The organism is Pararhodobacter sp. SW119 (genome assembly GCF_017811755.1).
In the GTDB taxonomy this organism is placed as follows: domain Bacteria; phylum Pseudomonadota; class Alphaproteobacteria; order Rhodobacterales; family Rhodobacteraceae; genus Pararhodobacter.
The window spans coordinates 55,927-99,062 of sequence record NZ_JADDJF010000012.1 but is presented as its reverse complement, the minus strand read 5'-3'; the positions used below and the strand labels follow the sequence as shown (position 1 = coordinate 99,062).

At 69.3% G+C, this 43,136-nt stretch carries 36 protein-coding genes and 1 tRNA gene (1 of these 37 running past the window's edge); 20 read left to right on the top strand and 17 right to left on the bottom strand.

The genetic code is table 11. The features are described from left to right. Positions 1-85 precede the first annotated feature (85 nt). From IM708_RS09670 to choX, 12 genes are all read right to left on the bottom strand, one after another. Entirely contained in the window at positions 86-877 is a 792-nt protein-coding gene (locus IM708_RS09670; protein WP_209426311.1) for a hypothetical protein, read from the bottom strand. After that, positions 870-2,594, bottom strand: a complete 1,725-nt coding sequence (locus IM708_RS09665; RefSeq protein ID WP_209426310.1) for a thiamine pyrophosphate-binding protein — start codon at positions 2,592-2,594, stop codon at positions 870-872. The genes IM708_RS09670 and IM708_RS09665 overlap by 8 nt, the downstream gene beginning before the upstream one ends. Before the next feature lie 7 nt (positions 2,595-2,601). Further along, positions 2,602-3,903, bottom strand: a complete 1,302-nt coding sequence (locus IM708_RS09660; protein WP_209426309.1) for a TRAP transporter large permease — start codon at positions 3,901-3,903, stop codon at positions 2,602-2,604. 6 nt (positions 3,904-3,909) lie between these two features. Then, positions 3,910-4,443 carry a TRAP transporter small permease gene (locus tag IM708_RS09655; RefSeq protein WP_209426308.1) on the bottom strand — a complete coding sequence of 178 codons (534 nt, stop codon included), beginning with the start codon at positions 4,441-4,443 and terminating at the stop codon, positions 3,910-3,912. Between the two features lie 103 nt (positions 4,444-4,546). Further along, positions 4,547-5,560, bottom strand: a complete 1,014-nt coding sequence (locus tag IM708_RS09650) for a DctP family TRAP transporter solute-binding subunit (RefSeq protein ID WP_209426307.1) — start codon at positions 5,558-5,560, stop codon at positions 4,547-4,549. A 58-nt stretch (positions 5,561-5,618) separates the two neighbouring features. Continuing rightward, on the bottom strand, positions 5,619-6,605 hold the full coding sequence (locus tag IM708_RS09645; RefSeq protein WP_209426306.1) for an alpha-ketoacid dehydrogenase subunit beta: 987 nt from the start codon (positions 6,603-6,605) through the stop codon (positions 5,619-5,621). Then, a complete protein-coding gene (locus tag IM708_RS09640) occupies positions 6,605-7,600 on the bottom strand; it encodes a thiamine pyrophosphate-dependent dehydrogenase E1 component subunit alpha (RefSeq protein ID WP_209426305.1) in 996 nt (331 codons plus the stop codon). The genes IM708_RS09645 and IM708_RS09640 overlap by 1 nt, the downstream gene beginning before the upstream one ends. Then, on the bottom strand, positions 7,597-8,397 hold the full coding sequence (locus tag IM708_RS09635) for an IclR family transcriptional regulator (RefSeq protein WP_209426304.1): 801 nt from the start codon (positions 8,395-8,397) through the stop codon (positions 7,597-7,599). The genes IM708_RS09640 and IM708_RS09635 overlap by 4 nt, the downstream gene beginning before the upstream one ends. A 96-nt stretch (positions 8,398-8,493) precedes the next feature. Then, positions 8,494-9,558 carry a choline ABC transporter ATP-binding protein gene (gene choV, locus IM708_RS09630; protein WP_209426303.1) on the bottom strand — a complete coding sequence of 355 codons (1,065 nt, stop codon included), beginning with the start codon at positions 9,556-9,558 and terminating at the stop codon, positions 8,494-8,496. Next, positions 9,555-10,400, bottom strand: a complete 846-nt coding sequence (gene choW, locus IM708_RS09625) for a choline ABC transporter permease subunit (protein WP_209426302.1) — start codon at positions 10,398-10,400, stop codon at positions 9,555-9,557. The genes choV and choW overlap by 4 nt, the downstream gene beginning before the upstream one ends. Before the next feature lie 38 nt (positions 10,401-10,438). After that, complete coding sequence (locus IM708_RS09620; protein ID WP_209426301.1) at positions 10,439-11,311, bottom strand: alpha/beta hydrolase; 873 nt, start codon at positions 11,309-11,311, stop codon at positions 10,439-10,441. 5 nt (positions 11,312-11,316) lie between these two features. Next, positions 11,317-12,255: a choline ABC transporter substrate-binding protein gene (choX, locus tag IM708_RS09615; RefSeq protein WP_209426300.1), complete on the bottom strand. Its 939-nt coding sequence runs from the start codon at positions 12,253-12,255 to the stop codon at positions 11,317-11,319. 93 nt (positions 12,256-12,348) lie between these two features. Between choX and betI the strand changes: the two genes are divergently transcribed. From betI to rpsO, 5 genes are all read left to right on the top strand, one after another. Continuing rightward, entirely contained in the window at positions 12,349-12,930 is a 582-nt protein-coding gene (betI, locus tag IM708_RS09610) for a transcriptional regulator BetI (protein ID WP_209426299.1), read from the top strand. Then, positions 12,927-14,435: a choline-sulfatase gene (gene betC / locus IM708_RS09605; protein WP_209426298.1), complete on the top strand. Its 1,509-nt coding sequence runs from the start codon at positions 12,927-12,929 to the stop codon at positions 14,433-14,435. Before betI ends, betC begins: the two co-directional genes overlap by 4 nt. Positions 14,436-14,724: 289 nt before the next feature. Beyond that, complete coding sequence (gene betB / locus IM708_RS09600) at positions 14,725-16,176, top strand: betaine-aldehyde dehydrogenase (protein WP_209426297.1); 1,452 nt, start codon at positions 14,725-14,727, stop codon at positions 16,174-16,176. 172 nt (positions 16,177-16,348) lie between these two features. Beyond that, positions 16,349-18,013 carry a choline dehydrogenase gene (gene betA / locus IM708_RS09595; RefSeq protein ID WP_209426296.1) on the top strand — a complete coding sequence of 555 codons (1,665 nt, stop codon included), beginning with the start codon at positions 16,349-16,351 and terminating at the stop codon, positions 18,011-18,013. Positions 18,014-18,144: 131 nt separating this feature from the next. After that, positions 18,145-18,414, top strand: a complete 270-nt coding sequence (gene rpsO, locus IM708_RS09590) for a 30S ribosomal protein S15 (protein ID WP_209426295.1) — start codon at positions 18,145-18,147, stop codon at positions 18,412-18,414. Between the two features lie 515 nt (positions 18,415-18,929). Here the strand turns inward: rpsO and mutS are convergent. After that, complete coding sequence (gene mutS, locus IM708_RS09585) at positions 18,930-21,554, bottom strand: DNA mismatch repair protein MutS (RefSeq protein WP_209426318.1); 2,625 nt, start codon at positions 21,552-21,554, stop codon at positions 18,930-18,932. Between the two features lie 155 nt (positions 21,555-21,709). On the opposite strand from mutS, the gene IM708_RS09580 reads away from it, so the two are divergent. Together IM708_RS09580 and IM708_RS09575 are read left to right on the top strand one after the other, a co-directional pair. Continuing rightward, positions 21,710-23,968, top strand: coding sequence for an NADP-dependent malic enzyme (locus IM708_RS09580; protein WP_209426294.1), 2,259 nt, complete (start codon positions 21,710-21,712; stop codon positions 23,966-23,968). A 4-nt stretch (positions 23,969-23,972) separates the two neighbouring features. After that, positions 23,973-24,863, top strand: a complete 891-nt coding sequence (locus IM708_RS09575; protein WP_209426293.1) for a ribokinase — start codon at positions 23,973-23,975, stop codon at positions 24,861-24,863. A 50-nt stretch (positions 24,864-24,913) separates the two neighbouring features. Here IM708_RS09575 and msrA read toward each other — a convergent pair whose 3' ends face one another. Continuing rightward, positions 24,914-25,555: a peptide-methionine (S)-S-oxide reductase MsrA gene (msrA, locus tag IM708_RS09570; protein ID WP_209426292.1), complete on the bottom strand. Its 642-nt coding sequence runs from the start codon at positions 25,553-25,555 to the stop codon at positions 24,914-24,916. Between the two features lie 109 nt (positions 25,556-25,664). Between msrA and IM708_RS09565 the strand changes: the two genes are divergently transcribed. Together IM708_RS09565 and IM708_RS09560 are read left to right on the top strand one after the other, a co-directional pair. Then, entirely contained in the window at positions 25,665-26,972 is a 1,308-nt protein-coding gene (locus IM708_RS09565) for a dicarboxylate/amino acid:cation symporter (RefSeq protein WP_209426291.1), read from the top strand. Positions 26,973-27,107: 135 nt separating this feature from the next. Further along, positions 27,108-29,117: a M3 family metallopeptidase gene (locus IM708_RS09560; RefSeq protein ID WP_209426290.1), complete on the top strand. Its 2,010-nt coding sequence runs from the start codon at positions 27,108-27,110 to the stop codon at positions 29,115-29,117. Between the two features lie 371 nt (positions 29,118-29,488). Here IM708_RS09560 and IM708_RS09555 read toward each other — a convergent pair whose 3' ends face one another. Continuing rightward, positions 29,489-30,391 carry a cation diffusion facilitator family transporter gene (locus IM708_RS09555; RefSeq protein ID WP_209426289.1) on the bottom strand — a complete coding sequence of 301 codons (903 nt, stop codon included), beginning with the start codon at positions 30,389-30,391 and terminating at the stop codon, positions 29,489-29,491. 200 nt (positions 30,392-30,591) lie between these two features. On the opposite strand from IM708_RS09555, the gene IM708_RS09550 reads away from it, so the two are divergent. The 9 genes from IM708_RS09550 to IM708_RS09510 all read left to right on the top strand — a co-directional run bounded on the left by IM708_RS09550 (position 30,592) and on the right by IM708_RS09510 (position 40,946). Beyond that, complete coding sequence (locus tag IM708_RS09550) at positions 30,592-32,562, top strand: AMP-binding protein (RefSeq protein WP_209426288.1); 1,971 nt, start codon at positions 30,592-30,594, stop codon at positions 32,560-32,562. Further along, a complete protein-coding gene (locus tag IM708_RS09545) occupies positions 32,559-32,816 on the top strand; it encodes a hypothetical protein (protein WP_209426287.1) in 258 nt (85 codons plus the stop codon). Before IM708_RS09550 ends, IM708_RS09545 begins: the two co-directional genes overlap by 4 nt. 3 nt (positions 32,817-32,819) lie before the next feature. Further along, positions 32,820-33,641, top strand: coding sequence for an ABC transporter ATP-binding protein (locus IM708_RS09540; RefSeq protein ID WP_209426286.1), 822 nt, complete (start codon positions 32,820-32,822; stop codon positions 33,639-33,641). A 38-nt stretch (positions 33,642-33,679) separates the two neighbouring features. Beyond that, on the top strand, positions 33,680-34,666 hold the full coding sequence (locus IM708_RS09535) for a branched-chain amino acid ABC transporter permease (protein ID WP_209426285.1): 987 nt from the start codon (positions 33,680-33,682) through the stop codon (positions 34,664-34,666). A 4-nt stretch (positions 34,667-34,670) separates the two neighbouring features. Further along, positions 34,671-35,747, top strand: coding sequence for a branched-chain amino acid ABC transporter permease (locus IM708_RS09530; protein ID WP_209426284.1), 1,077 nt, complete (start codon positions 34,671-34,673; stop codon positions 35,745-35,747). A gap of 55 nt (positions 35,748-35,802) precedes the next feature. Further along, a complete protein-coding gene (locus tag IM708_RS09525; protein WP_245243100.1) occupies positions 35,803-37,107 on the top strand; it encodes an ABC transporter substrate-binding protein in 1,305 nt (434 codons plus the stop codon). A 72-nt stretch (positions 37,108-37,179) separates the two neighbouring features. Continuing rightward, positions 37,180-38,004, top strand: a complete 825-nt coding sequence (locus tag IM708_RS09520; RefSeq protein ID WP_209426283.1) for an ABC transporter ATP-binding protein — start codon at positions 37,180-37,182, stop codon at positions 38,002-38,004. Positions 38,005-38,053: 49 nt separating this feature from the next. Further along, positions 38,054-39,274, top strand: a complete 1,221-nt coding sequence (locus tag IM708_RS09515) for a phenylacetate--CoA ligase family protein (RefSeq protein ID WP_209426282.1) — start codon at positions 38,054-38,056, stop codon at positions 39,272-39,274. 25 nt (positions 39,275-39,299) lie between these two features. Next, positions 39,300-40,946 (top strand): peptidoglycan-binding protein, encoded by a 1,647-nt coding sequence (locus IM708_RS09510; protein ID WP_209426281.1) that lies wholly within the window; start codon positions 39,300-39,302, stop codon positions 40,944-40,946. A gap of 166 nt (positions 40,947-41,112) precedes the next feature. Here IM708_RS09510 and ykgO read toward each other — a convergent pair whose 3' ends face one another. Then, a complete protein-coding gene (gene ykgO, locus IM708_RS09505; RefSeq protein ID WP_071479794.1) occupies positions 41,113-41,238 on the bottom strand; it encodes a type B 50S ribosomal protein L36 in 126 nt (41 codons plus the stop codon). Positions 41,239-41,375: 137 nt separating this feature from the next. Then, a tRNA-Val gene (locus tag IM708_RS09500) sits at positions 41,376-41,450 on the bottom strand. A 121-nt stretch (positions 41,451-41,571) separates the two neighbouring features. Here IM708_RS09500 and IM708_RS09495 point away from each other — a divergent pair. Further along, positions 41,572-42,423 carry an N-formylglutamate amidohydrolase gene (locus IM708_RS09495; RefSeq protein WP_209426280.1) on the top strand — a complete coding sequence of 284 codons (852 nt, stop codon included), beginning with the start codon at positions 41,572-41,574 and terminating at the stop codon, positions 42,421-42,423. Between the two features lie 202 nt (positions 42,424-42,625). Beyond that, positions 42,626-43,136, top strand: partial view of an ABC transporter substrate-binding protein gene (locus IM708_RS09490; RefSeq protein WP_348524958.1) — the 5' portion only. Its footprint extends 497 nt past the window's final position; 511 of the gene's 1,008 nt are visible here — the first part of the coding sequence; its start codon is at positions 42,626-42,628; the stop codon falls past the right edge of the window.

Genomic DNA, 43,136 nt, shown 5'->3' with positions numbered 1-43,136 from the left:
TCGCTACGGTTAACGCCGGCTGATCGTGGTTTTAAATCAATCTGTTGCAGGGGTGCACAATATTGTGCACCGCCGATCAACCGGCTCATGTCGACAGTGCGCGCGCCACGAAATCACGGGCCGGCACCCCTTCTGCGGCCCCGAGCGCGCGGGCCGGCGCATTGGCCGCCGAGATCACGCCGTCCTCCCAGGTCGAGCGCGCCGCGCCGATCCGCGCACTCATCGCCGCCACGGTCGCGGCGGCGATCCCGCGCCCCTCCAGCACCGGCAGGCGGGTGGTGCCGACCCCGCCGCCCGCGTCGTTGAACAGCGCGGCGAAGGCGTCGACCCGCAGCGCGTTCGCCGGGTCGGTCCCGAACAGCGCCCCGTGCGAGCCGGTGACGACCACCCGCCCCGCATCCCCAGCCACGACCAGCGCCGCCGAATCGACCAGCACCAGCGCCCGCCGCGCGCCCGCGGGGTGCAGCACCTCTCGCGCCTCGGCCAGGTCGGGGGCGGTGCCGGCGGGCAGCGCCGCCCCCCGCAGACATTCGACGGCCTCGCGGCAGGACATGCCCGCCACGACCCCCAGCGCCCGCGCCGCCCGGTTGGCGTGCGAGATGCGCCCGCGCTCCAGCATCGCCGCCGCCTGCCCGATCTCCGCGCTGCGGTGATCGACCGCGGCGGCGGCCATGCCTGCGCTCTCGAGCCAGCCCAGCCCGGCGACCCCCGCGCCGTCGCGCCCCACGCCCGCATCGTGCAGGATAACCGCCCGGCACCCCGCCTTCAGCGCCAGCGACGCCGGATAGACCCCGCCATGCGAGCCTGCCACCACCACCGCGCCGCGCGCCGAAGCGTCCGCGCGGGTGATGCTGTCCAGCAGCACCCATTCAGGCAACGCGGTCGCCCTTCTTCATCTGCACCGCGCGGCTGTCGGCGGCGGGCAGCATCTGCCCCGGATCGCGGGTGACGACCACATCCAGCACCGTCGGCGCGCCGCTGTTGGCCAGCGCCTGTGCCAGCGCGCCGGCCAACTCATTCGGATGCTCCACCCGCAGCCCATGGCAGCCCAGCGCGCGGGCGGCGGCGGCATAGTCCGTCTCGGCCAGGTCTGAGGACTGATAGGCCCCTTCGCCGTACATCAGGTGCTGCAGCGCCTTGACGTAGCCCGACGCCGCGTTGTTGACGACGATGATGGTCACCGCCAGCCCCAGCCGACGCGCGGTTTCCAGCTCGCCCAACACCATGTTGAAGCCCCCGTCGCCGGTCAGCGCCAGCACCGCGCGCCCCGGCGCCGCCAGCTTCGCGCCGATCGCCCCCGGCAACCCGTAGCCGATCGAGGCGAAGCCGCGGTCGGGCACGAACCCGCGCCCCGCGCGCTTCTGGTCGAAAAGAAGCCCGCTCCAATGCGCGGCGAACCCGCCATCTGCGATCAGCACGGCGTCATCCGGCAGGCCGGTGTTCAGCGTGCCCAGCAGCCGGCCCATGCCGACCGGCACCTCGGCGCTTTCCAGCCGCGGCCGCGCCGTCTCGCGCCAGGTGTCCATCCGGCGCACGACCTCGGCGCACCAGTCGGCGCGCGCGACCGGGGTGTCGCCCAGCGCCGCGTGCAGCGCCCGCAACCCCTCGCGCGCATCCCCCCAAAGCGGCAGGGTCGGGCGATAGGTGCGCCCGATCTCCTCGGCCACGGCGTCCAGATGGATCAGCACCTTGCCCGGCGCCGGCACCGTGTAGCGCTTGGTCGCGATCTCGCCCAGCTTGCAGCCGACGACCAGCAGGCAGTCGGCTTCCTCGATCAGCCCGTTCGCGATCCGGTCGTAGCGCCCGAACAGCCCCGCCGACAGGGCCGAGGTGCAGGCGATGGCGCCCTTCCCGCTCATCGTGTGGGCGACCGGGATCTGCGCGGCCTCGGCGAAGGCCTGCAACGCCTCGGCCGCCTGCGACAGATGCACCCCGCCGCCGGCGAGGATCAGCGGCCGCTCGGCGCGCGCCAGCATCGAAGCGGCCTCGGCCACCGCCTCGGCCGCCGGTGCGCAGCGCAGGGCGGGCGCGGACTGGTAGCGCGGGTCGGCGTCGAAATCCTCGGGCGCGAAGCCGTAGGTGCCATGCGCCACATCCTCGGGCACGATCAGCGCCACCGGGCCGGGCCGGCCGGTCGTCGCCACGACAAAGGCACGGTGCAGCAATTCGGGGATGCGCGCGATCTCCTCGATGCGCAGCACCTCCTTGCAGGCCGGGCGCAGGATCTCGGCCTGCCGCGCCTCCTGCGTCATGTTTTTCCAGGCATGCGCGCGATGCGTGTCGCCGACCAGCGCCACCACGGGCGAGCCCGCGTTCAACGCCTCGACCAGCCCGGTCACCAGGTTCGTGGCCCCCGGCCCCAGCGTCGCGTCGACCAGCCCCACGCGCCCCGACACCTTGGCATAGGCGTCGGCGGCAAAGGCGCCGCAGCGTTCGTCGTTGATCAGGTAGTGCTGCAATCCCAGCCGCCGCGCGGCATCGTAGAAGGGCAGCAACTGGAACCCCCCCATGCCGAAGATCGGCCCCGCGCCATGCGCGATCAGGGCGCGGGCCAGCGCCTCGCCGCCGGTCATCTCGTTCGTGGCCTGTGTCATGCGAACCTCATGTGATGCGATAACCCAGCACCCTGGGCAGCCAGAGCGCGATTTCGGGGAATGCGATGATCAGCACCAGCACCGCGATCATCGCCACCAGCAGCCAACCCACCCAGCGAAAGGTCGTCTCCAGCGGGATGCGCGCGATCTTGGCGGTGACCATCAGGTTGACCGCCACTGGCGGCGTGACCTGACCGATGGCGATGTTGATCGAGATCACGACGCCGAACCAGACATAGGACCAGCCAAAGGCCTGCACGATGGGGATCAAGAGCGGCAGCGCGATCAGGAAGATCGACACCCCGTCCAGCACCATCCCCGCCAGCAGCATGACCAGCATCACCAGCGCCAGGATCACCCATTCGTTGTCGCTGATCGACAGCACCAGATCGGCGGTCGCCCGGAACGCCCCCATCGTCGCCCCTGCCCAGGCGAACAGCCCGGCCAGCGAGATGATCAGCATCAGCACCGCCGAGATCTTGGCGCTGTCGGCCAGCACCGCGTAGATCTCGCGCGGTCCCATCGTGCGGTATATCACCACACCGACCAGCAGCCCGTAGGCCACCGCCACCACCGCCGTCTCGGTCGGCGTGAACAGGCCCGACCGCAACCCGCCCAGAATGATCACCGGCGCCAGCAGCCCCGGCAACGCCGCCCGCAACGCCGGCCAGAAGGGCGGACGCTCGGTCCCTTCGCCCGCGCCAAAGCCGTGCCGGCGGCTCAGCCAGACCACGGGCACGGCGATGGCCAGCCCCATCAGCACCCCAGGTATCAGCCCCGCGGCGAAAAGCGCGCGCAGGTCCAGCCCCGGCACGATCACCGAATAGACGATCAGCGCGATCGACGGCGGGATCAGGATCGCGGTCGACGCCGACGCCGCGATGATCGAGGCGGTGAAGGGTTTCGGGTAGCCCGCCTTCAGCATCGACGGCAGCATCACCGTGGCCACCGCCGCGGCATCGGCCACGCCCGACCCCGACATGCCGCCCATGATCATGCAGACCAGCACCGCGACCAGCGCCAGCCCCCCCTTGCGCGGGCCGATGCAGGCCTGCGCGAAGGTCACCAGTCGCGCCGCCACGCCCGAGCGTTCGAAGATCATGCCGGTCAGGATGAACAGCGGAATGGCGATCAGCGGGTATTTCGCCACCGCCGCATAGGCGTTGGTGCCGATCATCCCCAGCGCCAGCAGGTCCAGCCCGATCAGGATGCCGACCACCGCCCCGATCCCCAGCGCCACGGCAATCGGCGTGCCGATCAGCAGCAGCACCGCGAAGCTCAGCAGCAGGGCGAGGTTGGCGTCCAGCATGGCCCCTCAGCGCCCCAGGATCTTCGGGCGGATCAGCCGTGCCCAGCCCCGCCCCAGGACCCGCAGCAGGATTGCCGCCGACAGGATCGGCAGCCAGATCGTGTAGATCCACACCGGGTTGCCCATCCCCGGCGAGGTCTCGCCCCATTTCCATTCGTCGAAGGTGACCTCGGCGCCGTACCAGAGGATCAGGGAAAACATCAGTGTCGTGGCGAGCAGCGTCACGATCTCGCAGAGCCAGCGCAACCCGGCGGGCATCCGGCCCAGGAAGAAGGTGATGCGGATATGCTCGTTGCTGGCGAAGGCCGCTGAGGCACCGACGAAGGTCATGAAGACCAGAAGGAAGACCGAGAATTCCTCGGTGAACGCGAAGGACGCGCTGGTGGTGTAGCGGATCACCACGTTGCCGAACGAGATCAGGAAGATCGCCGCCATCGCCGCGGCCGCGAAGGCCTCCTCGATGCGCACGGGCACGCGGACATGCTCGGCGCCGGTGTCGTCCTCCTCGGTGCGCAACTCGGGGGGTGGGGTGTCGCTCATGGCGGTCTCGCTGGGGTAGGGGCGGGTCCGATGAGGGACCGGAGCGGGCCTGCCGCTCCGGTCCTTCGGGGTCGGCGGCGGGGCGCCTCGCGGCGCGCCCGTCTCAGCGGTTGGCGACCGACTCCTCGGCCATCTCCACCAGATCGGCACCGATGCGGTCACGCCAGGCGTCGTAGACCGGGCGCGTGGCGTCGACGAAGGCCTGCCGTTCCTCGTCGCTCAGGGACACGACGGTGACGCCGTAGCCCTCGATCTCTTCGATCAGGCTGGTATCCTCGCCGACCAGCCCGGCGCGGGCGACCTCGATCCCGTGCGCGCCGGCGTCCAGCGCGGCCTGCCGCACGATCTCCTGGTCCTCCTCGGTGAAGCTGTCCCAGATCTGCTGGTTCACCGCGAAGATCAGCGGGTCGGCGATATAATGCCAGAGCGTGACATTGGTCTGGCCCAGTTCGTGCATGCGCAGCACCGTGTAGATCGTCAGCGGGTTTTCCTGCCCGTCGACGGCGCCGGTGGTCAGCGCGGGCTGCGCGTCGGCCCAGCTCATCTGCGTCGGGTTGGCGCCCAGCGCCGAGAAGATGTCGTTGAAGATCGGCGAGCCGACGACCCGCATCTTCAGGCCCTGCATGTCCTCGGGCGTGCGGATCGGGCGCTGCGAGTTGGTCACCTCGCGAAAACCGTTTTCGGCCCAGGCCAGCGGCACCACGCCGTTCTCCTCGATCAGCTCGAAGATCCGCTCGCCCACCGGGCCGCCGGTCAGCGCGTCAAGCGCGGCATAGTCCGGCATCAGGAACGGCATCGAGAAGATGTTCATCTCCACGATCTGCGGCGACCAGTTGATGGTCGATCCGACGGCCATGTCGATCACGCCCCGGCGCATGGCGGTGAATTCGCGGGTCTGGTCGCCCTGCACCAGCTGCACGCCCGGATAGATCTGCATGTTGATCCGCCCCTCGGTGCGCTCGCCGACCAGTTCGGCCCACCGCTCGGCGGCGAGGCCCCAGGGAAACGGCGCCGGCACCACGGTCGAGACGCGGTATTCGTCCTTGTATTCCGCCGCCGCCGGCCAGGCCCCCAGCGCCAGCGTGGCGGCCAGGGTCAGTGACATGATCTTCTTCATTCTCTCTCTCCTCCCAGATGGGGCGACGCCTATCGCGCCGCCGGTTCATTCCTCCGCCTCAACCGGCCCGTTCGGGCGCCAGCATGGCCCGCGCGGTCTCGATGATCTTCGCCTCGCTCACGCGCACCTCGTCCTCCATGGGGGGCGCGTAGGCGATGGGGATGCGCGGCGCGCCCAGCCGGCGTACCGCCGTCTTCAGTTGCGGGTGCAGCGCCTCCGCAACGCTGGCCGCGATTTCGGCGCCGAAACCCGCCACCGCGACGGCCTCGTGCACCACCAGCAGCCGGCCCGTCCGCGCGACCGATTCCATGACTGCGTCCCGGTCCCAGGGCCAGAGGGAGCGCAGGTCGATCACCTCGACCTCGATCCCGTCACGCGCCAGCGCCTCGGCCGCCTTCAGGCAGGGCTGGCGCATCGCCGACCAGGTGACCAGCGTCAGATCGCGCCCCGCCCGCACGGTCTCGGCCCGGCCCAGCGGCACCAGATGCTCGCCCTCGGGCACCTCGCCCTCCAGCGCCCATAGGTTCTTGTGCTCCATCAGCACCACCGGATCGTCGCAGCGGATCGCGGATTTCAGCATGCCCAGCGCATCGGCGGGCGTCGCCGGGCAGAGCACCACCAGCCCCGGCACATGCGCGTACCACGCCTCCAGCGACTGCGAATGCTGCGCCGCCGAGGATCGCCACATCCCGATGGGCTCGCGCACCACCAGCGGCACGCGCGACTGGCCACCGAACATGAACCGCGCCTTTGCCGCCTGGTTGACCAGTTCGTCCACCGCACAGAGCGCGAAATCCGAAAAGCGCATTTCGACCACCGGCCGCGTGCCGGTCATTGCCGCCCCCACCGCCGCGCCCAGGATGCACGCCTCGGATATCGGGGTGTCGGCGACGCGGTCCTTGCCGAACATCTCCTGCAACCCGCGGTACTGGCCGAAGACGCCGCCGCGGCCCAGATCCTCGCCCAGGGCCCAAACCGCGGGGTCGCGCTCCATCTCCTCGGTCAGCGCGCGGCGGCCGGCGTCCAGATAACTCATGCGCGCCATCAGAACGCCCTTTCGCGCGGATCGCCCGCGTCCTGCACATCGGCAAAGGCCAGCGCCGCGTCCGGCCAGTCGCTGGCGCGCGCCGCGGCCATCGCCTCGGCCATCTCGGCCTCGGCAGCGCGGCGGGCGTCGTTCAGCGCGGCGGGGTCGATGCCGGCCATTTCCAGCGTCCCGGCCAGCCGGTCGATGGGGCAGGCGCGGCGCCAGTCCTCGACCTCCTCGGCGGGGCGGTAGGTGGCGGGGTCGACCGCCGTGTGGCCGCTGATCCGGTAGGTTTTGCAATGCAGCAACCGCGGCCCGCCGCCCTCGCGCACCGCGGCGATGGCGCCCCGCGCCGCCGCGTCCAGCGCGATCAGGTCGTTGCCGTCCAGACTGTCGGCGGGGATGCCCAAGCTTTCGGCGCGCACCGCGGCGCCGTCGCCGCCGGTCAGCTCGGCCGTGCGCGTGGTCGCCGAAAAGCCGTTATCCTCGCAGACGAACAGAACCGGCAGGTCGAACACCCGCGCCCAGTTCAGCCCCTCCAGGAACGGGCCGCGGTTGATCGCGCCGTCGCCAAAGATGCAGGTCACGATGGCGTCCGACCCGCGCAGCCGCAGCGCCTGCGCCGCGCCCACCGCGATGGGAATATTCGCGCCGACAACGCCGTTCGCGCCCAGCATGCCGACGCCGAAATCGGCGATATGCATCGACCCGCCCTTGCCGCCGCAGGTGCCACCAGAGCGGCCGAACAATTCGCGCATCATGGCCAGCGCGTCGGCGCCCTTGGCCAGCGTGTGCCCATGCCCGCGGTGCGTCGACAGCAGCAGGTCGGCGCGGTCGAGATTGGCGCAGACGCCCGCCGCGACCGCTTCCTGCCCGATGGAGGGATGGATGGCGCCCAGCACCAGCCCCTCGCGCTGCGCGGCGATCGCGGCCTCCTCGAAGGCGCGGATGCGCCACATCAGCGCGTGGAGCGCCTGAAGCCGGGGCAGGTCCAGGTTGGCGGGTGTTTTCATCCGGCTTGCCTTTGCGACGGGATTTCCAGTTCCGGGTCCAGCGCCTGCGCCAGCCCCGCGGCCTCGGCGCGCAGCAGGGCAACCAGCTCGTCGCGCCGCGCCGGGGCCATGCGCTCGCGGATCGCGGCGATGGACAGCGCGGCGATGACCCGGCCCTCGGCGTCGATCACCGGCATGCCCAGCGCGCACATCGCGCTGACGATCCGCCCGTCGTTGAAGGCAAAGCCCGTGGCGCGGGTTTCCTCGATCATCCGGCGCAGGCGCGGCGCGTCGAACTGCGGATAGGCGCGCCGCGCCTCGGGGGCGGCGGCGATGATGCGCTCGGCCTCGGCGGTGGGCTCGTGCGCCAGCAGCGCCAGCGACCCGGCGCCGACACCCAACGGCCGGCGGTCGCCCACGTCCAGCGTCAGCGTGCGGATCGGGTAGCTGCCGGTGCGCCGGTCGACGCACAGCGCCTCGTCGCCGTCGCGGATCGACAGGTAGACCGTGTCGCCCGTGGCCTCGGCCAGACGTTCCAGCGCCGGGCCGGCCAGGTCGACGACGCGAAACCGCCGCGCCGTGCGGCCCAAGGCATAAAGCGCGAATCCCAGGCGGTAGCGTTTGGCATGCGCGTCAAGTTCGATGAACCCCACCTCGACCAGCGCACCCAGCAGGCGGTGGACGGTGGCCTTGCCCAGCCCGACCGCGGCGGTCACATCCGCCAGCCGCATGCCCGCGCCCGGCCCGGCGGCCAGCGCGCGCAGCACGGCGGCGGCCCGGTCGATGGTTCGCACAGACGCGCCTTGCGTCGTCGGCATTCGATCCTCCCCGAGTGCGCGACCCTCTGCCGGGGTCGTCGCAGGCGTTCCATCAGGCGGAACTGAGGAAAGGATAAAATGGAACGCCGCCGCCGGTCAAGCCGTCTCGTCGGTCCCCTCGCGCGCCGCTTCCCCGCGCCGGGCGATAAGCGCGGCCAGCGCGCTCGACTCGGTCAGCGCGCCGCAGACCCGACCGCCGTCGGTCAGCAGGATCGGCCCCTTCGCCTCGGCCAGCGCGGCCATCGCGACGCGCAGCGGCGTGTCGGCATCCAGCATCCGCCCGGCCGGCGCCGGGCTGGGTGCGGGCAGGGCGGCGTCGCGCGCGCGCAGCACGCCCAGCGGATTCATGTGGGCGACGAAATCGGCGACGTAGTCGTTGACCGGGTTGGTGTAGATCTCGCCCGGCGTGCCGGACTGGATGATCCGCCCGCCTTCCAGGATGGCGATGCGGTTGCCCAGCTTGAACGCCTCGTCCAGATCGTGGCTGACGAAGACGATGGTGCGCTTCAGCCGGCTCTGCAGGTCCAGGAGCTCGTCCTGCAACCGCGACCGGATCAGCGGGTCCAGGGCCGAGAACGGTTCGTCCATCAGCAGGATCGGCGCCCGCGTCGCAAAGGCCCGCGCCAGCCCGACGCGCTGCTGCATCCCGCCCGACAGTTCCGCCACCTTGCGGTCGGCCCACTGGCTCAGGCCCACCAGTTCCAGCTGCTCGGCCACGCGCTCGGCGCGCGCGCGCCGACCCATGCCGGCCAGTTCCAGCCCCAGCCCGACGTTTTCGCGCACGCTGCGCCAGGGCAGCAGGCCGAATTGCTGGAACACCATCGCCACGCATTCGCGCCGCAGGTGGCGCAGCTCGCGCGCGCCGGCACTGCTCAACTCGCAGCTCCAGTCGCCGTCGCGCACCACCACCTCGCCCTGCACGATGGGGTTGAGGCCGTTGACCGCGCGCAGCAGCGTCGACTTGCCCGACCCCGACAGGCCCATCAGCACCACGATCTCGCCCTCGTTCACCTCCAGCGTGCAGTCGTGCACCCCGAGGATCTGGCCCGTCGCCTTCTGAATGTCGGTGCGGCTTTGCCCCGTCTCCATCAGCGGGATCGCCTTCCACGGGTTGTCGCCGAAGACGATGGACACGTTGCGAAAGCTGACGGCCGCGGTCATGCCTTGCGCTCCACCCGCAGCATGCGGTCCAGCATGATCGCCACGGCGACGATCACCGCGCCCGACTCGAACCCCAGCGTCGCGTTCACGGAATTGAGCGCGCGCACCACCGGCACGCCCAGGCCCGGCGCGCCCACCAGCCCGGCGATCACCACCATCGACAGCGACAGCATGATCGTCTGGTTCAGCCCCGCCATGATCTGCGGAAAGGCCCAGGGCAGTTCCACCTTGAAGATGCGCTGCGCGGTCGTCGCGCCAAAGGCCGTCGCGGCCTCGGACAGCGCGGTCGGGGTCGACCGGATGCCCAGTTCGGTCAGCCGGATCGCGGCGGGCATGGCGAAGATCACCGTCGCCACCAGCCCCGGCACCATGCCAAGACCGAACAGCACCAGCACCGGGATCAGGTAGACGAAGGTCGGCAGCGTCTGCATCAGGTCCAGCACCGGCGTCAGCGCCCGGTAGAACCGCGGGTGATGCGCCGAATAGATGCCCAGCGGCACCCCCACCGCCATGCAGACAAAGCACGACCCCAGCACCAGCGTCAGCGTCTGCATGGTCAGCAGCCAGTATCCCTGGTTCAGCGCGAACAGCGCGCAGCCGGAGACGATCAGCACCGGCACCCACCGGCGCTGCAAGACCCATGTGATGAGGGCGAATATCGCGATCAGGACCAGCGGGTGCGGCAGGGTCAGCGCCGTCGACAGCGCGGTGATCGCCTGCCGCAGCCCGTATTCCAGCCCGTCGAAGAAGCCGATGAAACTGTCCTGCATCCACAGGAACGCATCGGCGACCGTGCGGCCGACGGGGATCTTCGCCTCGGTGATCAGGGTAACCGGGTCCATCGCTCCCCTCGTTCAGCCGCGATTGCCACGCGGTCGGTTCAGTCCGCCAGGAAGTCGCGCACCGCCGCACCGACTTCCTCGGGCGTTTCCCAGAACATGTTGTGGCCGTAGCCTTCGTAGCCGATGAACTCGGCCTCGGGCAGCGCCGCGCGCAGCGCCTCCTGTTCGTCAGCGCCAAACAACCCGTCCTGATCGCCCCATAGCAGCAGCACCGGCGCCTCGATCCGGGCGGCAAGCAGCGACCAGTCGGCCAGCGTCAGCCCGGTCAGCACCCCCATCCAGGCCTGCCGCGGCATCGCGGCGGACTCAGTGCGTTCGCGGGTCAGGAAGTCCTCGTCCACCGGATTGGGGTTCCAGTACCAGTCCAGCATGAACTGGCTTTCCGGGTCGATCGGGTCGGGCAGCGCGGGCACGTTCTCCCACAGCCAGTCGCTGGCCGCGGCGGGCGTGTCCAGCGCGCTCGACACCAGCACCACGCGGTTGACCAGGTCCGGGCGCAGCGCCGCCGTCACCGCCGCAGTCATCGAGCCCAGCGAATGTCCGATCAGGTCGACCGTGCCCAGATCCAGCGCCTCGATGAAGCCGATCAGGTCGTCCGACAGGCTGTCCAGCCCGTAGCAGCAATCCGGCGCGTCCGACGCGCCGTGACCGCGCAGATCGACCGCGATCATCCGCCGGTCGCCCAGATGCGGCGCCAGCAGCGACCAGGACCGGCTGTTGTCGGAATAGCCGTGCACCATGACCAGCGGGCGCCCCGCCTCCGCGCCCATCTCGACATAGGCCAGCGTCAGGCCGCCGGGCAGCGTTACCGTCTGCCGCGCGTCGTTCCACTCCGCCTGCGCCGGGATCTCGGCAAGGGCCGGGGCGGCCAGCGCCGCCCCCAGCACCAGCCCGGCGATCAGACCACGCATCCGGCTCACTCCAGCGCCGCCATCACCGCGTCCATCGCCCCGGCCGAGCCGTCGCGCAGCGTCACGCCGTCGAGCCAGGCATCCAGCACCGCGGGGTTGTCCGACAGCCAGGCGCGGGCGGCGTCGTCGGGGTCCATGCCGTCGTCGAGGATCATCGCCATGATCTCGTTTTCCATGGCCAGCGTGAATTCCAGGTTCTGCAGGAACTGGCCGACATTCGGGCATTCCTCGACATAGCCGGCGCGGGTGTTGGTATAGACCTCGGCGCCGCCCAGATCGGGGCCGAACCAGTCGTCGCCGCCGGTCAGGTAGACCATCTCGTAGTTGGCGTTCATCGGGTGCGGCTCCCAGCCCAGAAAGATCACCGGCTCGTCGCGGCGCTCGGACCGCGCGACCTGGCTCAGCATCCCCTGCTCAGAGCTTTCGACGACCTGGAAGTCGCCCAGGCCGAAGGCATTGGCCTGGATCATGTCGATGATCAACCGGTTGCCGTCATTGCCCGGCTCGATCCCGTAGATCTGCCCGTTCAGGGCGTCGTGATGCGCGGCGATATCGGCGAAATCGGCGATGCCCAGTTCGGCTGCGGCGGCGTTGGCGGCCAGCGTGTACTTGGCCCCCGCCAGGTTCCGGCGCACGGTATCGACGCTGCCCTCCTCGCGGTAGGGGGCGATATCGGCCTCCATCGTCGGCATCCAGTTGCCCAGGAAAACGTCGATGTCGTTGTTGGCCATCGAGGTGTAGGTCACCGGCACCGACAGGACCAGCACCTGCGCGTCATAGCCCAGCGCGTCCAGGATGGTCGTCGCCACCGCGGTGGTGGCGGTGATGTCGGTCCAGCCCACGTCCGAAAAGCGCACGGTGGCGCATTCATGCTCGCTGGCCAGCGCCGGCAGGCTGCTCAGCGTCAGCGCGGTCGTGGCTGCGATCAGGGTACGGCGATGCATGGCGATCTCCTCTCTGTCATTTTTTTGTTGATTGACGAGTCAATAAACAATCGTCTACCAGTGGCGCAAGCCTTATTTTCCCCGGGGGGAACGATGCCCAAGGTCGGGATGGAGCCTATACGACGCGCGTCGCTGATCAAGGCCACAATCGCCGAGATCGGTCTGGCGGGCTCGCTCGAGGTGACGGTCAGCCGCATCGCCAAGCGCGCCGGCATGTCCTCGGCGCTGGCGCATCACTACTTCGGCTCGAAGGAGGCGCTGTTTCTCGCCGCCATGCGCGACGTCCTGCGCCTCTACGGGGCCGAGGTGCGCGGCGCGCTCGCCGCCGCCGAGGGGGCCGAGGGGCGGGCGCGGGCGGTGATCCGGGCGTCGTTCAGCCCCGCCAACTTCCGGCGCGAGGTGATCGCGGCCTGGCTCAACTTCTACGTCCTGGCGCAGTCGCAGCCGCAGGCGCGCCGGCTGCTTCGGGTCTACCAGCGGCGGATGGTGTCGAACCTGCGCCACGCCCTGCGCCCGGCCCTGGGCGACCGGGCCGGTGTGGTGTCGCAAGGGATCGCGGCGATGATCGACGGCGTCTACCTGCACGCCGCCCTCGGCCCGCTGGCCGCCGACCCCACCGCCGCCGCGGCGCTGGTGGAGGATTACCTGACACGCGAACTGGAGTGCCGTGCATGACAAGCCGTCCGAACATCCTGGTCCTGATGGTCGATCAGCTGAACGGCACGCTTTTCCCCGACGGCCCGGCCGAGTGGCTGCACGCGCCGAACCTGAAGCGGCTGGCCGAACGCTCGGTCCGGTTTGCCAATGCCTACACCGCCAGCCCCCTCTGCGCGCCGGGGCGGGCGAGCTTCATGTCGGGACAACTGCCCAGCCGCACGCGGGTCTACGACAACGCGGCCGAGTTTGCCTCCTCCATCCCCTGCTACACGCACCACCTGCGCCGCGCGGGCTACTACACCTGCCTTTCGGGCAAGATGCACTTCGTCGGCCCCGACCAGCTGCACGGGTTCGAGGATCGGCTGACCACCGATGTCTACCCCGCCGATTTCGGCTGGACCCCCGACTGGCGCAAGCCGGGCGAGCGGATCGACTGGTGGTATCACAACCTCGGTTCCGTCACAGGCGCGGGCGTGGCCGAGATCACCAACCAGATGGAATACGACGACGAGGTCGCGCATCACGCGGTGGCGAAGCTTTATGATCTGGCGCGCGGGCATGACGACCGGCCCTGGTGCCTGACCGTCAGCTTCACCCATCCCCACGACCCCTATGTCGCCCGCCGCCGGTTCTGGGACCTTTACGAAGGCTGCCCGCATCTGCACCTGCAGGTGCCCGACCCCGGCTACGAGGCGCAGGACCCGCATAGCAAGCGCCTGTTCGACGCCAACGACTGGCGCAGCTACACCATCACCGACGAGCACATCGCCCGCGCCCGGCGCGGCTATTTCGCCAACATCTCGTATCTGGACGACAAGATCGGCGCGATCCTGAAGGTGCTGGAGGATACGCGGCAGGAGGCTATCGTGGTCTTCGTCTCGGACCACGGCGACATGCTGGGCGAGCGTGGGCTCTGGTTCAAGATGAGCTTTTTCGAGGGCTCGTCGCGCGTGCCGCTGATGATCGCCGCGCCGGGGATGGGCAAGGGGCGGGTGGACACGCCGGCCTCGACCCTCGATGTGCTGCCGACGCTGGCGGAACTGGCCGGCGTGCCGCTGGACGCCGTCGCGCCCTGGACCGATGGCGAAAGCCTGGTGCCGGTCGCGGGCGGGGCGGATCGCGGGACGGTGGCGATGGAATACGCCGCCGAAGGGTCGGTCGCGCCGATGGTGGCGCTGCGCCGGGGCCGGTGGAAATACACCGCCTGCCCGGTCGACCCCGAGCAGCTGTTCGACCTGGAGGCCGACCCGCAGGAGCAGGCGAACCTTGCCGCCGACCCCGCGCATGCCGAGACGCTGTCGGGCTTCCGGGCCGAGGCCGCCGCGCGCTGGGACCTGGACGCCTATGACGCCGCTGTCCGCGAAAGCCAGGCCCGCCGCTGGGTCGTCTACGAGGCCTTGCGCAACGGCGCCTATTACCCTTGGGACCACCAGCCCCTGCAGCGGGCGTCGGAACGCTACATGCGCAACCACATGGACCTGAACGTGCTGGAGGAGAACCAGCGCTTTCCCCGCGGGGAATGACCGCCGCGCGGACCCCAGCCGTTTCCCTGTGGGGAAACGGAGACCGGACCCCCTCCATTTCCCCGCGGGGAAATGGATCCCGGACCGCAGCCCTTTTCCCGCCGGGAAATGGCCGCCTGGCGCCTGCGACTTGCCGGTGGGGGAAGTGTCGTCCGGCCCCCGGCCTTTCCCCGCGGGGAAATCGCCGCTCGCCTTCCGCATTTCCCCGCGGGGAAATCGGCAACTCGCCCGCCCCGCGCCGGGGGCCGATACACCCCCCGTTTCCCCGCGGGGAAATAAGGATTTGTTAATGAAAGCCCAACCTGAAGCCAGCCATTTCATCGACGGCGCCTTTGTCGAGGATAAAGCCGGCGCGCCGCTCGAGGTGCTGCACCCCGCCAGCGGTGAGGTCATCGCCCGCCTGCACGCCGCCACCCCGGCGCTGGTCGACCGGGCGCTGAACGCCGCGCGCCGCGCGCAGGCCGACTGGGCCGCGCGCCTGCCGGTGGAACGCGGGCGAATCCTGCGCCGCGCCGCCGACATCATGCGCGAACGCAATCATGAACTTTCGGTTCTGGAAACGCTCGATACCGGCAAGCCCCTGCAGGAGACGCTGGTCGCCGACGCGACATCGGGCGCGGATGCGCTGGAGTACTTCGGCGGCTTCGCCCCCACCGTCACCGGGCAGACCGTGCCGCAGGGGCGCGACTTCATCTATACATTGCGCGAGCCGCTGGGCGTCTGCGTGGGGATCGGGGCGTGGAACTATCCCACGCAGATCATCTGCTGGAAGACCGCGCCAGCGCTGGCCTTTGGCAATGCGGTGGTCTTCAAGCCGTCGGAACTGACGCCGCTTTCGGCGCTGCAGGTCGCCGCGATCCTGACCGAGGCCGGGTTGCCGGCGGGGCTGATTAACGTCCTGCAGGGCTTTGGCGATCTGGGCGCGGCGCTGGTCAGCGACCCGCGCGTCGACAAGGTGTCGCTGACCGGGTCGGTGCCGACCGGGCGCAAGGTCTATGCCGCCGCGGCCGAGGGCATCCGCCATGTCACGATGGAACTGGGCGGCAAGTCGCCGCTGATCGTCTTCGACGACGCAAGCCTTGAAGACGCGGTCGGCGGCGCGATGATGGCGAATTTCTATTCCTCGGGGCAGGTCTGTTCGAACGGGACGCGGGTCTTCGTGCAGCGCGGGATGAAGGACCGTTTCCTCGACCGGCTGACGGCGCGGACCGAGGCGATCCGGCTGGGCGACCCCTTGGACGAGGCGACGCAGATGGGCCCGCTGGTCAGCGAGGCGCAGATGCAGAAGGTCATGGGCTATATCGAGGGCGCGCGAACCGAGGGCGCGCGGCTGGTCACCGGCGGGCAGCGGCTGAACCGGCCGGGATACTACGTCGCGCCCACGGTCTTTGCCGATGTCACCGACGACATGACCATCGCCCGCGAAGAGGTGTTCGGGCCGGTGATGTCGGTGCTGGATTTCGACGACGAGGACGAGGTGATCGCGCGCGCCAACGCGACCGAATTCGGCCTGTCGGCCGGGGTCTTCACGCAGGATCTGGCGCGCGGGCATCGCGTCATCGGCCGCCTGCAGGCGGGGTCGTGCTGGATCAACGCCTACAACCTGACGCCGGTCGAGGCGCCCTTTGGCGGCGTCAAGCAATCCGGTGTCGGGCGCGAGAACGGCCACGCGGCGCTGGAGCACTATACGCAGATCAAGACGGTCTATGTGGGCATGGGTCCGGTCGACGCGCCCTATTGATCCATGCGGCCCATTGCGGGGCCGGTTTTGCTGAGAGGCGGTTCAGGGGCAGCTCTGCCCTGAACGCGCCAGTTCGATTGTCGGTCGGGTTGCGGCCGCGTCAAGGGGCAAGCGCGCTGGCGCGCGTGGCTTCGCCACCCCTTGACCCGCCCGCAACCCTTTGGAGGCGGATATGGACGCGGATTTCGTGGTGGTGGGCGCGGGCTCGGGCGGGGCGGCGGTGGCCTTCCGGCTGGCCGAGGCCGGGCATTCGGTGATCGTGGTCGAATACGGCGGCACCGATGCCGGCCCGTTCATCCAGATGCCGGGCGCGCTGAGCTATCCGATGAACATGGCGCGCTACGACTGGGGCCTGAAGACCGAACCCGAACCGGGCCTCGGCGGTCGCGTGCTGCCGGTGCCGCGCGGCAAGGTCATCGGCGGGTCGTCCAGCATCAACGGCATGGTCTGGGTGCGCGGACATGCGCGCGATTTCGACCATTGGGCCGAGGCGGGGGCGGAGGGCTGGTCGTTTGCCGACGTGCTGCCCTATTTCAAGCGCGCCGAGACCTGGCACGGGGCCGAGGATGCCGGCGAGGGCGCGCCCGGCAACGGCGCCTGGCGGGGTCACGCGGGGCCGGTGCACGTGACCCGCGGGGCGCGCGAGAACCCGCTTTTCGACGCGTTCATCGCCGCCGGCGAACAGGCAGGCTACGGCCGCACCCCGGATTACAACGGCGCCCGGCAGGAAGGGTTCGGCGCGATGGAGGCGTCGATCTGGCGGGGGCGGCGCTGGTCGGTGGCCAAGGCCTATCTGCGCCCGGCGCTGGCCACCGGGCGCGCGCGGCTGGTGCGCGGGCTGGTCGAGCGGGTGGTGCTGGAGGGCGGGCGCGCGGTGGGCGTACAACTGGCCGGCGGCCGGCAGGTGCGCGCGCGGCGCGAGGTGATCCTGGCGGCCTCCTCCATCAACACGCCGAAGATCCTGATGCTGTCGGGGATCGGCCCCGCGGACCATCTGGCCGAGCACGGGATCGGCGTCGTTGCCGACCGCCCCGGCGTGGGCGCCAACCTGCAGGACCATCTGGAGATTTACCTGCAGTTCGCCTCGAAGAAACCGATCACCCTCTTCAAGTACTGGAACCTGATGGGCAAGGCCTGGGTCGGGGCGCAATGGCTGTTTCTGGGGCGGGGGCCGGGCACGTCCAACCAGTTTGAGGCCTGCGCCTTCATCCGCTCGCGCGCGGGCATCGACTATCCCGACATCCAGTACCATTTCCTGCCCATCGCCGTGCGCTACGACGGCAAGGCGGTGGCCGAGGGGCACGGGTTTCAGGTCCATGTCGGGCCGATGCGGTCGAAAAGCCGGGGCGCGGTGCGCCTGCGCTCGGCCGATCCCGCGGACGATCCGTCGATCCGCTTCAACTACATGTCGCATCCCGACGACTGGGACGAGTTCCGCACCTGCATCAGGCTGACGCGCGAGATCATGGCGCAGCCGGCGATGGCCGAGTACGTCGCGCACGAGATCCAGCCGGGCGCGGCGGCGCAGGACGAGGCGGCGCTCGACGCCTTCATCCGCGCGCATGTCGAGTCCGCCTATCACCCCTGCGGCACCGCCAGGATGGGCCGGCGCGACGATCCGATGGCGGTGGTCGATCCGCAGGGCCGGGTGATCGGGGTCGAGGCGCTGCGGGTCGCCGACAGTTCCATCTTTCCGCGCGTCACCAACGGCAACCTCAACGCGCCGACGATCATGGCCGGCGAGAAGATCGCCGATCACATCCTCGGCCGCCCGCCGCTGCCGCGCTCGAACCTGGAACCCTGGGTGCATCCCGACTGGCAAGGCGCGCAGCGCTGAGCGTGTTGCGCGCCGCCACACTTTGGCCTATACGCGCGCATCCCCGGCCGCCGAGTCGGGGCGATCCCTCCACGGGCCCTGCTGGACGACATCCCGGCTTGCGCCTTGAACCCTTTGAACAGGAGACCCCGATGTCGATCACAGTCGAAGAAAAAGCCCGCGTCATCAAGGAATTCGCCACCAAGGAAGGCGATACCGGATCGCCCGAGGTGCAGGTCGCGATCCTGACCTCGCGGATCAGCACGCTGACCGAGCATTTCAAGAGCCACAAGAAGGACAACCACTCGCGCCGTGGCCTTCTGATGATGGTGGCGCAGCGCCGCAAGCTCTTGGACTACCTGCGCGGCAAGGACGAGGGGCGCTATCGCGACCTCATCGGGCGCCTGGGCATCCGCCGCTGAGCCAGGCCGACGGATGACCGCACGGGCCCCCGGGCCGGTGGGGGCATCGGGCCTGCCGCCTTCCGGACAGACAATTTCAAGGCCGCGCGCAACGACTGCGCGCGGCCTTTTCGTGCCGGCCGCAGCGCGTGCGCCCGCCGCCGGCAGGGTGCTGGCAGGCGTATGGCAAGGGGCTGGCAGGCGTATGGCAAGCGTATGGCAGTTCCGAACGGTGCGGCAGGGATTTGGCAAGGTCTGCGCCCGCCGGTGTCGGGCCTTGGCTGAGGCGGGGAAGGGGGGCGCTGCCCCCTCTTGGCTGCGCCAATTCACCCCCCGGGATATTTTCGGACAGAAAATGTCCGGGGCCGTGGGGACGCCCACCCGTGGCGGCGGGGCCCCCTTTTCGCCGCGCCCGCAGGGCGCGGCGCCCGGCCCAACGCGAGGAAGGTTCGTGCGCGGAACGCGCACAGCCTGACGAGGGGCGGGAGAACTTCCGGGGGCTTTTCGGCCGGTGGCGCGGGGTGGGGCGGGGCGCGCTAGGTCTGATCGGGGAGCATCTCGCGCAGCTCGTAGAGGAGTGCCAGCGCCTCGCGTGGGGTGAGGGCGTCGGGGTGGGTGTCGCGCAGGCGGGCCTCGATTTCGGAGGCTGGCGCGGCTTTCGGGGGCGGGGCGGGGGGTGCTGCGGAAAAGAGCGGCAGGTCGTCGATCAGCGCGCGGGCGCCGCGGCGGCCGTCCTCGCCCTTTTCCAGCATCTCGAGCACGGCGCGCGCGCGGTCGATCACCGCCGGCGGCAGGCCGGCGAGGCGCGCGACCTGCACGCCGTAGGACCGGTCCGCGGCGCCGCGCTTGACCTCGTGCAGGAAGACCACCTCGCCCTGCCATTCGCGGACGCTGACCGTGGCGTTGCGCACGCCCGAGAGGCGTTCGGAGAGTGCCGTCATCTCGTGGTAATGCGTGGCGAAGAGCGCGCGGCAGCGGTTGGCGTCGTGCAGGTGTTCCAGCACCGCCCAGGCGATCGACAGCCCGTCATAGGTCGCCGTGCCGCGCCCGATCTCGTCGAGGATGACGAAGGCGCGGGTATCGGCCTGGTTGAGGATCGCGGCGGTTTCCACCATTTCGACCATGAAGGTCGATCGGCCGCGCGCCAGGTCGTCCGAGGCGCCGACGCGGCTGAAGAGCTGGCTCACCAGCCCGATCTCGGCGCGGCTGGCGGGCACGAAGCTGCCGGCCTGGGCGAGAAGTGCGATCAGCGCGTTCTGCCGCAGGTAGGTCGACTTGCCGGCCATGTTGGGACCGGTCACCAGCCAGATTGCTGCCCCCGACCCCTCGGGCGAGAGGTCGGCGTCGTTGGCGACGAAGGGCTGGCCGTCGCGCGTGAGCGCGCGTTCGACGACCGGGTGGCGGCCTCCCTCGACCACGAAGGCGCGGCTGTCGTCGACGGCGGGCGCGCACCAGTCGCGGGCGCGGGCGAAGTCGGCGAAGGCGGCGGCGAGGTCAAGCTCGCCCAGCGCGCGGGCGGTGGCGAAGATCGCGGGCGCGGCGGCGGTGACGGTATTTCGCAATTCCTCGAAAAGACGCTTCTCGATCTCCAGCGCGCGCGATCCGGCGTTGAGGATCTTCGTCTCCATCTCGCTGAGTTTCAGCGTGGTGAAGCGGACCTGGTTGGCGGTGGTCTGGCGGTGGACGAAGGTTTCGGAATGCGGCGGCGCCAGCATCTTCTCGGCATGGGTCGCGGTGGTTTCGATGAAGTAGCCGAGGACGTTGTTGTGCTTGATCTTCAGCGAGCCGATGCCGGTCTGGGCGATGTAGTCGGCCTGCATCGCGGCGATGACGCCGCGGCCTTCGTCGCGCAGGCGCCGGGCCTCGTCGAGTTCCGGATCCACCCCTTCGGCGATGAAGCCGCCGTCGCGGGCGAGATGCGGGGGTTCGGCCACCAGCGCGGTTTCCAGCCGGTGGATCAGGTCGGCGTGGCCGCCAAGTTCACGGGTCAGGTCGGACAGCAGGGGTGGCATATCACGATCGCCAAGCGCCCGGCGCAGGGCGGCGGCCTGGCGCAGGCCGGCGCGCAGCATGGCGAGGTCGCGCGGCCCGCCGCGGTCGAGCGAGAGGCGCGAGAGCGCGCGGTCGATGTCGGGCACTTGGCGCAGGGCCGCGCGCAGGTCGCCGCGCAGCGCGTCATCCTCGACCAGGAAACCAACGGCGGTCAGGCGGGCGCGGATCTCGACCAAGTCGCAGGAGGGGGCCGAAAGGCGGCGCTCCATCAGCCGGGCGCCGGCGGCGGTGAGGGTGGTGTCGATGGCGGCCAAGAGCGAGCCGTCGCGGCCGCCGGCGGCGCCTTGCGTGATTTCCAGGCTGCGGCGGGTGGCGGCGTCGATCTGCATCACCGCGCCCGCGCTTTCGCGCACCGGCGGGCGCAGGAGCGGCAGGTTGCCGCGCTGCGTGAGGTCGAGGTAGTCGACCAGAGCGCCGAGCGCCGACAGCTCAGCCCGGCCGAAGGTGCCGAAGCCGTCGAGCGCGGCGACGTTGTAGAGCGCGCAGAGGCGGCGCGTGGCGCCGGTCGAATCGAAGCTGGCGCGGGCCATCGGGGTCAGGGCGAGGGCGTGTTCTTCGGCCAGCGGGCGCAGGTCGGGTTCGGCCTCGTCCACGACGATCAGTTCGCGGGGGGCGAGGCGGGCGAGTTCGGGGGCGAGGCGCACGCGCGGGCAGGGGATGACGCGGATCTCGCCCGTCGAGATGTCGGCCCAGGCGAGTGCGGCGTCGTCGCGGACCTGGGACCAGGCGGCGAGGAAGTTGTGGCGCCGGGCTTCGAGCAGCGATTCCTCGGTCAGCGTGCCGGGGGTGACGAGGCGGACGACGTCGCGCTTCACGACCGACTTGGCGCCGCGCTTCTTCGCCTCGGCCGGGTCCTCCAGCTGTTCGGCGATGGCGACGCGAAAACCCTTGCGGATCAGCGTCAGCAAGTAGCCCTCGGCCGAATGGACCGGCACGCCGCACATCGGGATGTCGGCGCCCTGGTGCTGGCCGCGCTTGGTCAGCGCGATATCCAGCGCCGCCGCCGCCGCCACGGCGTCGTCGAAGAACATCTCGTAGAAATCGCCCATGCGGTAGAACAGCAGCGCATCCGGGTTCTGCGCCTTGATCTGCAGATACTGCGCCATCATGGGCGTGACATTGGCCTGCGCGTCGCTCACCAGCTTCCCCCGTTCGCTGCGGCGCGACCCTACAAAACCGGCCCGTCGCGCGAAAGCGGGAAAACCCGCGTTGAGCCGGGGCCACAGCAGGGTTAAGGATTGTGCAGAGGGAAGGGAGTGCCCGCATGAGCCGCAAGTCGAAGACGACGCCCGAAGAGGCGCTTGCCTACCATTTCGAGCCGGTGCCGGGGAAGCTGGAGGTGATCGCGTCGAAGCCGATGGCGACGCAGCGCGACCTGAGCCTGGCCTACAGCCCCGGCGTGGCGGTGCCGGTCGAGGCGATCGCGCGCGATCCGATCCTGGCTTACGACTACACGACCAAGGGCAACATGGTCGCGGTGGTGTCGAACGGGACCGCGATCCTGGGGCTGGGGAACCTGGGCGCGCTGGCCTCGAAGCCGGTGATGGAGGGCAAGGCGGTGCTGTTCAAGCGCTTCGCCGATGTCAACGCCATCGATATCGAACTGGATACCGAGGATGCCGACGAGATCATCAAGGCCGTGCATCTGATGAGCCCGACCTTCGGCGGGATCAACCTGGAAGACATCAAGGCGCCCGAGTGCTTCATCATCGAGAGCCGGCTGAAGGAGTTGTGCGACATTCCGGTCTTTCACGACGACCAGCACGGCACGGCGGTGATCTGCGCGGCGGGGCTGATCAACGCGCTGGCGCTGTCGGGCAAGCGGATCGAGGAGGTGCGGATCGTTCTGAACGGCGCCGGGGCGGCGGGGATTGCCTGTCTGGAGCTGCTCAAGTCGATGGGCGCGCGGGCCGAGAACTGCATCATGTGCGACACCAAGGGGGTGGTGTACCAGGGCCGCACCGAGGGGATGAACCAGTGGAAGTCCGCCCATGCGGCGAAGACCACACTGCGCACGCTGGAGGAGGCGATGGCGGGCGCGGATGTCTTCCTGGGCGTGTCGGCCAAGGGCGCGGTGACGGAGGCGATGGTCGAGAGCATGGCCGAGAACCCGGTGATCTTTGCCATGGCCAACCCCGACCCCGAGATCACGCCCGAGGAAGCCCATGCCGTGCGCGCCGACGCCATCGTGGCGACGGGGCGGTCGGATTACCCCAACCAGGTCAACAACGTCCTGGGCTTTCCCTATCTCTTCCGCGGCGCGCTGGACATCCAGGCGCGCGCCATCAACGACGAGATGAAGATCGCCTGCGCCCGCGCGCTGGCGGAACTGGCGCGCGAGGCGGTGCCCGAGGAGGTCGCCATGGCCTACGGGCGCAAGCTGAGCTTCGGGCGCGACTACATCATCCCGACGCCCTTCGACCCGCGGCTGATCTACACGATCCCGCCGGCGGTGGCGAAGGCGGGCATGGATACCGGCGCGGCGCGGCGGCCGATTATCGACATGGAGGCCTATCGCCACGCGCTGAAGGCGCGGATGGACCCGACCGCCTCGATCCAGCAGAGCCTGTTCGCGCGGGCGCGCCAGGCGCAGGCGCGGATGATCTTTGCCGAGGGCGACGACGAGCGCGTGCTGCGCGCGGCGGTCAGCTACCAGCGGTCGGGGCTGGGCCATGCGGTGGTCGTCGGCCAGGAGGAGGACACCAAGCGCCGGCTGGAACTGGCCGGGCTGGGCGATGCGGTGCGCGAGCTGGAGATCGTCAACGCCGCCAACACGCGGCATCTGGATGCCTACAAGGCGTTTCTCTACAAGCGGTTGCAGCGCAAGGGGTTCGACCAGCGCGACGTTCATCGGATGGCGACGCGCGACCGGCATATCTTTGCCGCGCTGATGCTGGCGCACGGGCATGGCGACGGGCTGGTGACCGGGGCCACGCGCAAGTCGGCGCTGGTCATGGACATGATCAACCATGTCTTCGATGCCCGTGCGCAGGACGGGGCGGTGGGCGTGTCGATCCTGCTGCACCGCGGGCGCATCCTGCTGATCGCCGACACGCTGGTCCACGAATGGCCCGAGGAGGAGGATCTGGCCGACATCGCCACCCGCGCGAGTGCCGTCGCCCGCGGGTTGGGGCTGGAGCCGCGGGTGGCCTTCGTCAGCTTCTCGACCTTCGGCTACCCGGTGTCGGAACGCGCGACCAAGATGCACCGCGCCCCCGAGGTGCTGGACCGCCGCGGCGTCGATTTCGAATACGAGGGCGAGATGACGGTCGATGTGGCGCTGAACCCGGCGGCGGCGGCGAACTACCCGTTCTCGCGCCTGACGGGGCCGGCGAACATCCTGGTGGTGCCGGCGCGGCATTCGGCCTCGATCTCGGTCAAGCTGATGCAGGAGATGGCGGGCGCGACGGTGATCGGCCCGATCCTGACCGGGGTGACGAAGCCGATCCAGATCAGCTCCACCGGGGCGACGGTGAACGACGTGCTGAACATGGCGGTGATGGCCGCCTGCCGGATCGGATGAGCGCATGACCGTCTTCAACCTCGGCTCGATCAACATCGATCATGTCTACCGCGTGCCGCATCTGCCGCACGCGGGCGAGACGCTGGCGGCGAGCGACTATGCGCAGACGCTGGGCGGCAAGGGCGCGAACCAGTCGGTCGCGGCGCTGCGCGCGGGCGCGCGGCTGGTGCACATCGGCGCGATCGGCGCGGCGGACGGCTGGACCGCGGCGCAACTGTCGGCACTGGGGATCGACCTGGGAACCATCGCGCGGGTCGAGGGGCCGACGGGGCATGCGATCATCGCCGTCGATCCGGCGGGCGAGAATTCCATCCTGATCCATCCCGGCGCCAACCGGCTGCAGGACGAGGACGCGATCGAGGCGGCGCTGAGCGGGGCGCAGGCGGGCGACATCCTGCTTCTGCAGAACGAGACCTCGCACCAGGTCGCGGCGGCGAAGCGGGCCCATGAAAAGCACCTGCGGGTCTTCTATTCGGCGGCGCCGTTCGAGATGGAGGCGCTGCAGGCGGTGATGCCGCATGTGACGCATCTGCTGGTCAATGCCGTCGAGGCGGCGGAACTCTGCCAGGCGATGGACACGCGGCTGGAGGATCTGCCGCTCGAGGGTGTGGTGGTCACGAAAGGGGCCGAGGGCGCGGAATGGATCGCCGCCGGCGCGGCGCCGATCAAGGTGCCGGCGGTGGCGGTGGAGGCTGTGGACACGACCGGCGCGGGCGACTGTTTCGCCGGTTCGCTGGTCGCGGCGCTGGACGACGGGATGAGCCCCGAACAGGCGCTGCGCTACGCCGCCGCGGCGGCTGCGATCCAGGTCACGCGGGAGGGCACTTCGACCGCCATGCCGGACCGCGGCGAGGTGGAGGCGCTGCTGGCGACGCAGGGCGACCCGTCGGGCTGAACGACGCTGCCCTGCGCAGGGCAGTGGCTAGTCGGCGGTTGGTGTCGAGGTCAGCTCTTGCCGGCGGCGAAAGGCGCGGCGTCGCCCCAGACTTCCTGCACGCGGGCGTCGCGCCCGCAGGAGGTGCGGTAGCGCTGGTAGGCCGCGGCCTTTGTCAGCGGGCCGAAGCGGGTGAGCACGATGTCGCCGCTGAACGGGTAGCCCTGGTGGTACTCCTCGGCCGGGTAGAATGTGGCCATGTCGCGCAGCGGGGTTACGATGCTGCGCCCAAGTTCGGCGCTGGCGGCGTCGAGCGCGGCTTGCGCGGTGTCGCGCTGCTCGGGCGTGGCGAAGATCGCCGTCGTGTAGGCCTCTCCCCGGTCGCAGAACTGCCCGCCGGCGTCCAGCGGGTCGATCGAGCGCATGAACATGTGCAGGACCTGCGCGTAGCTGATCTGGTCGGCGTCATAGGTGATGAGCGCCACCTCCAGATGGCCGGTGCCGCCCGAGACGACCTGGCGATAGCTGGGGTTTTCGACATGGCCGCCGGCAAAGCCGACCTCGACATCGGTTACGCCCTCGACGTGGCGGAAATCGGATTCGACGCACCAGAAACAGCCGCCGGCGACGAGCGCGGTTTCCAGGCGCTGTGCGGCGGCGGGGGCGGCAAGCCCGAGGGTGAGGGCAAGAATGGCAGCGAGACGCAGGAACATGGGCAATCCTCCTGCCTGAGGTTATGGGGCGCGGGTGGGGGTGCGACAAGTCACACAGCAGTGAAGGGCGGCGTTGCGGGCCGTGGCCGAGTGTGGTTGGCTGGTCCTCATGGCCGAGCCTGCCACCGACCACCCCATCGATATCGCTCGCCAGCGGTTCAAGCTGCGCGTGTGGATCACCTCGCGCCTCTGGGCGCAGGTGATGGTGGGGATGGTGCTGGGCTTCGGGCTGGGGCTGCTGCTGAGCGACGCGACCGGCCTGATCGCGCCGGCGACGGCCGAGGTGCTGGGCCTGTGGCTGGCGCTGCCCGGGCGGATCTTCCTGGCGCTGATCGCCATGGTGCTGGTGCCGCTGATCTTTTCGTCCATCGTCGGCGGGCTGACCGGGGCCGGGTCGGGGGCCGAATTGCGCGCGGTGGGGCTGCGGCTGGCGGGGTTCATCCTGGCCAGCACCACGGTGGCGGCGGTGATCGGCGTGGCGCTGGCGCAATGGCTGCGGCCGGGGGCGGCGCTGTCGGGCTTCGGCGCGCCAGCGGCGCCGGGCGAGTTGCCCGAACCCGCCGGGCGCGCGCCGTTGCCGGACCTGATCGCCGATATCCTGCCGACCAATCCCACCGCGTCCATCGTGCAGGGCGACATGCTGGCGGTGGTGGTGCTGGCGCTGCTGGTCGGCCTTTCGGTCGCGCAGGTCGAGCGCCGCCGGGCCGAGCCCTTCATGGCGCTGATGGATTCGCTCCTGTCGATTTCCATGAACATCGTGAAATGGGCGATGTTCCTGGCACCAATTGCCGTCTTCGGGCTGATGGCGCAGCTGGTCATGCGCACCGGCGTCGAGACGCTGCTGGGGATTTCCGGCTATGTCGGCACGGTGCTGGCCGGGCTCGCGGTGCTGCTGGCGCTCTATCTGGCGGCGCTGTGGGCCGTGGCGGGATTGTCGCCCCGGGACTTTCTGGCGCGGGCCGGGGGGAACCTGCTGCTGGCGTTCTCGACCTCCTCCTCCTCGGCGGTGATGCCGGTCACGATCCAGACCGCGCGGCGCTTCGGCGTGCCGGAAAGCATCGCCAATCTGGTGGTGCCGCTGGGCGCGACGATGAACATGGCGGGCACGGCGCTTTACCAGGCGGTGGCGATCCTGTTCCTGGCGCAACTGGCGGGAGTGGAGTTGACCACGGCGCAGATCGTCGTGGTGGTGGGGACGCTGGTGGCGTCGTCCATCGGGGCGCCGGGCACGCCGGGGGTGAGCATCGCGATCCTGATCTCGGTCGCGACCTCGATGGGGATTCCGGTCGAGGGGATGGTGATCATCCTGGGTGTCGACCGGCTGCTGGACATGTGCCGCACGACGGTCAACGTGACCGGCGATCTGGTGGCGGCGGTGCTGCTGCGGGGGCAGGGGGAGGCCGTGGCGCAAGGCTGACCGCGCCCCCGCCGAGCACCCGCCGCGCCCACCCACCCGCCCCGCGGCGCGGGCGCGGTCAGCCGGGACACTGGACAAGCGCGGCGCGCGGGCCGATGTAGACCATCACACAGCATCACAAGGAATGCGCGCCGCATGACCAACCCGCTTCTGGCCGACTGGACCGGCCCCTTCGCCCTGCCGCCCTTCACCGAGATCGAGGACGCGCATTTCGCGCCGGCTTTCGACGCCGCGCTGGCCGAGGGGCGCGCGGCCATCGACGCCATCGCCGCGAACCCCGAGCCGCCGAGCTTTGCCAACACGATCGAGGCGCTGGAACTGGCCGAGGACCGGCTGGACCGGGTGGCGGCGCTGTTCTTCAACCTCAACGGCAGCGACGCGAACCCCGCGCGCGAGGCGCTGGCGCGGGATCTGGCGCCGAAGCTGGCGGCGCATGCCTCGGAGATCACCGCGAACGCGGCGCTGTTTGCGCGGATCGAGGATCTGTGGGCGCGGCGCGGGTCCGTGGACCTGACGCCGGAGCAGGACCGCGTGCTGATGCTTTACCGGCGGATGTTCCGGCGGGCGGGTGCGGCGCTGGATGACGCGGGCAAGGCGCGGATGGCGGCGGTCAAGGCGCGGCTGGCGAGCCTCGGCACGGCGTTCGCGCAGAACCTGCTGGCGGACGAACGGGACTGGGAGATGCCGCTGGAGGATCTTTCCGGCCTGCCCGATTTCGTCGTCGACGCGGCGCGGGCGGCGGCCGAGGAGCGGGGGCGCGGCGGTCATGTCGTCACGCTCAACCGGTCGCTGATCGTGCCGTTCCTGCAGTATGCGCCGCGCCGCGACCTGCGCCGGAAGGCCTGGCAGGCCTGGGCGGCGCGGGGCGCGGGCGGTGGCGCCACCGACAACCGCGCGATTGCCGCCGAGACACTGAAGCTTCGGGCGGAACGCGCGGCGCTGCTGGGCTATCCGGACTTCGCCACCTACAAGCTGGAGCCCGAGATGGCGGGCACGCCGCAGGCGGTGCGCGATCTTCTGATGCGGGTCTGGGCGCCGGCGAAGGCGCAGGCCGAGGCGGACGGGGCGGCGATGGCGGAAATGCTGCATGCCGACGGGTTCGAGGGCCCGCTGGAGCCCTGGGACTGGCGCTATTACGCCGAGAAGCGGCGGCGCGCGCTGCATGATTTCGACGAGGCCGAGTTGAAGCCTTACCTGTCGCTCGACGCGATGATCGCGGCGGCCTTCGACGTGGCGCATCGGCTGTTCGGGCTGGCGTTCCGCCCGATCGAGGTGGGGCTCTACCATCCCGACGCGCGCGCCTGGGAGGTCACGCGGGACGGGCGGCACATGGCGGTCTTCATTGGGGATTATTTCGCGCGGGGCTCGAAACGCTCGGGCGCGTGGTGTTCCTCCTTGCGCGGCCAGCGCCGGCTGGGCGGGGATCAGCGGGCGGTGGTGGTCAATGTCTGCAACTTCGCCAAGGGCGACCCGGCGCTGTTGTCGTGGGACGACGCGGGGACGCTGTTTCACGAGTTCGGCCATGCGCTGCATCACATCCTGTCGGACGTCACCTACGGTTTCGTGGCGGGCACCTCGGTTGCGCGGGACTTTGTCGAACTGCCCAGCCAGCTTTACGAGCATTGGCTGGATGTCCCTGAAATCACGGAGAAACACGCGCGGCACTGGCGCACCGGGGAGCCGATGCCGGAGGCGCTCAGGTCCCGGCTGAAGGCGGCGGCGACCTGGAACCAGGGGTTCTCGACGGTGGAATACCTGGCCTCGGCGCTGGTCGACCTGGATTTCCACGCGGGCGAGCCGCCGGCCGATCCGATGCAGCGCCAGGCCGAGGTGCTGGAGGCGATCGGCATGCCGCGGGCGATCGGCATGCGCCATGCGACGCCGCATTTCGCGCATGTCTTTACCGGGGATGGGTATTCGGCGGGCTACTACAGCTACATGTGGTCGGAAGTGATGGATGCCGACGCCTTCGCCGCTTTCGAGGAGGCGGGCGATCCGTTCGACCGGGACCTGGCGGCGCGGCTGGAGAAACACATCCTTTCGGCGGGGAATTCGGCCGAGGGCGCGGCGCTCTATACCGCCTTTCGCGGCCGGATGCCGGGGGTCGAGGCGTTGCTGAAGGGGCGCGGACTGGACGCGGCCTAGGCTGCTGGCGGGCGTATGGCAAGGGGCTGGCAAGCGTATGGCAAGCGTATGGCAGTTCCGAACGGTGCGGCAGGGATTTGGCAAGGTCTGCGCGCGCCGGTGACGGCCTTTGAGTGAGGCGCAGAAGGGGGGCGCTGCCCCCCTCTTGGCTGCGCCAATTCACCCCCCGAGATATTTTCGGACAAAAATGCCGGAGGAGGTGGGGGTTGCCCGGTATTTGCGTCGTAGCCTCTTTTCGCCGCGCGCGAAGCGCGCGGCGCCCGGCCCAACGCGAGGAAGGTTGTGCGCCAAGCGCACAGCCTGACGAGGGGCGGGAGAACTTCCGAGGCCTTTTCGTGCGGTCGCGGCGGGCGGCGGCGGGTGCCTTGGGGTCAGCCCTTGGCCTGGCGGCCCGAGCCTGGGCCGACGGGGTCGGTGTGGATGATGACCTCGGCATCGGGGAAGGCCGATTCGAGCGCGTGTTCGAGGCCGTCGGCGATGGCGTGGGCCTCGTTCAGGGTGATCCGGCCGTCGATCTCGACATGCAGCGAGATGAACAGGCGCGAGCCCGCGGTGCGGGTCTTCAGGTCGTGCCAGCCGGCGATCCGGGGCCAGTCGTCGGCGATGGCGCGGATCCGCGCCAGCACCTCGGGCTCGGCGGCGCGGTCCATCAGCGCGTCCCAGGCGCCGCGCCCGATCCGCAGCCCGCTGACCGCGAGCCAGGCGGCGGCGACCAGCGCGACGGCGGTATCGACATGCGTCACCCCCCAGAGCGCCGAGGCGGCGAGCGCGGCCAGCACGCCCGCGGTGGGCAAGAGGTCCGACAGGTAGTGCAGCGCGTCGGCGGCGACGACGCGGTTGCCGGTGCGGCGCGCGACATGGCGCAGCCAGAGGACCAGCGCCGCGGTCAGCACCAGCGACAGCAGCATGACGGCGATGCCCACCCCCTCGGCGCCGATCCGGGGCGGGTCGGGCGATATGGCGCGCAGGATCGCCAGCGTCCCGATCAGCCCGGCCGAGCCGAGCACGATCAGCGACTGCAGGAAGGCCGCCAGATCCTCGGCCGAGGTATGGCCGAAGGCGTGGTCGTGATCGGCCGGCCGCGCCGCATAGGCGATGGCGGCCAGCGCACCCCCGGACATCGCCAGATCCAGCAGGTTGTCGGCCAGCGACGCCGCGACGCTGAGCGCCCCGGTGGCGAGGAGCGCCCAGAGCTTCAGCCCGATCAGCGTGACCGCCACCGTGACCGAGGCGATGCCGGCGGAAAGGTTCAGGCGTGTGTTGGCGTTCTGCATGCGCGTCCCCGGCCGGTCGGCGCAGCATAGCCGCGCCGGGCAGCGCGACCAAGCCCGCCAACGCGCGCCCCCGGCCCACTCGCCCGGCGGTAACAATTCGTAAGGTTGTGGAAAAAGTCCGGCAAAACTTGGCCGTCACCAAGGGCCCAGCGAAGGGGCGGGCGCAGGAGGAGGTGCCCGCCCCGTTCGGGAGGAGGGACATGGTGAGTTCGACCGCGACCGAGACGGCCCTGCAGTCGGTGCCCGCGCTGCTGGCGCGCAACGCGACGCGCTACGCATCCGCGACCGCCTACCGCGAAAAGGAATTCGGCATCTGGCAGAGCTGGACCTGGAAGCAGGTCGAGGAGGAAGTCCGCGCCATGGCAATGGGGTTCCTGGCGCTGGGCATGAACCGCGGGGATTACGTCGCCATCATCGGCCGCAACCGCCCGGCGCTTTACTGGTCGATGGTCGCGGCGCAGTCGGCGGGCGCGGTCCCGGTGCCGCTCTATCAGGACGCGGCGGCCGACGAGATGGCCTATGTGCTGGAGCATTGCGGCGCGCGCTTCGTCGTCTGCGGTGACCAGGAGCAGGTCGACAAGGTCCTGGAGGTGCAGGAAACCGTCAAGTGCATCGAGGAGATCGTCTACCTCGACAAGCGCGGCATGCGCAAATACGACCACACCCACATGAACTGGCTGATGGACGTGCAGGCCGAGGGGCGCGCGGGCCACCAGCGTTTCGAGGCCGAGGTCACCAAGCGCACGGCGGAACTGACCTACGATCATACCTGCGTCATGCTCTATACCAGCGGCACGACCGGCAAGCCCAAGGGCGTGGTGCTGTCCAACCGCAACATCATCGAGACCTCGAAGGCCTCGGCCGAGTTCGACGGGCTGCGGCAGAGCGACGAGATCCTGGCCTATCTGCCGATGGCCTGGGTGGGCGATTTCATCTTCGCCATCGGGCAGGCCTACTGGGCCGGGTTCTGCGTGAACTGCCCCGAATCCGACGCCACCATGATGACCGACCTGCGCGAGATCGGGCCGACCTATTTCTTCGCCCCACCGCGCATCTTCGAGACCATGCTGACGCAGGTGATGATCCGCATGGAGGATGCGAGCAAGCTGAAGCTGCGGCTGTTCAAGAACTACATGGAGCACGCGCGCAGGGTCGGCCCGGCGATCCTGGACGACAAGCCGGTCAGCGCGGCGGACCGGGCGAAATACGCGCTGGGCAACGTGCTGGTCTACGGGCCGCTGAAGAACACGCTGGGGCTGAGCCAGATCCGCGTGGCCTATACCGCCGGCGAGGCGATCGGGCCCGAGATCTTCGATTTCTTCCGCAGCCTCGGCATCAACCTCAAGCAGCTTTACGGCCAGACCGAGGCCAGCGTCTTCATCACCCAGCAGCCCGATGGCGAGGTGCGCTCGGACACCGTCGGCGTGCCGTCGCCGGGGGTGGAGGTGAAGATCGCCGACAATGGCGAGGTCTTCTACCGCTCTCCGGGCGTGTTCGTGTCCTACTACAAGAACGCCGAATCGACCGCGTCGACCAAGGATGCCGAGGGCTGGGTGGCCACCGGCGACGCCGGCTTCTTCGAGGAGGGCACCGGGCATCTGCGCATCATCGACCGCGCCAAGGATGTCGGAAAAATGGCGGATGGAAGCCTGTTTGCGCCGAAATACGTCGAGAACAAGTTGAAATTCTATCCCAACATCCTGGAGGCCGTGGTCTTTGGCAATGGCCGGGACCGCTGCGTGGCGTTCATCAACATCGATCTGACGGCGGTGGGCAACTGGGCCGAGCGCAACAACATCGCCTATTCCAGCTATCAGGAACTGGCCGGGCATCCGAAGGTGCTGGCGATGATCCAGGAGCATGTCGAGGAGACCAACGCCTCGATCGCCGAGGACACGATGCTGTCGGGCTGCCAGGTGCATCGCTTCCTGGTGCTGCACAAGGAACTGGACGCCGACGACGGCGAACTGACGCGCACCCGCAAGGTCCGCCGCCGCATCATCGAGGAGAAGTTCGCCGACCTGATCGACGCGCTCTATTCCGGCAAGTCCGAGATCTACACCGAGACCGAAGTCACCTACGAGGACGGCCGCAAGGGCAAGATCACCGCGACGCTGGAGCTGCGCGACGCGAAGGTGCGGCAGGCGGCGCGGAAGATGGCGGCGGAATGACTCCCGTCCCGATCAGCCGCAACCAGTATGTCGCCGCCGGGGCGCTGGCGGTGGCCGGGCTGGTGCTGTCCTTCGCGATTATCCGCTTCTTCCCCGAATTCCTCAAGCCCGCGATCAGCGGGGCGATCAGCGGCGCCTTCGGCATCCTCGCGCTGCAGCGGCTCTGGCCCGGCCTGCCGCTGTCGAAACTGCATTACATCATCGGCTCGATCGTCGCCTACGGGCTGCTGGTCGGCCTAGTGGGGAGGATCTGAGCGATGCTCGACGCCCGGTCCGAGGGCTACGTCACCGCCGATGGCCGCCAGATCGGCGGCGTGCTGATGGAAATGAAGAACATCACCCTGCGCTTCGGCGGCGTGGTGGCGATCAAGGACATCAGCTTCGATATCCGCGAGGGCGAGATCCGCGCCATCATCGGCCCCAACGGCGCCGGCAAATCGTCCATGCTCAACGTCATCTCGGGCTTCTACCACCCGCAGGAGGGCGAAGTCTGGTACAAGGGCCAGCGCCGCCCGCGCATGCGCCCCTATCAGGTCGCCCAGCAGGGCATCGCGCGCACCTTCCAGAACATCGCGCTGTTCGAGGGGATGTCTGTCCTCGACAACATCATGACCGGCCGGCTGAACCACATGAGATCGGGGTTCCTGAGCCAGGCGCTGTGGTGGGGCCCGGCCGCCCGCGAGGAGGCCGAGAACCGCGAGAAGGTCGAGAAGGTCATCGACTTCCTGGAAATCCAGCATATCCGGAAGACGCCGGTGCGGCGGCTGCCTTACGGGCTGAAGAAGCGTGTGGAACTGGCGCGCGCGCTGGCCGCCGAGCCGTCGATCCTGCTGCTCGACGAGCCGATGGCCGGCATGAACGTCGAGGAGAAGGAGGACATGAGCCGCTTCATCCTGGACGTCAACGACGAGTTCGGCACGACGATCGCGCTGATCGAGCACGACATGGGCGTGGTCATGGACCTTTCCGACCGCGTCGTGGTGATGGATTACGGCCAGAAGATCGGCGACGGCACCCCCGAGGAGGTGCGCAACAATGAAGAGGTCATCAAGGCCTATCTGGGGGTCGCCCATGACTGAGCGCGCGGCGATGAGACATGAATCGATAGGGGGCGGGCATGCCTGACACGCTGCTGTTCGCGATGGAGGCCGCGCTGAACGGCCTCACGGCGGGGGTGATGTATGCGCTGGTCGCGCTGGGCTTCGTGCTGATCTTCAAGGCCAGCGGCATCTTTAACTTCAGCCAGGGGGTGATGGCGCTGTTCGCGGCCCTGACGCTGGTCGGGTTGCAGACCGGGCAGATCCCCTTCTCGCACCTGATCAACGCGATCTTCGGCACGCGGATGCACCATTTCGGCTGGACCCTGCCGACGGTGGTGGCGATCGCCGGCACGGTCGTGGTGATGGTCATCTTCGCCTGGGCGGTGGAGCGCTTCATCTTCCGCCACCTGGTCAACCAGGAGCCGATCATCCTGTTCATGGCCACCATCGGGCTGGCATATTTCCTGGAAGGCTTCGGCGACATCATGTGGGGGGCCGAGGTCAAGCGGCTGGACGTGGGCCTGCCGCAGGGCATGTCCGGCCCGGTGGACGACCTGACCTTCGCCTGGTTTGGCTACGGCTTCTACATGGACCGGCTGGAGATCTGGGCGGCGCTGATCGCGAGCCTGCTGGTCATCTCGCTGGTGCTGTTCTCGCAGTACACAAAGCAGGGCCGGGCGCTGCGCGCGGTGGCCGACGACCACCAGGCGGCGCTCAGCGTCGGCATTAGCCTGCGCTTCATCTGGGTGCTGGTCTGGTCGCTGGCGGGGATCGTTGCGCTGGTCGCCGGGATGATGTGGGGCGCGAAATCGGGGGTGCAGTTCTCGCTCTCGCTGATCGCGCTGAAGGCACTGCCGGTGCTGATCCTGGGTGGGTTCACATCGATCCCCGGGGCGATCGTCGGCGGGCTGATCATCGGCGTGGGCGAGAAGCTCTTCGACTTCTTCATGCAGCCCATCGTCGGCGGCGCGACGGAGAACTGGTTCGCCTACATGCTGGCGCTGGCGTTCCTGCTGTTCCGGCCGCAGGGCCTCTTTGGCGAAAAGATCATCGAGAGGGTCTGAGACCATGATTTACCGCGAAGCCGGCGACTTCAAGACAAGCTACGCCGCCGACAACCAGACCTTCCCGCTCAGGGGTGACCGGCTGGCCTATTACCTGGCGGTGATATTCGCGCTGGGGGTGGTGCCGTTCTTCATCAACGACTACTGGGCGAACGCGATCGTCATCCCCTTCCTGATCTACACGATCGCGGCGCTGGGGCTGAACATCCTGATCGGCTATTGCGGGCAGTTGAGCCTGGGCACCGGGGCCTTCATGGCCACCGGCGCCTATGCCGCCTTCAAGCTGACCACGGCCTTTCCGTCGCTGAACATCATCTTCGTGATCATCCTGGCGGGCGTGGTGACGGCGGGGGTCGGCGTGGCCTTCGGGTTGCCGTCACTCCGGATCAAGGGGTTCTATCTGGCGGTGGCGACGCTGGCGGCGCAGTTCTTCCTGATCTGGCTCTATACGCGCACGCCGTGGTTCTTCAACTACTCGCCCACCGGCATGATCTCGATGCCGACGCGGGAGCTGTTCGGCTATCCGGTGACCGGGGCCTCGGCGACAGCGGTGTCGGGCTATCTGCTCTGCGCGGTGTTCCTGATCGCCAGCGCCTGGCTCGCGCGCAACCTCACGCGCGGCACGCTGGGGCGGCAGTGGATGGCGATCCGCGACATGGACATCGCCGCCGAGATCATCGGGGTGAACCCGCTGAGGGCGAAGCTGTCGGCTTTCGCCGTGTCGTCCTTCCTAGTCGGCATCTCGGGCGCGCTGTTCTTCACCGTCTATCTGGGCGCGGCCGAGGCCGGCGAATCCTTCGGCATCGACAAGTCGTTCCTCGTGCTCTTCATGGTCATCATCGGCGGGCTGGGCTCGATCCTGGGGTCGTTCCTGGGCGCGTTCCTGCTGGTCGTCGGGCCGGTCCTGCTGAAGATCCTGCTGGTCAACAACCTGGGCTGGCCCACCGATGTCGCCGCGCACCTGGAAATCATGATCATCGGCGCGCTGATCATCCTGTTTCTGGTGATGGAGCCGCACGGGCTGACCGCGCTCTGGCGCACGATCAAGGAGAAGCTGCGCCTCTGGCCCTTCCCGCACTGACGGGGCGGGCCGCCTGATTGCCAATCATTCATCAACGTCCATGGGAGGAAAAATGATGAACATGACCCGAATGGCCGCGGTTCTTGCGGTCACCATGACCGCAGCGGCCCCGGCTGTCGCCCAGTCGCTGCATTTCCCGATGCTGAATTACCGCACCGGCCCCTTCGGCCCGAACGGGATGGCCTTTGCCGACGGCTACCAGGACTACCTGACGCTGATCAACGAACGCGACGGCGGCATCGGCGGGGTTCCGATCCGCATGACCGAATGCGAAACCGCCTACAACACCGAGCGCGGCGTGGAATGCTATCAGGGTATCCGCGGCGACAGCCCGCTGGTCATCCAGCCGCTGTCGACCGGGATCACCTACCAGCTGATCCCGCGCACGATGGAAGACCAGGTGCCGATGCACACGATGGGCTACGGCCGCACCTCGGCGGTGAATGGCGAGGTGTTCAACTGGACCTTCAACTATCCCGGCACCTACTGGGACGGCGCCAGCGTGATCATCAACTACCTGCTGGAGGAAAACGACGGCTCGCTCGAAGGCAAGAAGATCGTTCTGCTCTACCACAACTCGGCCTACGGGCGCGAACCGATCCCGACGCTGACGCGCCTGGCCGAGCATCACGGATACGAGCTGATCACCATCGGCGTCGACAGCCCGGGTCAGGAGCAGGGCAACCAGTGGCTGCAGATCCGCCGCGAACGGCCGGACTACGTGACCATGTGGGGCTGGGGCGTGATGAACGCCGTCGCCATCCAGGAGGCCGCCAACATCCGCTTCCCGATGGAGAACTTCATCGGCGTCTGGTGGTCGGGGTCCGAGCAGGACGTGCGCCCGGCGGGTGCCGGCGCGCATGGCTACAAGTCGCTGGCGATGCACGGGACCGGGCGCGATTACCCGATCTATGACGACATCCAGGAATACGTGATCGACCGCGGCCTGGCGGCCGGCACCGGCGACGAGGTCGGCACCGTGCTCTATTCGCGCGGCATGTATGCCTCGATGCTGGCGGTCGAAGCCGCGAAGAAGGCGCAGGAGATCCACGGCGTGGAGGAGATCACTCCGGCGATGATGCGTGACGGCATGGCCAACCTGGTCATCACCGAAGAGCTGATGGAGGAACTGGGCCTGCCTGGCTTCGGTCCGGCTTTCGAGGTCACCTGCCAGAACCACGGCGGCACCGGCGAGGCGATGATCCAGCAGTGGGACGCGGAAAGCGGCACCTGGAGCCTGATCACCGACTGGATCGCGCCGAATCGCGACCTGATCATGGAAATGGTGATGGAGGACTCGCTGGCCTACGCCGCCGAGAACAACATCGAACCGCAGTGCCTGGAGCGTTCGGGCGGCTGATCCGAGACCAAGGGCGGGCGCGGCCCCGGCCGCGCCCGCATCCCGACCCATCCATCGCAGGGACTTCGCGTCATGTTCGACCACCCCACCAAGACCGAGACGCTATTGCAGGTCAACAACATCGAGGTGATCTACAACCACGTCATCCTGGTGCTGAAGGGCGTCAGCCTGAGCGTGCCCAAGGGCGCGATCACGGCGCTGCTGGGGGGCAACGGCGCGGGCAAGTCGACGACGCTCAAGTCGATCTCGGGCCTGCTGGCCTCCGAACGCGGCGAGATCACGAAGGGGTCGATCATTTATCGCGGCAAGAACCTGGCCAACGCCGACCCGGCGGGCTTGGTCAAGACCGGCATCATCCAGGTGATGGAGGGACGGCACTGTTTCGAGCATCTCTCGGTCGAGGAGAACCTGCTGACCGGCGCCTATACCCGCGCCGACGGCCGCGCCGCGACAATGCGGGACCTGGAGATGGTCTACGAATACTTCCCCCGCCTGAAGGAGCGTCGCCGCTCGCAGGCCGGCTATACCTCGGGCGGCGAGCAGCAGATGACGGCGATCGGCCGGGCGCTGATGTCGCGCCCCGAGACCATCCTGCTCGATGAGCCCTCGATGGGTCTGGCGCCGCAGCTGGTCGAGCAGATCTTCGAGATCGTGCAGCGGCTCAACCGAGAACAGGGCGTGACCTTCCTTCTGGCCGAGCAGAACACCAACGTCGCGCTGCGCTATGCGCATACCGGCTACATCCTGGAAAACGGCCGCGTGGTGATGGAGGGCACCGCCGAGGCGCTTCGCGAGAACCCGGACGTGAAGGAATTCTACCTGGGCATGTCCGACAAGGGCCGCAAGAGCTTCCGTGACGTGCGCAGCTACCGGCGCCGCAAACGGTGGCTGGCCTGAACTGATGGCCGAGGTCGCAACAGGAGCGCGGGAGAATCCGCGGGATCAGATGAGCAAGCATTTCGACGCGCTGGAGACCCGATCGGCCGATCAGCGGGCCGCCGACCTGGCGCAGGCGCTGCCCGAGCAGTTCGCCCGCGCGCAGCGGCTGCCGGGCTACGCCGCGACACTGGCCGGGATCGATGCCGCGGCGGTCGTCGATACCGCCGCGCTGGCGCGCCTGCCGGTCCTGCGCAAGTCGGACCTGACCGGCGCGCAGGCGACCGACGCGCCCTTCGGCGGCTATGCCGCGCTTGCGGCCGCGGGCTTCGAGCACATCTTCCAGTCGCCCGGCCCGATCTACGAGCCGGGGCGCACCGGGCATGACTGGTGGCGCATGGGCCGTTTCCTGCATGCGCTGGGGATTGGCGCGGGCGACATCGTGCAGAACTGCTTTTCCTACCACCTGGTCCCCGCCGGCATGATGTTCGAGAATGGCGCGCGCGCCGTCGGTGCCGCGGTCCTGCCGGCCGGCACCGGGCAGACCGAACTGCAGGTGCGCGCCGCGGCCGATATCGGCACCACCGCCTATGCCGGCACGCCGGATTTCCTGAAGGTCCTGCTGGACAAGGCCGACACGATGGGCGTCGCGCTGAAGATCGCGAAGGCGGCGGTCGGCGGCGGCGCGCTCTTTCCATCCCTGCGTGCCGAATACGCCGACCGCGGGATCACCTGCCGGCAATGCTACGCGACCGCCGATCTGGGCAACATCGCCTACGAGTCCGAGGCGATGGAGGGCATGATCGTCGACGAGGGCGTCCTGGTCGAGATCGTGCGCCCCGGCACCGGCGATCCGGTCCCCGAGGGCGAGGTCGGCGAGGTCGTGGTGACCAGCCTTAACCCCGACTATCCGCTGATCCGCTTCGCCACTGGCGATCTGTCGGCGGTGCTGGCCGGCACCAGCCCCTGCGGGCGCAGCAACCTGCGCATCAAGGGCTGGATGGGCCGCGCCGACCAGACGACCAAGATCAAGGGCATGTTCGTGCGCCCCGAACAGGTCGCGGCCTTCGTGTCGCGGCACGAGGAAGTCAGCCGCGCACGCGTCGTCGCCACCCGCGAAGGTGAAATGGACGTGATGACCGTGCAGATCGAGACGCGCGCGGCCAATCCCAAATTGTACGAGGGCACGCTGCTTGATACGCTCAAGCTGCGGGGCAAGGTCGAACTGGTGCCTCCCGGCACCCTGCCGAACGACGGCAAGGTGATCGAGGATCTGCGCAGCTACGACTGACCCCGCCCGCAACGGGAGGGTTGGTATGCTGCGTGCGATTGTTGCCATTGTTCTGTTCCTGGGCGGGGCCTTGCCGGCGACGGCGGCGGGCCTGGCCCTGATCCTTGCCAACGAGGACCACGCCGAGTTGCGGCCGGTCCGCGGGATCGGCGATCTGGCCGAGGAGGCGGCGGCGCGTCTGGAAAGCGCGGGCTTCGCCGTATCCGTCACCCGCGACGCCACGACCACAGGGCTGCGCGATGCCCTGGCGGCGTTGGAGGCGGATCTGCGCGACAACGAAAACCCCCGCGTCGTGATCGTGCTGGCCGGGCATTTCGTGCATGCGGGCGCGCGCGCCTGGCTTCTGGGGACCGAGGCGGCGGCGCTGTCGCCGGTGCGGGCGGATGGCGTCGGCCTGCGGCTGGGCACGGTGCTGGCGCTGGCGGGCGCGCGGCCCGGCGGGGCCATCGTCGCGCTGGCGGAGAGCACGTTTCCGGGCGATCCGGGGCAGGGACTGATCGGTGGCCTGCCCGCCGCTATCGAGGTGCCGCAGGGGGTGACCTTGGTGCGCGGGCCGGCGGGGCAGATCGCGGGCTTCCTGCGCGCGGTCGGCCAGCCCGGCACGCGGGTCGAGGCCGCGCTGGCGCAAGGCCGGGCGTTGCGAGCCGAGGGGTTCCTGCCGGCGCATCTGCCCTTCCTGCCCGCGGATTTCAGCCCTGGCGAGGACGCCGAGCGCCGTGCCTGGGAAGCCGCTGAAGCCGAGGGCACCGAGGAGGCGCTGATCGCCTTTCTGGAAAACCAGCCCGAGGGCCGGTTCGCCGCCCGCGCCCGCGCCGCGCTGGAGGCGCAGGAGAACGCGCCCGAGCGGATCGAGGCGGCGCTTGGTCTCAGCCGGGACGAGCGGCGGGCGATCCAGCGCGATCTGACGCTTCTGGGGCGCGACACCCGCGGGATCGACGGCATCTTCGGTCCGGGCACGCGCGGCGCCATACGCAACTGGCAGCGCGCCAACGAATACGCGGATACCGGCTATCTGGACCGCGACCAGATCTTTCGCCTGGCGGCGCAGTCGGCCCGGCGCGCGGCCGAACTGGAAGCCGAGGCGCGCGAGCGGCAGGTCGAGATCGACCGCCAGGACCGTGCTTACTGGCGCGACACCGGCGCGGGCGCGGACGAGGCCGGGCTGCGCGCCTATCTGGACCGTTTTCCCGACGGCCTGTTCGCGACCATCGCGCGCGACCGCCTGGCTGGGATCGAAGGCGAGCGCCAGGCCGCCGCGCAGGCGCGCGATCGCGCGGCCTGGGACGCGGCAAGCGACGCCGACAGCCCGGGGGCCTACCGGCGCTACCTGGAGGCGTTTCCACAGGGCGCCTTCGTCGAGGCGGCGCGCGATCGGCTGGACGCGCTGACCGGGCGGCCCGGTCGTCCCGGGCGCCCCGACCCGGACGCCGAGGCCATCGCGCGCGCCAACGAGGAGGCGCTGGGACTGCCGCGGATGATGCGGAACCTGATCGAGCGGCGGCTGGACGCCCTGGGCCACGATCCGGGCCTGGTCGATGGCGAGTTCGACGCCGACACGCGGCGGGCGATTCGCCGCTATCAGCGGTCGAACGACCTGCCGGTGACCGGCTACGTGACCGAGCAGGTGGTGTCGCGCCTGTTGATGGGGGCGATCCTGCCGGGGATGGATTGACGCCGAGGTCGTGACAGGCGCGCGCGGACGGAACGCCCACCCACCCGCCCCGTTCCGCCCGCGCGCGCTGCATTGGCGGGGAACACGACAGGGGCGCACCGGCGGGCGCGCAACGAAAAACCGCCGCAGTTGCCTGCGGCGGTTCGGTCTGAAACGGTCCGAGGCCTCAGCCCTGGCGGGCCTTGAACTTCTTCTGGGTCTTGTTGATCACGTAGACGCGACCCTTGCGACGCACGATCTGGCAGTCGCGGTGGCGCTGCTTCAGCGAACGCAGCGAATTTCTGACCTTCATCGGCCTTCTCCTCTTCGCGGCGCCGGCGCGCCTTGAAACCAATGCGCCCCGTCCGGGGCGCGGCGAACTCGGTGCCCCCTTGGAGGGAGGCGGATGGCTGCCCCTCGCGGAGCGCAAACAACGCTCCGACGGAGCGATGGTGGGCGCGACAAGGTTCGAACTTGTGACCCCTACGATGTCAACGTAGTGCTCTACCGCTGAGCTACGCGCCCTGACCGGAGCGGCGGCACCGCGCCCGGACAGCGACCGGGTCTATAAAAGGAGTCGGGACCATGTTCAAGGGGTTTCCGCATTCCCGATCCTGGGCCATAGTAGGCGATCATGGAGGTCCGCATGCCCCTTGCGGTGCAGGTCATCGAGCCGGTCGAGACGACCAGCCACGTCGTCTTCGCCTCGCCGCACAGCGGGCGTCTCTATCCGTCCGACCTGCTGGCGCGGGCGCAAGTGGATGCGCGCACGCTGCGTTCGTCCGAGGATGCCTTCGTCGATCTGCTGGTCGCCGATGCGCCGGCCTTCGGCGCGCCGCTGGTCACCACCGAGGTGCCGCGCGCCTATGTCGATTTCAACCGCGGCGAGGACGAGTTCGATCATGCGCTGATCGAAGGCGTGGCGCGCGGCGCGCTCAATCCGCGGGTCGCGTCGGGGCTGGGGGTGATCGCGCGCGTGGTGGCGAACGGTCGGCCGATCTATCGCGGCCGGCTGACCCGGGCCGAGGCCGAGGCGCGCATCGCGCGCTACTGGCGGCCCTATCACCAGGCGCTGGACGCGCTTCTGCAGCGCCAGCGCGCGCGCTTCGGGCAGGTGGTGCTGTGCGACATGCATTCGATGCCGCACGAGGCGATCTGCGCCCATGCCGGCCGGCCGGAGGTGGTGCTTGGCGATCGCTACGGCGCGGCCTGTGCGCCCGGCGTCCTGGACCAGATCGAGGCGGTTTTTCGCAACGCCGGCTTGAAGGTCATGCGCAACGCGCCCTTTGCCGGCGCCTATGTCGCGCAGCACTATGGCCGACCGTCGATGGGCATGCACGCCATACAGATCGAGCTAGACCGCGCGCTCTACCTCGACGAGATGCGAATCGAACCCGGCGCCGGCTTCGCGGCGTTCCAGACGCTAATGCGCGGCATCGTCGCCGATATCGCCGCGCTTGGTCACGCCCCGGCGCAGCGCGGACTCGCCGCAGAGTGAGTCGCGCGCCCGGCACCGCGCGCCGGCGGTCGACGGCCGCATCCTTCGTGTTGCATTGGCCGGTGAAACGAATAGCATTCGTGCACGCCGCTGCCCGTCTTTTCAGCATCAGGGGCCGCGGGCATTCGGCGCCTTCGATGCCGCCTGCAACCGACGCAAAACAGGGTATCAAGACCCTCATGTCCAACAAGGAGCGTTCCCCGTGACCAGATCCGTCCTGACTGCCGGCCTGATATGCGCCGCGCTTGCCCTGCCCGCCTCGGCGCAGACCAACATGCCTTTCGCGCTCGACTGGCGGTTCGAGGGGCCGGCGGCACCCTACTTCCTGGCCATCGACAACGGCCATTTCGACGACGAGGAACTCAGCGTCGAGGTGGCCGCGGGTCAGGGCTCGCTCGACGCGATCCCGAAGGTGGCGACGGGCGCGTTTCCGGTGGGCTTTGCCGACATGGCAAGCCTGATCAAGTTCATCGACCAGAACCCCGACGCGCCAGTCACCGCGATCATGATCCTCTACGACAAGCCCGCCTTCGCCATCGTCGGGCGCCGCAGCCTGGGGGTGAGCGAGCCGTCGGATCTGGAGGGGCGCCGACTGGGCGCGCCGCCGCCCGATGGTGCCTGGGCGCAGTTCCCGATCTTCGCCGCCGAACAGGAACTGGATGTCGACGCGATCACGGTCGAGCCCGTGGGCTTTCCGACGCGCGAGCCGATGC

What these genes read in the sequence shown, in the direction of transcription:
- IM708_RS09665 (WP_209426310.1), bottom strand. Translation starts at nt 2,594, where the DNA reads ATGACACAGGCCACGAACGAGATGACCGGCGGCGAGGCGCTGGCCCGC.
- IM708_RS09660 (WP_209426309.1), bottom strand. Translation starts at nt 3,903, where the DNA reads ATGCTGGACGCCAACCTCGCCCTGCTGCTGAGCTTCGCGGTGCTGCTG.
- IM708_RS09655 (WP_209426308.1), bottom strand. Translation starts at nt 4,443, where the DNA reads ATGAGCGACACCCCACCCCCCGAGTTGCGCACCGAGGAGGACGACACC.
- IM708_RS09650 (WP_209426307.1), bottom strand. Translation starts at nt 5,560, where the DNA reads ATGAAGAAGATCATGTCACTGACCCTGGCCGCCACGCTGGCGCTGGGG.
- IM708_RS09645 (WP_209426306.1), bottom strand. Translation starts at nt 6,605, where the DNA reads ATGGCGCGCATGAGTTATCTGGACGCCGGCCGCCGCGCGCTGACCGAG.
- IM708_RS09640 (WP_209426305.1), bottom strand. Translation starts at nt 7,600, where the DNA reads ATGAAAACACCCGCCAACCTGGACCTGCCCCGGCTTCAGGCGCTCCAC.
- IM708_RS09635 (WP_209426304.1), bottom strand. Translation starts at nt 8,397, where the DNA reads ATGCCGACGACGCAAGGCGCGTCTGTGCGAACCATCGACCGGGCCGCC.
- choV (WP_209426303.1), bottom strand. Translation starts at nt 9,558, where the DNA reads ATGACCGCGGCCGTCAGCTTTCGCAACGTGTCCATCGTCTTCGGCGAC.
- choW (WP_209426302.1), bottom strand. Translation starts at nt 10,400, where the DNA reads ATGGACCCGGTTACCCTGATCACCGAGGCGAAGATCCCCGTCGGCCGC.
- IM708_RS09620 (WP_209426301.1), bottom strand. Translation starts at nt 11,311, where the DNA reads ATGCGTGGTCTGATCGCCGGGCTGGTGCTGGGGGCGGCGCTGGCCGCC.
- choX (WP_209426300.1), bottom strand. Translation starts at nt 12,255, where the DNA reads ATGCATCGCCGTACCCTGATCGCAGCCACGACCGCGCTGACGCTGAGC.
- betI (WP_209426299.1), top strand. Translation starts at nt 12,349, where the DNA reads ATGCCCAAGGTCGGGATGGAGCCTATACGACGCGCGTCGCTGATCAAG.
- betC (WP_209426298.1), top strand. Translation starts at nt 12,927, where the DNA reads ATGACAAGCCGTCCGAACATCCTGGTCCTGATGGTCGATCAGCTGAAC.
- betB (WP_209426297.1), top strand. Translation starts at nt 14,725, where the DNA reads ATGAAAGCCCAACCTGAAGCCAGCCATTTCATCGACGGCGCCTTTGTC.
- betA (WP_209426296.1), top strand. Translation starts at nt 16,349, where the DNA reads ATGGACGCGGATTTCGTGGTGGTGGGCGCGGGCTCGGGCGGGGCGGCG.
- rpsO (WP_209426295.1), top strand. Translation starts at nt 18,145, where the DNA reads ATGTCGATCACAGTCGAAGAAAAAGCCCGCGTCATCAAGGAATTCGCC.
- mutS (WP_209426318.1), bottom strand. Translation starts at nt 21,554, where the DNA reads ATGATGGCGCAGTATCTGCAGATCAAGGCGCAGAACCCGGATGCGCTG.
- IM708_RS09580 (WP_209426294.1), top strand. Translation starts at nt 21,710, where the DNA reads ATGAGCCGCAAGTCGAAGACGACGCCCGAAGAGGCGCTTGCCTACCAT.
- IM708_RS09575 (WP_209426293.1), top strand. Translation starts at nt 23,973, where the DNA reads ATGACCGTCTTCAACCTCGGCTCGATCAACATCGATCATGTCTACCGC.
- msrA (WP_209426292.1), bottom strand. Translation starts at nt 25,555, where the DNA reads ATGTTCCTGCGTCTCGCTGCCATTCTTGCCCTCACCCTCGGGCTTGCC.
- IM708_RS09565 (WP_209426291.1), top strand. Translation starts at nt 25,665, where the DNA reads ATGGCCGAGCCTGCCACCGACCACCCCATCGATATCGCTCGCCAGCGG.
- IM708_RS09560 (WP_209426290.1), top strand. Translation starts at nt 27,108, where the DNA reads ATGACCAACCCGCTTCTGGCCGACTGGACCGGCCCCTTCGCCCTGCCG.
- IM708_RS09555 (WP_209426289.1), bottom strand. Translation starts at nt 30,391, where the DNA reads ATGCAGAACGCCAACACACGCCTGAACCTTTCCGCCGGCATCGCCTCG.
- IM708_RS09550 (WP_209426288.1), top strand. Translation starts at nt 30,592, where the DNA reads ATGGTGAGTTCGACCGCGACCGAGACGGCCCTGCAGTCGGTGCCCGCG.
- IM708_RS09545 (WP_209426287.1), top strand. Translation starts at nt 32,559, where the DNA reads ATGACTCCCGTCCCGATCAGCCGCAACCAGTATGTCGCCGCCGGGGCG.
- IM708_RS09540 (WP_209426286.1), top strand. Translation starts at nt 32,820, where the DNA reads ATGCTCGACGCCCGGTCCGAGGGCTACGTCACCGCCGATGGCCGCCAG.
- IM708_RS09535 (WP_209426285.1), top strand. Translation starts at nt 33,680, where the DNA reads ATGCCTGACACGCTGCTGTTCGCGATGGAGGCCGCGCTGAACGGCCTC.
- IM708_RS09530 (WP_209426284.1), top strand. Translation starts at nt 34,671, where the DNA reads ATGATTTACCGCGAAGCCGGCGACTTCAAGACAAGCTACGCCGCCGAC.
- IM708_RS09525 (WP_245243100.1), top strand. Translation starts at nt 35,803, where the DNA reads ATGAACATGACCCGAATGGCCGCGGTTCTTGCGGTCACCATGACCGCA.
- IM708_RS09520 (WP_209426283.1), top strand. Translation starts at nt 37,180, where the DNA reads ATGTTCGACCACCCCACCAAGACCGAGACGCTATTGCAGGTCAACAAC.
- IM708_RS09515 (WP_209426282.1), top strand. Translation starts at nt 38,054, where the DNA reads ATGAGCAAGCATTTCGACGCGCTGGAGACCCGATCGGCCGATCAGCGG.
- IM708_RS09510 (WP_209426281.1), top strand. Translation starts at nt 39,300, where the DNA reads ATGCTGCGTGCGATTGTTGCCATTGTTCTGTTCCTGGGCGGGGCCTTG.
- ykgO (WP_071479794.1), bottom strand. Translation starts at nt 41,238, where the DNA reads ATGAAGGTCAGAAATTCGCTGCGTTCGCTGAAGCAGCGCCACCGCGAC.
- IM708_RS09495 (WP_209426280.1), top strand. Translation starts at nt 41,572, where the DNA reads ATGCCCCTTGCGGTGCAGGTCATCGAGCCGGTCGAGACGACCAGCCAC.